The sequence below is a fragment of the Brevundimonas bacteroides DSM 4726 genome, from assembly GCF_000701445.1.
Classification (GTDB): Bacteria; Pseudomonadota; Alphaproteobacteria; order Caulobacterales; family Caulobacteraceae; genus Brevundimonas; species Brevundimonas bacteroides.
In genome coordinates this window covers 1-55,827 of the sequence record NZ_JNIX01000014.1, presented here as the reverse complement: position 1 = coordinate 55,827, position 55,827 = coordinate 1, and the positions used below count along the sequence as shown (strand labels likewise).

At 68.2% G+C, this 55,827-nt stretch carries 52 protein-coding genes and 2 pseudogenes (1 of these 54 only partly in view); 32 read left to right on the top strand and 22 right to left on the bottom strand.

Translation table 11 applies throughout. The features are described from left to right. Window positions 1-170, bottom strand: partial view of a DUF2141 domain-containing protein gene (locus tag Q333_RS17410; RefSeq protein ID WP_029417491.1) — the beginning only. 247 nt of this gene lie to the left of the window's left edge; 170 of the gene's 417 nt are visible here — the first part of the coding sequence; the start codon lies at window positions 168-170; its stop codon lies beyond the left edge, outside the window. Between the two features lie 125 nt (window positions 171-295). Between Q333_RS17410 and Q333_RS0112800 the strand changes: the two genes are divergently transcribed. Then, a complete protein-coding gene (locus Q333_RS0112800) occupies window positions 296-1,009 on the top strand; it encodes a LytTR family DNA-binding domain-containing protein (RefSeq protein WP_245591547.1) in 714 nt (237 codons plus the stop codon). Window positions 1,010-1,012: 3 nt separating this feature from the next. Here Q333_RS0112800 and Q333_RS0112795 read toward each other — a convergent pair whose 3' ends face one another. Together Q333_RS0112795 and Q333_RS0112790 are read right to left on the bottom strand one after the other, a co-directional pair. After that, window positions 1,013-2,479, bottom strand: coding sequence for a carotenoid oxygenase family protein (locus tag Q333_RS0112795; protein WP_029417489.1), 1,467 nt, complete (start codon window positions 2,477-2,479; stop codon window positions 1,013-1,015). A 23-nt stretch (window positions 2,480-2,502) separates the two neighbouring features. Then, window positions 2,503-2,919 carry a DUF2141 domain-containing protein gene (locus Q333_RS0112790; protein WP_029417488.1) on the bottom strand — a complete coding sequence of 139 codons (417 nt, stop codon included), beginning with the start codon at window positions 2,917-2,919 and terminating at the stop codon, window positions 2,503-2,505. Window positions 2,920-3,142: 223 nt separating this feature from the next. On the opposite strand from Q333_RS0112790, the gene Q333_RS0112785 reads away from it, so the two are divergent. Both Q333_RS0112785 and Q333_RS0112780 read left to right on the top strand, forming a co-directional pair. Then, a complete protein-coding gene (locus tag Q333_RS0112785; RefSeq protein WP_029417487.1) occupies window positions 3,143-3,769 on the top strand; it encodes a glutathione S-transferase family protein in 627 nt (208 codons plus the stop codon). A 44-nt stretch (window positions 3,770-3,813) separates the two neighbouring features. Then, a complete protein-coding gene (locus Q333_RS0112780) occupies window positions 3,814-4,041 on the top strand; it encodes a hypothetical protein (protein WP_029417485.1) in 228 nt (75 codons plus the stop codon). A 3-nt stretch (window positions 4,042-4,044) separates the two neighbouring features. Here the strand turns inward: Q333_RS0112780 and Q333_RS0112775 are convergent, their stop codons facing one another. After that, a complete protein-coding gene (locus Q333_RS0112775) occupies window positions 4,045-4,980 on the bottom strand; it encodes a Gfo/Idh/MocA family protein (protein WP_029417483.1) in 936 nt (311 codons plus the stop codon). Window positions 4,981-4,984: 4 nt separating this feature from the next. Further along, window positions 4,985-6,145 (bottom strand): DegT/DnrJ/EryC1/StrS family aminotransferase, encoded by a 1,161-nt coding sequence (locus tag Q333_RS0112770; protein ID WP_029417481.1) that lies wholly within the window; start codon window positions 6,143-6,145, stop codon window positions 4,985-4,987. Between the two features lie 131 nt (window positions 6,146-6,276). Between Q333_RS0112770 and Q333_RS0112765 the strand changes: the two genes are divergently transcribed. Together Q333_RS0112765 and Q333_RS0112760 are read left to right on the top strand one after the other, a co-directional pair. After that, a complete protein-coding gene (locus Q333_RS0112765) occupies window positions 6,277-6,828 on the top strand; it encodes a D-glycero-alpha-D-manno-heptose-1,7-bisphosphate 7-phosphatase (protein WP_051651317.1) in 552 nt (183 codons plus the stop codon). Window positions 6,829-6,879: 51 nt separating this feature from the next. Beyond that, a complete protein-coding gene (locus Q333_RS0112760) occupies window positions 6,880-7,776 on the top strand; it encodes an alpha/beta fold hydrolase (protein WP_029417478.1) in 897 nt (298 codons plus the stop codon). A gap of 4 nt (window positions 7,777-7,780) precedes the next feature. On the opposite strand, the gene Q333_RS0112755 is transcribed toward Q333_RS0112760, so the two are convergent. After that, window positions 7,781-8,428, bottom strand: coding sequence for a thiamine phosphate synthase (locus tag Q333_RS0112755; protein WP_035294409.1), 648 nt, complete (start codon window positions 8,426-8,428; stop codon window positions 7,781-7,783). On the opposite strand from Q333_RS0112755, the gene Q333_RS0112750 reads away from it, so the two are divergent. Then, window positions 8,427-9,149: a YggS family pyridoxal phosphate-dependent enzyme gene (locus Q333_RS0112750; RefSeq protein ID WP_029417476.1), complete on the top strand. Its 723-nt coding sequence runs from the start codon at window positions 8,427-8,429 to the stop codon at window positions 9,147-9,149. The two genes, Q333_RS0112755 and Q333_RS0112750, sit on opposite strands and share 2 nt — an antisense overlap. Window positions 9,150-9,209: 60 nt before the next feature. Further along, entirely contained in the window at window positions 9,210-9,896 is a 687-nt protein-coding gene (locus Q333_RS0112745) for a response regulator transcription factor (RefSeq protein ID WP_029417475.1), read from the top strand. A gap of 26 nt (window positions 9,897-9,922) precedes the next feature. Here the strand turns inward: Q333_RS0112745 and Q333_RS17675 are convergent, their stop codons facing one another. Next, a complete protein-coding gene (locus Q333_RS17675; protein ID WP_157072461.1) occupies window positions 9,923-10,783 on the bottom strand; it encodes a helix-turn-helix domain-containing protein in 861 nt (286 codons plus the stop codon). Window positions 10,784-10,804: 21 nt separating this feature from the next. Next, window positions 10,805-11,524 carry a TetR/AcrR family transcriptional regulator gene (locus Q333_RS0112735; RefSeq protein WP_029417472.1) on the bottom strand — a complete coding sequence of 240 codons (720 nt, stop codon included), beginning with the start codon at window positions 11,522-11,524 and terminating at the stop codon, window positions 10,805-10,807. A gap of 177 nt (window positions 11,525-11,701) precedes the next feature. Here Q333_RS0112735 and Q333_RS0112730 point away from each other — a divergent pair, with 177 nt between their 5' ends. From Q333_RS0112730 to Q333_RS0112665, 14 genes are all read left to right on the top strand, one after another. Continuing rightward, the gene (locus tag Q333_RS0112730; protein ID WP_029417471.1) at window positions 11,702-13,912 is read left to right on the top strand and encodes a TonB-dependent receptor; all 2,211 of its coding nucleotides are present in this window, start codon (window positions 11,702-11,704) and stop codon (window positions 13,910-13,912) included. Window positions 13,913-14,044: 132 nt separating this feature from the next. Beyond that, a complete protein-coding gene (locus Q333_RS0112725; protein WP_029417470.1) occupies window positions 14,045-15,574 on the top strand; it encodes a spinster family MFS transporter in 1,530 nt (509 codons plus the stop codon). 235 nt (window positions 15,575-15,809) lie between these two features. Then, window positions 15,810-17,000, top strand: a complete 1,191-nt coding sequence (sucC, locus tag Q333_RS0112720; protein ID WP_029417469.1) for an ADP-forming succinate--CoA ligase subunit beta — start codon at window positions 15,810-15,812, stop codon at window positions 16,998-17,000. A 58-nt stretch (window positions 17,001-17,058) separates the two neighbouring features. After that, window positions 17,059-17,961, top strand: a complete 903-nt coding sequence (gene sucD, locus Q333_RS0112715; RefSeq protein WP_029417467.1) for a succinate--CoA ligase subunit alpha — start codon at window positions 17,059-17,061, stop codon at window positions 17,959-17,961. A gap of 165 nt (window positions 17,962-18,126) precedes the next feature. Continuing rightward, complete coding sequence (gene sdhC, locus Q333_RS0112710) at window positions 18,127-18,606, top strand: succinate dehydrogenase, cytochrome b556 subunit (protein ID WP_084176106.1); 480 nt, start codon at window positions 18,127-18,129, stop codon at window positions 18,604-18,606. Further along, window positions 18,603-19,010, top strand: coding sequence for a succinate dehydrogenase, hydrophobic membrane anchor protein (gene sdhD / locus Q333_RS0112705; RefSeq protein WP_029417463.1), 408 nt, complete (start codon window positions 18,603-18,605; stop codon window positions 19,008-19,010). Before sdhC ends, sdhD begins: the two co-directional genes overlap by 4 nt. Further along, the gene (sdhA, locus tag Q333_RS0112700; RefSeq protein WP_029417462.1) at window positions 19,010-20,797 is read left to right on the top strand and encodes a succinate dehydrogenase flavoprotein subunit; all 1,788 of its coding nucleotides are present in this window, start codon (window positions 19,010-19,012) and stop codon (window positions 20,795-20,797) included. Before sdhD ends, sdhA begins: the two co-directional genes overlap by 1 nt. A gap of 7 nt (window positions 20,798-20,804) precedes the next feature. Beyond that, a complete protein-coding gene (locus tag Q333_RS0112695; RefSeq protein ID WP_029417460.1) occupies window positions 20,805-21,602 on the top strand; it encodes a succinate dehydrogenase iron-sulfur subunit in 798 nt (265 codons plus the stop codon). 2 nt (window positions 21,603-21,604) lie between these two features. Continuing rightward, a complete protein-coding gene (locus Q333_RS0112690) occupies window positions 21,605-21,925 on the top strand; it encodes a 2Fe-2S iron-sulfur cluster-binding protein (protein ID WP_029417458.1) in 321 nt (106 codons plus the stop codon). A gap of 96 nt (window positions 21,926-22,021) precedes the next feature. Then, window positions 22,022-22,354 carry a PilZ domain-containing protein gene (locus tag Q333_RS0112685; RefSeq protein ID WP_029417456.1) on the top strand — a complete coding sequence of 111 codons (333 nt, stop codon included), beginning with the start codon at window positions 22,022-22,024 and terminating at the stop codon, window positions 22,352-22,354. Window positions 22,355-22,450: 96 nt separating this feature from the next. Further along, window positions 22,451-24,604, top strand: a complete 2,154-nt coding sequence (locus Q333_RS0112680) for a prolyl oligopeptidase family serine peptidase (protein WP_029417455.1) — start codon at window positions 22,451-22,453, stop codon at window positions 24,602-24,604. A 12-nt stretch (window positions 24,605-24,616) separates the two neighbouring features. After that, complete coding sequence (locus Q333_RS0112675; protein WP_029417454.1) at window positions 24,617-26,815, top strand: prolyl oligopeptidase family serine peptidase; 2,199 nt, start codon at window positions 24,617-24,619, stop codon at window positions 26,813-26,815. Between the two features lie 62 nt (window positions 26,816-26,877). Then, a complete protein-coding gene (locus Q333_RS0112670) occupies window positions 26,878-27,621 on the top strand; it encodes a DUF1223 domain-containing protein (RefSeq protein ID WP_029417452.1) in 744 nt (247 codons plus the stop codon). A 118-nt stretch (window positions 27,622-27,739) separates the two neighbouring features. Next, entirely contained in the window at window positions 27,740-28,420 is a 681-nt protein-coding gene (locus tag Q333_RS0112665) for a hypothetical protein (RefSeq protein WP_157072460.1), read from the top strand. Window positions 28,421-28,450: 30 nt separating this feature from the next. Here the strand turns inward: Q333_RS0112665 and Q333_RS0112660 are convergent, their stop codons facing one another. Together Q333_RS0112660 and Q333_RS0112655 are read right to left on the bottom strand one after the other, a co-directional pair. Next, window positions 28,451-29,275: a glutaminyl-peptide cyclotransferase gene (locus Q333_RS0112660; RefSeq protein WP_029417449.1), complete on the bottom strand. Its 825-nt coding sequence runs from the start codon at window positions 29,273-29,275 to the stop codon at window positions 28,451-28,453. After that, window positions 29,275-30,084, bottom strand: coding sequence for a TerC family protein (locus Q333_RS0112655; protein WP_029417448.1), 810 nt, complete (start codon window positions 30,082-30,084; stop codon window positions 29,275-29,277). The genes Q333_RS0112660 and Q333_RS0112655 overlap by 1 nt, the downstream gene beginning before the upstream one ends. A 243-nt stretch (window positions 30,085-30,327) precedes the next feature. On the opposite strand from Q333_RS0112655, the gene Q333_RS0112650 reads away from it, so the two are divergent. From Q333_RS0112650 to Q333_RS17405, 8 genes and pseudogenes are all read left to right on the top strand, one after another. Further along, the gene (locus Q333_RS0112650) at window positions 30,328-30,882 is read left to right on the top strand and encodes a F0F1 ATP synthase subunit delta (RefSeq protein ID WP_029417446.1); all 555 of its coding nucleotides are present in this window, start codon (window positions 30,328-30,330) and stop codon (window positions 30,880-30,882) included. Between the two features lie 72 nt (window positions 30,883-30,954). Continuing rightward, the gene (gene atpA, locus Q333_RS0112645) at window positions 30,955-32,490 is read left to right on the top strand and encodes a F0F1 ATP synthase subunit alpha (RefSeq protein ID WP_029417445.1); all 1,536 of its coding nucleotides are present in this window, start codon (window positions 30,955-30,957) and stop codon (window positions 32,488-32,490) included. 29 nt (window positions 32,491-32,519) lie between these two features. Beyond that, window positions 32,520-33,398, top strand: coding sequence for a F0F1 ATP synthase subunit gamma (locus tag Q333_RS0112640; protein WP_029417444.1), 879 nt, complete (start codon window positions 32,520-32,522; stop codon window positions 33,396-33,398). A gap of 40 nt (window positions 33,399-33,438) precedes the next feature. Beyond that, window positions 33,439-35,004 (top strand): F0F1 ATP synthase subunit beta, encoded by a 1,566-nt coding sequence (atpD, locus tag Q333_RS0112635; RefSeq protein ID WP_029417443.1) that lies wholly within the window; start codon window positions 33,439-33,441, stop codon window positions 35,002-35,004. Then, complete coding sequence (locus tag Q333_RS0112630) at window positions 35,004-35,273, top strand: ATP synthase F1 subunit epsilon (protein WP_029417442.1); 270 nt, start codon at window positions 35,004-35,006, stop codon at window positions 35,271-35,273. The genes atpD and Q333_RS0112630 overlap by 1 nt, the downstream gene beginning before the upstream one ends. Before the next feature lies 1 nt (window position 35,274). Beyond that, entirely contained in the window at window positions 35,275-35,631 is a 357-nt protein-coding gene (locus tag Q333_RS0112625) for a YnfA family protein (RefSeq protein WP_051651316.1), read from the top strand. Window positions 35,632-35,759: 128 nt separating this feature from the next. Next, window positions 35,760-36,089: a DMT family transporter gene (locus tag Q333_RS0112620; protein ID WP_029417439.1), complete on the top strand. Its 330-nt coding sequence runs from the start codon at window positions 35,760-35,762 to the stop codon at window positions 36,087-36,089. A gap of 9 nt (window positions 36,090-36,098) precedes the next feature. Next, window positions 36,099-36,320, top strand: a pseudogene (locus Q333_RS17405) (DUF1272 domain-containing protein); the annotation flags it as partial. On the opposite strand, the pseudogene Q333_RS0112615 reads toward Q333_RS17405, so the two are convergent. Continuing rightward, window positions 36,314-36,827, bottom strand: a pseudogene (locus Q333_RS0112615) (RNA pyrophosphohydrolase); the annotation flags it as partial. The pseudogenes Q333_RS17405 and Q333_RS0112615 overlap by 7 nt on opposite strands. A 90-nt stretch (window positions 36,828-36,917) precedes the next feature. Continuing rightward, complete coding sequence (locus tag Q333_RS0112610; protein ID WP_029417435.1) at window positions 36,918-38,117, bottom strand: divergent polysaccharide deacetylase family protein; 1,200 nt, start codon at window positions 38,115-38,117, stop codon at window positions 36,918-36,920. Between the two features lie 206 nt (window positions 38,118-38,323). On the opposite strand from Q333_RS0112610, the gene Q333_RS0112605 reads away from it, so the two are divergent. Next, a complete protein-coding gene (locus Q333_RS0112605; protein WP_029417434.1) occupies window positions 38,324-40,720 on the top strand; it encodes an FtsK/SpoIIIE family DNA translocase in 2,397 nt (798 codons plus the stop codon). A 3-nt stretch (window positions 40,721-40,723) separates the two neighbouring features. Here Q333_RS0112605 and Q333_RS0112600 read toward each other — a convergent pair whose 3' ends face one another. The 5 genes from Q333_RS0112600 to Q333_RS0112580 form a co-directional block, all read right to left on the bottom strand. After that, window positions 40,724-41,926: an FAD-dependent oxidoreductase gene (locus Q333_RS0112600; RefSeq protein WP_029417432.1), complete on the bottom strand. Its 1,203-nt coding sequence runs from the start codon at window positions 41,924-41,926 to the stop codon at window positions 40,724-40,726. Continuing rightward, window positions 41,923-42,564 carry a DUF4893 domain-containing protein gene (locus Q333_RS0112595; protein ID WP_029417430.1) on the bottom strand — a complete coding sequence of 214 codons (642 nt, stop codon included), beginning with the start codon at window positions 42,562-42,564 and terminating at the stop codon, window positions 41,923-41,925. The genes Q333_RS0112600 and Q333_RS0112595 overlap by 4 nt, the downstream gene beginning before the upstream one ends. Window positions 42,565-42,673: 109 nt before the next feature. Beyond that, entirely contained in the window at window positions 42,674-43,606 is a 933-nt protein-coding gene (locus Q333_RS0112590) for a DUF4167 domain-containing protein (protein WP_029417429.1), read from the bottom strand. A 493-nt stretch (window positions 43,607-44,099) separates the two neighbouring features. Further along, window positions 44,100-44,735: a LolA family protein gene (locus Q333_RS0112585; RefSeq protein ID WP_029417427.1), complete on the bottom strand. Its 636-nt coding sequence runs from the start codon at window positions 44,733-44,735 to the stop codon at window positions 44,100-44,102. Between the two features lie 140 nt (window positions 44,736-44,875). Continuing rightward, window positions 44,876-46,504 carry a serine hydrolase gene (locus Q333_RS0112580; protein ID WP_029417425.1) on the bottom strand — a complete coding sequence of 543 codons (1,629 nt, stop codon included), beginning with the start codon at window positions 46,502-46,504 and terminating at the stop codon, window positions 44,876-44,878. Between the two features lie 217 nt (window positions 46,505-46,721). On the opposite strand from Q333_RS0112580, the gene Q333_RS0112575 reads away from it, so the two are divergent. Continuing rightward, the gene (locus Q333_RS0112575) at window positions 46,722-48,953 is read left to right on the top strand and encodes a TonB-dependent receptor domain-containing protein (protein ID WP_029417424.1); all 2,232 of its coding nucleotides are present in this window, start codon (window positions 46,722-46,724) and stop codon (window positions 48,951-48,953) included. Window positions 48,954-48,971: 18 nt separating this feature from the next. On the opposite strand, the gene Q333_RS0112570 is transcribed toward Q333_RS0112575, so the two are convergent. Continuing rightward, on the bottom strand, window positions 48,972-49,646 hold the full coding sequence (locus Q333_RS0112570; RefSeq protein WP_051651315.1) for a class I SAM-dependent methyltransferase: 675 nt from the start codon (window positions 49,644-49,646) through the stop codon (window positions 48,972-48,974). A gap of 2 nt (window positions 49,647-49,648) precedes the next feature. Beyond that, window positions 49,649-50,734 (bottom strand): glycosyltransferase family 4 protein, encoded by a 1,086-nt coding sequence (locus tag Q333_RS0112565; protein WP_029417420.1) that lies wholly within the window; start codon window positions 50,732-50,734, stop codon window positions 49,649-49,651. 144 nt (window positions 50,735-50,878) lie between these two features. Here Q333_RS0112565 and Q333_RS0112560 point away from each other — a divergent pair, with 144 nt between their 5' ends. Further along, complete coding sequence (locus Q333_RS0112560) at window positions 50,879-51,856, top strand: hypothetical protein (RefSeq protein WP_029417418.1); 978 nt, start codon at window positions 50,879-50,881, stop codon at window positions 51,854-51,856. 12 nt (window positions 51,857-51,868) lie between these two features. Here the strand turns inward: Q333_RS0112560 and Q333_RS0112555 are convergent, their stop codons facing one another. The 3 genes from Q333_RS0112555 to Q333_RS0112545 all read right to left on the bottom strand — a co-directional run. Then, window positions 51,869-52,783: a hydroxymethylglutaryl-CoA lyase gene (locus Q333_RS0112555; RefSeq protein ID WP_029417416.1), complete on the bottom strand. Its 915-nt coding sequence runs from the start codon at window positions 52,781-52,783 to the stop codon at window positions 51,869-51,871. Further along, window positions 52,780-54,501, bottom strand: coding sequence for an ArnT family glycosyltransferase (locus tag Q333_RS0112550; RefSeq protein WP_035294406.1), 1,722 nt, complete (start codon window positions 54,499-54,501; stop codon window positions 52,780-52,782). The genes Q333_RS0112555 and Q333_RS0112550 overlap by 4 nt, the downstream gene beginning before the upstream one ends. Window positions 54,502-54,559: 58 nt before the next feature. Next, window positions 54,560-55,827: calcium-binding protein (locus Q333_RS0112545; RefSeq protein WP_051651314.1), on the bottom strand; the 1,268-nt coding region annotated here is incomplete at its 5' end.

The following is a 55,827-nucleotide window of genomic DNA, read 5'->3' as shown; positions in this document are numbered from 1 at the left end:
CGGGTCGCGATGGGGTTCCTGCTGGCGCGGAAATCTGCAGCATTGGCGTAGACGGCGACCGCAATCGTCCCGCCAGAGCCTTGGGTGCGCAGTGTCAAGGTCAGGTCGGCGGCGGACGCGCCGTTCGCCGTCAGCAGGCCCAGGCTCGCGGCCGCGATTGCCAGTTTCATCGAAACGCTCTTTCGTGCATCGCCCCGCGAGCACCGAAACACCAGTCGAGATCCGCCGTCCAGTCATGACCGCCCTGTCACCTTCCTCTGTCCGGCGACCGGCCTCCACACGGATTGTGCGCGGCATGGCTGTGGCGATGGCCGCCGGGGTCGTTCTGGCCCTGACCGGGGCGTTCGGAATGTCGAACACCACCCTATGGATGCGCCTCGCCTACTGGGTCCCGGTGATGCTGGTCGGAGCTGCCTGGGGCGAGGCCTGCTCGCGGCTGGTCGGGCGCTGGATCGACATGGACGAGCGGCCATGGCTGGCGGTCGCGGCTCTGACCGCGTCGGTCACAGGGCCAGTGGTGATCCTGGTCTGGTTCGTGACCGGGTTGGTGTTTGAGGGCAAGGTCTATCCGCTGGCTACGCTGCCGCTGATGCTGGGGCCTGTCTTCATCGTCACCGCCAGCGTCAGCGCGATCAACGTCTTCCTCGGCAAGGCCCAGCCGGTCCAGACCCATGCGGCGGTCGCCGGCGCGGCCCCGGCCCGTTTTCCGGAACGGCTGCCGCCTCGCCTGCGCGGGGCTGCGATCCGGGCCGTCCAGGCCGAGGATCACTATCTCCGGATCCACACCGACCGGGGATCGGACCTGATCCTGATGCGGATGTCGGACGCGCTGAATGAGCTCGAAGGCCTGGAGGGGGCGCAGACCCATCGCAGTTGGTGGGTCGCCCGGGGCGCTGTGCGCGACGTGGCCCGGGGTGACGGCCGCGCCACCCTCACGCTGGACGGTGGGATTTCCGCGCCCGTCAGCCGGCGCTACGCCAGGGCCCTGCGCGACGCCGGCTGGTATTGAACATCAGCCCTTCCACGCGCCGTGGAATCCGGCCGGGAGCGCAACGTCCGCCCGCCAGGTCGCGACCGGTCCATCCTCAACCGCCGCGACATCGAAGACGTGCAACTCCGTCACGCCTTCGGCCAGGTTGATCGAGGGCGCGACCAGCCAGGCATCGCTCTCGTCCGAGCGGCCGGGCTTGGGTACGAACACCGCCTCCTCCATGATCTGGGTGTCGTCGAACAGGAAGGCCCGGTTGACGCCGGTCGCCCAGTTCTGGATCCCCAGACCGTTCGGCAGGGGCCGATCCCCGCGCTCGCCATGCACATGGACGGTCAGATCACGGCGCGAGCAGGGGCGTCGTGGATCGCCCTTGGGGAACTCGGCGGTGATCCCTGACGACGTCATCTCCGCCTGGCCGTCGGCGTGCAGGGTAACCAGCTTCAGCACACTCGGCTCGCCGGGCACGGTCCCGGTCTGGGCAACCAGAACGCGCGCGCCCTCGATGGCGAAGGAGGCGTCGCGATTGGCCGCCACGTCGAAGCGGATCGTGCCGTCCGCCTCCTCCCAGCCGTCGCCGAGGTGGAAGAAGCTGAACGTCGGCAACTCGAACAGTCGTGTCCGCGTGAGATCGGCCTTGTCGACGACCAGCACCTGAGTCCCAAGCTCGGGCCGCCACGCGAACTGCGTCGAGAACGGCATGCGGCGCTGGGCGAAGACCCAGGGCTGGAGCACGAAGATCAACGACCGCTCCGTGGCCGTGAAGTCATGCAGGTAGCTGGCGCGGGGCAATGGGACGAGGCCCGCCGAGATCAGCGATCCGTCGGCGTTCAGATGCCAGACCACGGCCTGATCCGCGTTGGTCCCGACGTTCCACACCGTGCCGTCCGGGGCGCGGCGCGGATGGGCCTGGAACGGCATGCCCTTCAGGTCGTCGCGCAGGGTCACGAACCGCTCGGTGGCCAGGGTGGCGGCGTCCATCTGCAGCGGCGAACCACCCTCCCACAGGGCCCAGACCTTGTCGCCCGTCACCATGACCGCGGTGTTGGCGGCGTTGGCGTCGTCGTTGGAGCCGATGCGGGCGCGAGCGTCCCCGACCGTGCCGAAGCCGGGCGTGACCACGGCTTCAAGCTCCGTCTCCGTGCGACGCTTGGGCGTGTCGGCGAAGCGGGCGGCGAGCGTGACCTGACCGTCCTCGATCCGGAACGACCGCATCAGGCCGTCGCCGTCGAACCAGTGGGTGGCCGATCCGCCCGGCCGACGGAACTTGCCCGGCCCGTTGCGAAACAAGGTCCCCGAAAGACCGGCGGGAGCCCGACCCCGGACCAGCCGCATGGCCCGTGGCGCGACATCGCCCTCCAGATCGGCGGTGGCCAAAGCCCATGGCGCGGCGGCGTCCTGGGCCATGGCGGCCCAGACGGTTTCGGGCGTGGCGACGACGGCCGACAGGGCGGCGGCGCTCATCAGGAAGTGGCGGCGGGAGGCTTTCATGGCGATGCCCTCTTTTCGTCGGCCTAGCGGATGCTGATCATCTGAACGGTCGCGCCTTCGACCACGAACCGGGCTCGATCCCAGCTCGCCGGACCCATGTTGCCGACCGCATTATTCGAGAAGGCGAAGGGCTCGGTCGGCATGCCGAAGGGGTTGCGGTTCATCTGGCCGTCGCCATTGACGTCGTGAAACGCCCTGATGGCGTATTCACCGGCGACCAAGCCGTCGAAGGTGGCGGTGCGCTGTCCGGCGGCGACGTCTAGGCGCGCGCCCCGGATCGGCTGGCCGCCGTCATAGGTCGCGGCGTCATAGAGGCCGAACATCACCGCGCCGGTGTCGGCGCCGGTTTCGAAGGTGACGGTCAGGGTGCCTGCGGATTGCGCCAGCGCGGGCGCGGCGGTCAGGCTGAGGGCGGCGATCAAGGCGGCAGTGCGGATCATTTCAGAGCTCCATTTGCGCGAAGGCGACCGGCGACCGGCCTCCGATGTCCCGACCCTGGTCTGGCCCCTGCGGCGTCGCTATCGGACTTGCGGAAACGGCCGCGCGGATTTCGTGAACGGCGGCGGTCGGCCATCCGCGAAACGTGAATGAACAGGCGTCGCGCGCCGCTTGCGGGCCGGACCGCCCGAGCGCATCGTCCGCCGCGAACGAGGAGGCCCGTCGATGTCCGAAGAGATTGTCTTCTACACCAACCCCATGTCGCGGGGCCGGATCGTGCGCTGGATGCTGGAGGAGCTGGGACAGCCCTATCGCACCGAGGTGATGGACTACGGCACGACGATGAAGGGCGCGGACTATCTGGCCATCAATCCGATGGGCAAGGTGCCCGCCATTCGCCATCGCGGCGTGACGGTGACGGAATGCGCGGCCATCTGCGCCTACCTGGCCGACGCTTTTCCTCAGGCCGGTCTGGCTCCGGCCTTGGACGATGCGGCGCGAGGGACCTATTTGCGGTGGATGTTCTTCGCTGCCGGTCCGGTCGATTCGGCTGTCACTGCCCGGTCGATGGGCTGGCAGGCGCCGCCCGAACGCCAGGGCATGGTCGGCTACGGCAACTACGAACAGATGGTCGATGCGCTGGAGACGGCGGTCGAGACCGGACCCTACATTCTCGGCGAGCGGTTCAGCGCGGCGGACGTGTACGTCGGGTCCCAGATCGGCTGGGGCCTGCAGTTCAAGACCCTGCCCGAGCGCGAGAGCTTCAGGGCCTATGCCGGGCGCATCATGGGACGTCCGGCGGCTCAGAGGGCGCGCGAACTCGACGACGCCCTGATTCCCGCTCGGACGTGAACCTGAGGCGCGCGCGAACGCTTGGCCTTCACTGGAGCTAACCGATGACCCGATCGATCCTTAACTCGCTGGCGCTTGCCGCCCTCACGACCCTGGCCGCCTGCGCCACACCGTCCGCCGATGCGCCGCCCAATAGCTATCGCGCCGACCTGGACCGCCTCACCGCCGACTGTCGCGAGCGCGGCGGCATCCTGACCCCGACAGGGGCGACGACGGGCCGGCCGGAAACGGAGTATGCTTGCCGGATCACAGGGGCGACGCGGCTGAACTGACGATCAGCCCTCGCCGAGGCAGCGCAGCGCGACTTCCAGATTGCGCAGCCCATCCTCGCCGGTCACGGCCGGGGCCTCGCCGGTGCGAATGGCGTGGGCAAAGGCTTCCAGCTCCTTCTTCAGGGGCTCGTTGGGCCAGGAGTGGACGCCGCGCGTCGAATAGCTGCCGTCCGGCTGCTGGCCGAAGTATTCGGTGACCTGGCGGGTCATGAGGTCAGCGACGACGAACTTGTTCTGGGTGGCGACCTGGAGGGTGCGGGTCTTGTAGGGCGTGACCCAGTTGGTGGTGATGTGGGCGATCACCCCGTTTTCCATGCGGAACTGGAGAAGCGCCGTATCCTCGCGCTCCGCGCGGGTGCGGGCCAGCTGCGGTTGGACCTCCGCCACCTCGGCATCGGTCAGATGGCGGATGATGTCGATGTCATGCACCGCCAGGTCGATGACCACGCCGACCTCGCCCATGCGCGGCGGGAAGGGGCCGACGCGGGTGATCTGGATGGAGATGACGTCCTCGCCGGCGATGGCGCGCTTGACCGCCTCGACCGCCGGATTGAAGCGCTCGACCTGACCGACCATCAGCACCCGGCCGTTGGCCTCGGCGGCGTCGATCATGCGCCGGGCGTCGGCGACGGTCGCGGCGATGGGCTTCTCGACCAGGACGTGGACGCCCTTTTCGAGCAGGGCGACGGTCAGGTCGGCATGGGTGCGGTTCGGCGTCGACACCACCGCGGCGTCGAGCCCGGCGGCGACGAAATCGGCGGCCGAGGTGTAGGCTTTCGCCTCATAGACCTCGGCCACGCCCTCGGCGGTGACGGCGTCCATGTCGAAGATGGCGGTCAGATCGAAGTCGCGGATGTCGGCCAGCACGCGGGCGTGATTGCGGCCCATGACGCCGACGCCGGCCACGCCGACCTTGAGGGGGTTCGATTGCGGGCTCATCGGATCAACCCTTGAACGAGGCGACGGCGGCGACGATCCGGTCCTGAGTCGCCTCGTCGAGGTCGGAGTGCATCGGCAGGCTGATGACAACCTCCTTCTTCGCCTCGGTCACGGGCAGGCCGCCGGGCCCGCGCGGATGATGCTGGTAGGCCGGCTGGAGGTGGCACGGGATCGGATAGTAGACGGCGCTCGGCACGCCTTCGGCCTTCAGGTGGGCGGCGAGGCCGTCGCGGTTTGCGTGTTCGATCGTGTACTGGGCCCAGTTAGAGACATTGCCCGCAGGCACGAACGGCACGGCCGTGACGTGAGGGGTGAGCATCTCATTGTAGCGGGCCGCGATGCGGTTGCGCCATTCGATCTCCTCATCGAAGACCTTGAGCTTCTCGATCAGGACAGCGGCCTGGACGGTGTCGAGGCGGCTGTTCATGCCGACGCGCATGTTCAGATACTTGGGATCGTGGTCGAAGGTGCGGTCCGCCAGATCCTTGGCCACCGCCTTGCCGTGCACACGGTAGGAGTCGATCTCCTGAGCCAGATCGTCGTCGTCCGTCAGCACCGCCCCGCCGTCGCCGTAGCAACCCAGCGGCTTGGCCGGGAAGAAGCTGGCGGTGGTGACGTCGGCCCATTTCAGGGGGTGAGATCCGTCGAGGGTGCAGCCGAAGCCCTGCGCCGAGTCCGAGATCAGCTTCAGGCCGTGCTTGTCGCAGATGGCCCGGATGGCCGGATAGTCGGCGGGCTGGCCGAACAGGTCGACGGCAATCACGACCTTGGGCTTCAGCCGTCCTTCGGCGATGGTCGCCTCGATAGCGGCCTCCAGATGGGCGGGGTCCATGTTGTAGGTGCGGTCGTCGATGTCGACGAAGACCGGCGTCGCCCCGAGCCACGGCACGACCTCGGCGGTGGCGCAGAAGGTGAAGCTGGGCACGAAGACCGCATCGCCCGGCCGGATGCCCCAGGCCATCAGCGGCAGGACCAGGGCCTCGGTGCCGTTGGCGCAGGACAGGGCGTGCTTCGCCTGACCAAACTCGGCCAGCATGGTTTCGAACTCGCGTACCTGGGGCCCCATCACGTAGGCCCCGCTCTCGACGGCGGCCATGACGGCGGCTTCGATCCTGCCGTTCAGGCGGCGTCGCTGGGCCTGCAGGTCGATGAAGGCGATGCTCATGTGCGGAATGCCTCTGTCGCGACGGCGCTGTCCGCGCCCGTCCGTGGGGTGGGTCGCCTCTAGCGCGAAGCGGCCGCCAAAGCCAAACCGCAGGGGCTCACATCGCGTTGCGCCTTGCAACGGTCGACCGTATGCAGACGACCCCGCATCCGGAGTTCCCCGTGTCGCCCGCCCAGTCCACCACGCCTGCCGTCTTTCTGGATCGCGACGGCGTCCTGATCGAGGACAGCGGCTATCCGCATCTGGAGGAGCACCTGGTCCTGATCCCCGGCGCGCCGGAGGCCGTGCGGCGGCTGAACGCGCTGGGCTACCTCGTCGTCATCGTCACCAACCAGTCGGGCGTGGCGCGCGGGATGTTCAGCGAAGACCAGATGCACCGTTTCAATGACCTGCTGGTGCGGCGGCTGGCGGCCAAGGGGGCGCGGATCGGCGCCGTCTACGCCTGCCCGTTCCACGCAGACGCCGAGGACGAGCGATACCGCCACCCGGACCACCCGGACCGGAAGCCCAACCCCGGCATGATTCTTCGCGCAGCCGCCGATCACGGAATCGACCTGTCGCGTTCCTACCTGATCGGCGACCGTCAGAGCGATCTGGAGGCGGCGCGACGCGCGGGCATTCCGGGCTTCCTGTTCGAGACGGGAAATCTCGACGCCTTCGTGCGCGACCTGATCGGCGCCTGATCGCAATTCTTCCGACGATGAAATAGTCTGTCGGCGGATGCGGGGGCGTCCATGACGGAGCGTGACGTGTCAGAGCCGCAACCCTATGCCGAACGCCGTTGGACCTCCTCGGACGGCCTCAGCCTGTATGCGCGCGACTACGGCGGCGGTGACGGGCCAGTGCGGCTGCCGGTCGTCGCCATCCACGGGCTGACGCGCAACTCCGCCGATTTCGAGCACATCGCCGGGTTGATCGCCCGCAGCGGCCGCCGTGTCCTGGCGGTCGATGTGCGCGGGCGGGGCAAGTCCGATCGGGCGACCGATCCCATGACCTATCAGCCGCCGGTCTACGCCCGGGACGTGCTGGAGCTGCTGGACGCGGCGGGGATCGCGCGAGCCGTGTTCCTGGGCACCTCCATGGGCGGGCTGATCACCATGGCGGTGACGGCGCTGAGGAGCCGCGTGGTGGCCGCTGCCATCCTGAACGACATCGGGCCGGAGGTGGACAAGGCGGGTCTGGCGCGCATCGCGGCCTATTCCGGCAAGCCGGTAGACACGCCGACCTGGGCGGCGGCGGCGGCCTATGTCCGCGAGATCAACGCCGTGGCCTTTCCCCATTACACCGACGCCGATTGGGACGCCTTCGCCCGGCGCGTGTTCCGCGAAGGGACGGAAGGGACGCCTGTCCTCGACTACGATCCGGATATCGCCGTGCCGATCAAGGCGGCGGGGGCCAAGGCGCTGGTCCCGAACCTGTGGCCCTACTTCCGGCGGTTGGCGAGGAAGCGTCCGACCCTTCTGATCCGGGGTGAGACCTCCGATCTCCTGAGCGCCGAGATCGCGGCCCGCATGCAAAAGGCGGCACCTTCGATGCGCTACGTCGAGGTTCCCGGCGTGGGCCATGCGCCGATGCTGGACGAACCGGAAGCCAAGTCCGAGATCTTCGAGTTCCTGCGCGACCTGCCTTGAGCCGCTAGCGACCGAAGGCATCGACGACGCCGCCGACCGACGCCACGCCGGCGCAGCCGGTTTCGATCAACGCCCCGACGTTTGCTGTCGTCACGCCCCCGAGGGCGATGACCGGCGTCGGACCGCCGGCAGCAGCACTCAGGGTGTCCAGGCCCAGCGCGAGCTTTCCGGCCGAGGCTCCTCCCGCCGGGAAGATCGGAGACAGCAGGACGGCGTGCAGGTCTGTCGCGGCCAGCGCCGCCTCCACCGAATGCGCCGCCCCGGTCAGAAGCCAACCTGGCCGCTTCCCGGATAGGGCATAGGCGGCGCCCAGGCTGCGTTCGGGCAAGTGCAGCCCATCGGCCTGCGCCGCATCGGCCAGATCGGCGTCCAGCCCGATCAGCAGCGTCATGCCCCGCTCATGCGTAACGGCGCGCAGACGCCGCGCCTCCTCCAAAGCCTCCGCCCGACCGAAGCCGCGATGGATGACGCCCGAGCCCGGCGGCATGCGCGCCGCGATCTCCCAGGGACGGGGCGTCCTCTCGGGATCGGTCAGGAACAGCAGCGGCGGCACGCGCGACGGTTCGCCCCCCCTGACAGCCAGCCGGGCGCGCGCTAGAGCCTGGGCTCCGGCCCACAGGCGGGCCCCTTCCGAACGCGACGCATCCTCCATGGCCGCCTCATCCCCCGCTTCCGCGCCGCCGTCCAGCCAGAGCCTGTCCGCGCGTCTGGCCGGCATTCGCATGCGCATGGACGCCGCCGCCCGTACGGTCGGGCGCGATCCGGGCTCCGTCACCCTGACCGCCGTCTCGAAGACGCAGCCGCCGGACGCCATCGATACGGCGCTGGCCGCGGGTCTGCGCGTCTTCGGTGAGAACCGGGTGCAGGAGGCTCAAGCGCGCTGGACCGACCGGCGCCTCAGCCTGCCCGATCTGGAGCTGCGTCTGATCGGGCCGCTGCAGTCCAACAAGGCCGAGGACGCCGTCGCCCTGTTCGACGTCATCGAGACCCTGGACCGCGAGAAGCTGGTCGGGGCTCTCGCCGCCGCTCAGGACAAGACAGGCCGTCGACCCCGTGTGTTGGTCCAGGTCAACACCGGCGAGGAGCCGCAGAAGGCGGGCGTGGCCCCGCGCGACGCCGACGCCTTGATCGCCGCAGCGCGGGCGGCGGGGCTTAACGTCGAGGGCCTCATGGCCATTCCGCCTGCCGACGAGGAGCCGATTCTGCATTTCGCTCTGCTGGCACGGATCGCGGCCCGCAACGGCCTGCCGGTCCTGTCGATGGGCATGAGCGGCGACTATGAGGCCGCGATTCGCTTGGGCGCGACCTATGTGCGGTTGGGGACGGCGCTGTTCGGGGAACGAAACCCTTCATTGGCATTCTCTAACGCCTGATTCCAAAACGCTTTCGACCTTCGCCTTGGCGGAGACGACAAGCCTCGCCATGTTAGGCCCATGCCCACAGCCAAGACTCTCCTGATCATCGACGACGACGACGACCTGCGCGAGGCGCTCGCGGAGCAGCTTGCGCTGCACGAGGAGTTCCGAACGGTTCAAGCCGCGACGGCTACCGAGGGCGTGCGTCTCGGCCGCGAAATCCGCGCCGACCTGATCCTGCTGGATGTCGACCTGCCCGACATGGACGGGCGCGAGGCTTGTCGTTTGCTGCGCAAGGATGGTGTGTCCACCCCGATCATCATGCTGACGGCCCAGGATTCCGACGCCGACACCGTGCTGGGACTGGACAGCGGGGCCAACGACTACGTCACCAAGCCCTTCCGCTTCGCCGTGCTGCTCGCCCGCATCCGCGCCCACCTGCGCAGCCACGAGCAGTCCGAGGACGCCGTTTTCCAGATTGGACCCTACGAATTCCGCCCCGCCGCCAAGGTGCTAATGGATGCCAAGGGCAAGAAGGTGCGGCTGACGGAGAAGGAAACGAGCATCCTCAAATATCTCTATCGCGCAGGCGCAAAACCTGTATCACGCGAGGAATTGTTGACGGAAGTCTGGGGTTACAACGCGGGCGTAACCACCCACACACTGGAAACCCACATCTACCGCCTGCGCCAGAAGGTCGAGCCCGAACCCGGGCTGGCCCGCCTGTTGTTGACGGACTCAGGTGGCTACCGGCTCCAGCCGTGAACCATGGACTGCCGGATCACGGCTGTTCAGGTCGCTGCTTCGAAACAAGTGATGACAAGCAAGATCAGCGCGCCGCACGCAAGGCTGGAGACCAGCAGATGCGACATCAGTCTGACCGCCTTCAGAGCGTGATGTTCGCGATCCCAGTGCGGCGGCGGGTCGTTGGAGTATCGATGGACGTCCGCATATTGTTGAGAACAAACAGCGCTCGAAGCGTCTTCTCCGCCGATTCGTAAGCCGAGGTCTGTTGGGCCACCTCGACCATAATGGCCTGGTCCGGGCGATCCCAAGGGGCGCACAGGTCCAGATACTGCCGCTGTATCTCGGACCAACTCACTATCAGTATGTCGTCGTCGCGCCGTCTCAACGGCGGGAACCGCCGCTCGAATTCCCGTTGTTCGAACACCAGCGTTTGAACCTGTTCCGGGGTGAGCCGAGGCAAACGCGGGGATGCTGGACTGAGCGGAGGCGAGACACGTCTCCACACCTGCGGGGCCGATGTCGATGTTGTGGCTGGGGTAGATTGAGTTGTCATTCGTCCCTCTCGGCGAGGAGACGACGATCGACGATTTCGCCGCAAAGGCGATCACCGGCGATTGGGGGACCCAACCATTGAGGGGGTCAAGGCCGCTTTCATGAAGCAGCAGCATCCGCCCGGCGTGATGCCTGTCGCGTGAGCCCAGCCGGCGCGCCGTGGTCTTCAGTCGATCATCGATCGTGTGGTGCGATCGACCAACCAGCGGCGAGATTTCCTTGGATGTCAGCCCGACTGCCGCGCACCGGAGGATGGCCTTGTCGAGCTCCGACAAGCCAGAAAGAACAGCAATAACCTCCTCTGAGCTCGCAACCATGGCCGGACGCTGTGCACCCTTGATCGTTGGCGCCACCGTCGCATGCGCCGTTAACTGTCACAAGGGTGGCGACGTTGGGCAGACGGCGCGGAAACCCGCTGCAGCGAAGCGGACCATATAGTCACACGCCGTTTCCAGGTCGCCTGAACGGCACAGTCCACCAGACAACCGATCCAGTCGCCCGGTCTCGCCGAGTGTCAGGGTCAGCGCACCCGACAGGTTGTGATAGGCCCAATAGAGGTCCACCTCCCGTGCGTCGGGAAGGACAACTTTCACCAGCTCGATTAGCCGCCGGATCGCCGGATCGAAGTAGCGGGCCATCGTCTCGCCGCCGAAGGTCGGGTTGGCGTTGGTCTGGGCGACCAGGGCCGAATAGTGTTTCCAGCCCGGCCCTCCCTTCAGCGACCACTGGAACGGCGGCTCCAGAAAGGCCCGGAGCAGGCCCTCCAGCGTCATGGCCCCCACGTTCGCCGAGGCGTAGCGATTGATCGCCTCGACCCGCTCGTTATTCCAAACCTCAGCGCGGCGTAGGAAGACCGCGTCGAACAGGCCGCGCTTGGCTCCGAAGTAGTAGTGGACGAGGGCCGTATCCACACCCGCCTCGCGGGCCACCTCGCGGATCGTCACGCCATAGAAGCCGTGCTTGGAGAATAGGTCCTCGGCAGCGTCCAGGATCAATCCGCGCGTGTCCCCGGCGGCCTCGGCTTTGATCTTTGGCGGTCGTCCGCGCCGGGTCGGGGCGGCGGGCTCGGGCGAGCGGGTGTCCAGCTTGGTCATCGAGCGAAGCTAGTCCTCCGAAACAGCTCGGTGCAACGGCGCCACAGCGCATCGCGCTCAAGGGCGTGCGCTGTCCATCCGGTTTGACACCGGGGCCAAACGCCGTCAGGTTCCGCGAAAATCACTGAACGCTGAATAAAAGCGTCTGCTGGAAACACATCACGGAAGGGGTATTGCATGAACAGGATCATGAAGAGCGTACTGCTGGCCGGGGCCGCCTGGAGCGCCGCCTCGTCCATGGCGATGGCCCAGGACGCCGCGCCGGGCGAGGAGCAGGCTACCGCGCTGGACGAGATCGTCGTCACCGCGCGCCGTCGTGACGAGCAGCTGAAGGACGTGCCGATCGCCGTCTCGGCCCTGTCGTCGGAGCGGCTGGAACAGACGGGCGCGGTCGACATCACCACGCTTCAGCAACAGACGCCGAACGCCACCGTTCAGGTCGCGAGGGGCTCCAACTCGACCCTGATCAGCTTCATCCGCGGCATAGGCCAGCAGGATCCGCTGTGGGGGTTTGAGCCGGGCGTCGGCCTCTACATCGACGACGTTTACGTCGCCCGTCCGCAGGGCGCGGTGCTGGACATTTTTGACGTTGAGCGGATCGAGGTCCTTCGTGGGCCGCAGGGCACGCTCTATGGTCGCAACACCATCGGCGGAGCGATCAAGTATGTGACCCGTCGCCTGGGCAGTGAACCCAACTTCATGGCGCGCGGCACCTTGGGAAGCTTCAATCAACGCGACATCGTCGTCGCGGCTGACCTGCCCTTCACCGATCAATTCTCGATCGGCGGTGCCTTCGCCAAGTACGATCGCGACGGCTACGGCACCAACCTGTTCACGGGCGAGGACCAGTACGACAAGAACGTCACCGCCTATCGCGCCAGCGCGGAATGGACGCCGACCGACAACCTGTTCGTCCGCTTGGCCTTCGACCGCGTCGAGGACGACTCCAACCCGCGTCACGGCCACCGCGAGGTCAACTCCACGACCGGCGGTTTCACCCCTCCGGCCAATGTCTACGACACCAACGCCGGCATCCAGGGCAATCAGGAAGTCGTCACCCAGGGCACCTCGATCACGGCCGAGTATGTCGTCAACGACATGCTGACCCTGAAGTCGATCTCGGCCTGGCGGAGCGGCGACACGGCCACGGTCATCGACTTCGACCAGACGCCGCAGCCCTTCCTTGACGTCCCTGCCATCTATGCGGACGACCAGTTCACCCAGGAGCTCCAGGCGATCTTCGAGGGCGAGCGTTGGTCGGGCGTCGCGGGCCTCTACTACCTCGACGGTGAGAGCTCGGGTGTGTTTGACACCATCGCCGGCAACCTCGGGCTGGCCATCGCTGCCGCGGGTTACGTCAACACCGAGTCCTTCTCGGCCTATGCCGACGTCAGCTTCGACCTGTCGGACCGGCTGCACGCCTCGTTGGGCGGCCGCTATACCCGCGATGACAAGGACGCCGGTGTGCAACGCCTGTTCTATCTGGGCGCTGCCCGCTCCCCCCTGACAGGCGGCGCTGCTCGCCCGGTCTTCGCCACCCGCACCAGCTACACGGCTTCGGACAGCTTCGAGCAGTTCACGCCGCGTGCCAGTATCTCGTATGACTTCACCGAGGAACTGACCGGCTATGCCTCGGTCAGCCAGGGCTTCAAGTCCGGCGGCTGGGATATGCGTGGTGACGCGGCCCTCGTGCCCCAGACGGTCAGTGGCTACGACCCCGAGACGGTTACGGCCTATGAGCTGGGCCTGAAGGGCACGGCGTTTGATCGCCGTCTGTCGTTCGCTTCGGCCGTCTTCTATTCGGACTATGAGGACCTGCAGATCACGACCCAGCAGGTGGCCACGCCGCCCGCTACCGGCATCGCCTCGGTCGTCGACAACGTCGGTCAGGCCACGATCTACGGCTTCGAGTTCGAGGGCACGGCCTTCCTGACCGACAACCTCACGTCCAACTTCGCCGTCGGCTATCTGAAGAATGAGTTCGACGAGTTCATCACCCTGGTGACGGGCACGCCGGTCGACATCTCCAACACGCGCACGCCGCAGAACTCCCCGGAATGGACGGCTTACTGGGGCGTGACCTGGACCGGCGACCTGGCGGGCGGCGAGCTGGCGATCACGCCGTCGCTGGCGTATCGCGGCGACTTCAGCCTGTTCGACGCGCCGGATCCGATCCTGGATCAGGACGCCTACACCCTGGTCGATCTGTCGGCGGTTTGGACCTCGCCGAGCGGCCATTATCAGATCGGCGTGTTCGGCAAGAACCTGACCGACGAGGAGTATCGCATCGGCGGCTACAACTTCGCGGGCGCGACCTTCAACAACTCGATCTCGGCCTTCTACGGCCCGCCGCGCACGGTCTCGGCGTCGCTGACCGTCCGGTACTGATCACGCTGGAGCGACAAGGGGGCGGCGGTTCGAGAGAGCCGCCGCCCTTTTTCTTGGCAGGACCTCGGCGCACCCGCTACCGTCCTGTCGAACCGGCCCGTCAGAGGCCAAGGACGACGATCGAGGAAACCCATGACGGAAACGGCATCTTCGCAGACAGCTGAGGCCCCGGTTCGTCCCGGCTATCGCTTCTACGTCCTGGCGATCCTGATCCTCGTCTACATGCTGAATTTCCTGGACCGGCAGATCATCGGCATCCTGGCTGGGCCGCTGAAGGAAGAGTTCAATCTGTCCGACAGCCAGTTCGGCCTGCTGGGCGGCATCGCCTTCGCCTCGGTTTATTCTACGCTCGCCATTCCGCTGGCGGCGCTGGCGGACCGGGCCAGCCGCGTATGGATCATGACCGGCGCGCTCGCGGTCTGGTCGGGGTTCACCGCCCTGTGTGGCATGGCCCAGAACTTCACCCAACTGTTCCTGTTCCGCATGGGCGTCGGCGTCGGCGAGGCCGGCGGCGTCGCCCCCGCCTATTCGTTGGTCGCAGACTACTTCCCGCCGGAACAGCGGGCCCGAGCGCTGGCAGGCTTCGCCTTTGGGATCCCGCTGGGCACGGCGGCCGGGACGCTGGTCGGCGGCCTTCTGGCGGCCAGCTATGGCTGGCGCACCGCCTTCATCGTGGTGGGTTTGCTGGGCCTTCTGGTCGCTCCCATCCTGCGCCTGACGGTCAGGGACCCGAAGCGCGGCGGCACGGATGTGCCCAAGGTTGCCGAGCCCGCCGCTGTCACCGCCGCGGTGGTGGCCGCTGCTCCCAAAGGCCCGGACGGCGTGGGCCGGCTCGCGTCAGGGATCATGCTCGGCCTCGGTGTTGGCTCGCTGACGCTCGCTGCCCTGAACCACTTTGGCGGCGTGGCCATCGGCAACGCGCTGGTGCTCGCTTTTGGCGGGCTGCTGGCGCTCGTGATCGGGGTCTCCTTCTGGATCGCGCGAGCCACGGCTTCGGTGGTCTTGCCCAAGCCGAGCTTCTGGCTGCTGGCCCTGGGCGCCGCGTCGTCGTCGGTGTGCGGCTACGGCGTCGCCGGCTGGTTGCCGCTGTTCTTCATGCGCAGCTTCGACCTGACCCTGGCCCAGACCAGCTGGTACTATTCCGGTATCGCCCTGATCGGCGGCATCCTCGGCATCTGGGGCGGTGGCCTGATCGCCGACAAGCTGGCCAAGCGTGGCAAGGGCGCCTATCCACTGACCCCGGCGATCGCCTTCCTGATTTCGGCGCCGCTGTTCATCGCCGCGATGAACTCGCCCTGGATCATCGGCCTCGTCCTGCCTGGCGGCGGGTCGCAGGCGGCGCAGCTGACGCTGGCGTTCCTGATCTTCATCATCCCGACCGGCCTGAACCTGGCCTGGCTGGGGCCGATCACGGCCGCCATCCAGCACATCGCGCCGGCCCCCATGCGCTCCACGGCCTCGGCCATCTTCCTGCTGTTCAACAACCTGCTCGGGATTGCGGTCGGCTTCTATTACTTCGGCTGGATGAGCGACCTGCTGGCTCCGCGGTTCGGGGATGAGAGCCTGCGCTGGGCCATCTACACCGGCATGGGCTTCTATGTGCTCGCCGCCCTGCTGCTGATCGGGGCGTCGCGGACGCTGAAACGCGACTGGGTGGAATAGTCAGAAGCGATTTCGGCTATTCGAGCGCCGCTGCGAACGGTGAGTTCGGTTAGCCTGACTATGCAGATCGGGGCGCGAATGATGCAGAAGCCGCCTGTCCTGGCCGCCCGCCCATAGCGGGTCATCGGACGCATCTGCCACGAGGGCCGGGAATCCCGTCCGCCCGGTTGCGCGTGCGAAGGCGCGCCGCCTATAAGCGCGGCAACTTCTCCTCCCAAGCTCCCGGCGGTCCTCCATGAACATCCACGAATACCAGGGCAAGCAGGTCCTGAAGGGCTTTGGCGCGCCGGTCGCCGAGGGCGTCGCGATCACTTCGGTGGACCAGGCCGAGGCCGCCGCGCGGCAACTGCCCGGACCGCTCTATGTGGTGAAGTCCCAGATCCACGCGGGCGGCCGGGGCAAGGGCAAGTTCAAGGAACTGGGCCCCGACGCCAAGGGCGGCGTGCGCCTGGCCCGGACGATCGAGGAGGTCGTCGCCCATGCGAAGGAGATGCTGGGCAACACCCTGGTGACCGCGCAAACCGGCGACGCGGGCAAGCAAGTCAACCGCCTTTACATCGAGGACGGCGCCGACATCGCGCGCGAACTCTACTGCTCGCTGCTGGTGGACCGTTCGGTCGGTCGCGTGGCCTTCGTGGTCTCGACCGAGGGCGGCATGGACATCGAGGCCGTCGCCCACGACACGCCCGAGAAGATCCACACCATCGCCATCGACCCGGAAGCCGGCGTGACCCCGGCCGACATCGAGCTTCTGAACGCCGCCTATGAGCTGTCGGGCGAGGCGGCCGAGGACGGCAAGACCCTATTCCCGATCCTCTACAAGGCCTTCGTCGAGACCGACATGAGCCTGTTGGAGGTCAATCCGTTGATCGTCATGACCAACGGCCGCCTGCGGGTGCTTGACGCCAAGGTCAGCTTCGACGGCAATGCCCTGTTCCGCCACGAGGACATCAAGGCGCTGCGGGACGAAACGGAAGAGGACGCCAAGGAGATCGAGGCCTCGGAATGGGACCTCGCCTACGTCGCCCTCGACGGCAACATCGGCTGCATGGTGAACGGCGCGGGCCTGGCCATGGCAACGATGGACATCATCAAGCTGTACGGCAAGGAACCGGCCAACTTCTGCGACGTCGGCGGCGGCGCCTCCAAGGAAAAGGTCGCGGCGGCTTTCAAGATCATCACCGCCGACCCGGCCGTCCAGGGCATCCTGGTCAACATCTTCGGCGGCATCATGAAGTGCGACGTGATCGCCGAGGGCGTGGTCGCGGCTGTGAAGGAAGTGGGCCTGAAGGTGCCGCTGGTCGTTCGCCTGGAGGGCACCAATGTCGAGCTGGGCAAGAAGATCCTGAACGAGAGCGGCCTGGCCATCACGGCCGCCGACGACCTCGACGACGCCGCCCAGAAGATCGTCGCGGCGGTCGGCTGAGCCTCTTTTGGGGCCCGCCACCGACCGTCCTGCTGACCGACTTATTCAGAGCTGAACCATGTCCATCCTCGTCAATCGCGACACCAAGATCATCGTCCAGGGCCTGACCGGAAAGACCGGCGGGTTCCATACCGAACAGGCGCTGGCCTACTACGGCACCCAGATGGTCGCGGGCGTTCACCCGACCAAGGGCGGCACGAACTGGACCGGAAGCCACGGAGAGACCCTGCCGATCTACGCCTCGGTCGCCGAGGCGCGGGACGCGACCGGCGCCGACGCCTCGGTCATCTATGTGCCGCCAGCGGGGGCCGCCGACGCCATCATCGAGGCCATCGAGGCCGAAATCCCCTTCATCACCTGCATCACCGAGGGCATTCCGGTGATGGACATGGTGCGGGTCAGGGCGCGGCTGGACCGCTCGAACAGCCGCCTGCTGGGCCCCAACTGCCCCGGCGTCCTGACCCCGGAAGAGTGCAAGATCGGCATCATGCCGGGCTCCATCTTCAAGAAGGGCAATGTCGGCATCGTCTCGCGCTCGGGCACCCTGACCTATGAGGCGGTGTTCCAGACCACCAACGAGGGCCTGGGCCAGACGACCGCTGTCGGCATCGGCGGTGACCCGGTCAAGGGCACGGAGTTCATCGACGTGCTGGAGCTGTTCCTCGCCGATCCGGCCACGGAATCCATCATCATGATCGGCGAGATCGGCGGCGGGGCCGAGGAGGACGCCGCCCAGTTCCTGATCGACGAGGCGAAGAAGGGCCGCAAGAAGCCCATGGCGGGCTTCATTGCCGGTCGTACGGCGCCCAAGGGCCGCACCATGGGCCACGCCGGCGCGGTCGTTTCGGGCGGCAAGGGCGACGCGGAATCCAAGATCGCAGCCATGGAAGCCGCCGGCATCAAGGTCTCGCCGTCCCCGGCGCGTCTGGGCAAGACGCTGGTGGAGGTTCTGAAGGGCTAACCCTCGCTGTCCGGTCGTCCGGCGACGGACGACCGGATCACCCGCAAGGCTTTACCGGGACCGCGACGCAGCGCCGCGCTTCGTTGACACCCCCCCGCGACGGTCCCTAAAGCCTGTCCGCATCAGCTTGTTCGCTGATCCTCCAAGGTTTTGAGAACCATTCGCATGTCGAACGCCTCTCCCGGCGCGCCGCTCGATACGTCGAACGACCCGACCGGTGACCAGACTGGCCGCTTCGTGATCCAGCCGAACGGCCGCCCGCGTCCCCTGTCTCCCCATCTGCAGGTCTGGCGGTTCCACGCCACCATGACCGGCTCGATCCTGAACCGCATGGCCGCCGGGGCGCTGTCGGTGGGGTCCGTCTTCTTCGTGGCCTGGCTGGCGGCGGCGGCGTTCGGGCCCGAGGCCTACGCGACGTTCAGCGGGCTGATGGGGTCGCCGGTCGGGCTGCTGATCTGGTTCGGCATCACTCTGGCTGCGGCCTATCACCTGACGGCAGGGGTTCGGCACCTGATCTGGGACGCCGGCTCCAGCCTGTCGCCCAAGGCGGCGACCAGCCTGACCTGGCTTAGCCTGTGGGGCGCGCTGGTGATCGCCGTCGGCTTCTGGGCCATCCTGTTCGCGACCGGAAAGGTGACGCTGTGAGCCGCCAGACCAAGGCTTTCGTGAAGGGCGTCAAGGTGTCGGAGCGGCACGGCGCAGGCGAATGGACGGCCGAGCGGCTGTCCTCGCTGATCCTGATCCCGCTGGCGCTGTGGGCGCTGTGGAGCGGCTTCTCCATCGCAGGAGCAGGCTACGAGGGCGTGCTCGACTGGGTCTCCAACCGCGTCAATGCGGCGCTGTTGGCGGCCACGATCCTGATTTCCATCTGGCACATGAATATGGGCGCCAAGGTCATCGTCGACGACTACATTCACACGCCGGGTTCGAACCGGGCGCTGTCGGCCCTGATCGGCCTTGGCTGTCTCCTGCTGGCGGCGGCCAGTGTCTTCTTCATCACGCGGCTGGCGCTGGGCTCGGCGCCGCTGCCGGCCGGGCTCGCGTTCTGATGGCTTCCTCGTATCAATTCGTCGATCACGCGTATGACGTCGTCGTGGTGGGGGCCGGCGGCTCGGGCCTGCGCGCCGCGCTCGGCTGCGCCCAGGCGGGGCTGAAGACCGCCTGCGTGACCAAGGTCTTCCCGACGCGCTCGCACACCGTGGCGGCGCAAGGCGGCATCTCGGCGTCGCTGGGCAACATGGGCGAGGACGATTGGCGCTGGCACATGTACGACACCGTCAAGGGGTCGGACTGGCTGGGAGACCAGGACGCCATCGAATACCTGGTCCGCGAGGCCCCCAAGGCCGTCTATGAGCTGGAACACTGGGGCGTGCCCTTTTCGCGGACCGAAGACGGCCGCATCTACCAGCGCGCCTTCGGCGGCATGACCAAGAACTATGGCGAGGGCCCGGTCCAGCGCACCTGCGCGGCGGCGGACCGCACCGGCCACGCCATCCTGCACACCCTGTATGGCCAGTCGGTGCGGCGGGAGGTCGAGTTCTTCATCGAATACTTCGCGCTCGATCTGATCATGCAGGACGGGGCCTGCACGGGCGTCACGGCGTGGAAGCTGGACGACGGGACGCTGCACCGCTTCCGGGCCAAGATGGTCATCCTGGCGACGGGCGGATACGGCCGGGCCTACTTCTCGGCCACTTCGGCCCACACCTGCACGGGCGACGGCAACGCCATGGTTCTGCGCGCCGGCCTGCCGCTGCAGGACATGGAGTTCGTCCAGTTCCACCCCACCGGCATCTATGGCGCGGGCTGCCTGATCACCGAGGGCGCGCGCGGCGAGGGCGGCTACCTGACCAACTCCGAGGGCGAGCGGTTCATGGAACGCTATGCCCCGTCGGCCAAGGACCTGGCGTCGCGCGACGTGGTCAGTCGGTCGATGACCATGGAGATCCGCGAAGGCCGCGGCGTCGGTCCGAACAAGGACCATATCAACCTGCACCTGGATCACCTCGATCCCAAGGTGTTGCACGAGCGCCTGCCCGGCATTTCCGAGAGCGCCAAGATCTTCGCCGGCGTGGACGTGACCAAGGAGCCTATCCCGGTCATCCCGACCGTCCACTACAACATGGGCGGCATCCCGACGAACTATCACGGCGAGGTTCTGACCCTGCGCGACGGCAACCCCGACAGCGTGGTGCCGGGCCTGATGGCCGTGGGCGAGGCGGCCTGCGTCAGTGTGCATGGCGCCAACCGCCTGGGCTCCAACTCCCTGACCGATCTGGTCGTGTTCGGCCGCGCCGCGGGCCTGCGCGCCGGCGAGACGGTGGACAAGGCATCCAGCGTGCCGGACGCGCCGGCCTCGGCGACGGATGCGCATCTGGCCCGGCTGGACCGGTTCCGCAATGCGTCGGGCGGCACGCCGACGGCCGAGCTGCGTCGCGAAATGCAACGCGCCATGCAGTCCGACGCGGCAGTCTTCCGCACCGGGGCCTCGCTGGATGAGGGCGTCGCCAAGCTGCGCGCCATTCACGACCGTGGCGCCGACATCCGCACGACGGACCGCGGCATGATCTGGAACACCGATCTGGTCGAGACGCTGGAATACGACAACCTGATCGATCAGGCGCTGGTCACCATCGAGAGCGCGGCCAACCGCAAGGAAAGCCGTGGGGCGCATGCGCGGGAAGATTTCCCCGACCGCAATGACGAAGAGTGGATGAAGCACACCCTGGCCTGGAAGCGGCCGGGCGAGGGCGTCCAGATCGACTACCGCCCGGTGCACGAATACACGATGTCGAAGGACATCGAGTACATCAAACCCAAGGCTCGGGTTTACTGAGGAACCGATGGTCCAGCTTTCCCTCCCCCGTGGCTCCAAGCCGACCAAGGGCAAGGTCCACAAGGCTCCGAAGGGGGCCAAGAACGTCAAGACGTACCGCGTCTATCGCTACGACCCGGAGGTCGACGCCGACCCGCGCTGGGACGAGTATCAGGTCTCGGCCGACGACCACGGGCCGATGCTGCTGGACGCCCTGATCCACATCAAGTCGACGATCGACCCGACCCTGACGTTCCGCCGCTCGTGCCGCGAGGGCATCTGCGGCTCCTGCTCGATGAACATCGACGGACGGAACACGCTCGCCTGCACCAAGGGCTGGGAGGAGTGCCAGTCCTCGACCATCGCCATCGCCCCCCTGCCGCACCAGCCGGTGGTCAAGGACCTGGTGACGGACCTGAGCCTGTTCTACGCCCAGTACGACTCGATCAAGCCCTACCTCCAGTCCGACGAGCCCGACCCGGAGAAGGAGCGTCGCCAGAGCCCCGCCGATCGCGAGAAGCTGGACGGGCTGTACGAATGCATTCTCTGCGCCTGCTGCTCGACGTCGTGCCCCAGCTACTGGTGGAACCAGACGGAGTATCTGGGGCCGGCGGCGCTGCTGCAGTCGTATCGCTGGATCGCCGACAGCCGCGACGACAAGACCCAGGAGCGGCTCGACGACCTCGAGGACCCGTTCAAGCTCTATCGCTGCCACACCATCATGAACTGCGCCCAGGTGTGTCCGAAGGGCCTGAACCCCGCCAAGGCGATCGCCGAGACCAAGAAGCTGATGGTCGCCCCGGGCCGCCGCAAGCAGGCGGCCTGAGCGTGGCTAAGGTAACTTATATCGAGCACGACGGCCGCGAGCATGTCGTTGAGGTCAAGCCCGGCCTGTCGGTCATGGAGGGCGCGATCCGCAACAATGTGCCGGGCATCGACGCGGACTGCGGCGGGGCCTGTGCCTGCGCAACCTGCCATGTCTATGTCGACGAGGCCTGGCGCGAGACGACGGGCAAGGCTTCGGCCATGGAAGAGTCGATGCTGGACTTCGCCGAAGAGGTCGAGCCGAACTCGCGGCTGTCCTGCCAGATCCGCGTGACGGACGCGCTGGACGGCCTGATCGTGCGGTTGCCGCAGAGCCAGCACTGACGTGCCCTCTTCGGCATCGCTGGACGCGCGGCCCGGACTGGGCCACACCCGGTCATGGTTGAGGGACCATCCCTCTCCCGCCGCGTTTGAGTTCTCGTGTTCAAATCCCAGCCCGCCGATCGACGACACACCCCCCGCGCCGCCGCGAACGCGCGCGGGATCGTCGTCGCGCCCGGCATCGAGATCGCCTGCGTCATCGCCGACACCTCGGGCGGCGGGCTGAAGGTGCGGCTGGACCGGGCGCTGGCCCTGCCTGCCCGGGTGGTCGTGGTGGACGTCGCGGCGGGTCTTGCCATCGAGGCGGAGACCGCCTGGCGGCAGGGCGCCGAGACCGGGCTAAAGCGATTGAACCAGGCGAGTCTGAAGGGGCTGGTGCCGTCCCGTTGGCTTGCCGCGCGCGAGGCCTGGACCCGCGCGGGCGGCCGCTGACGGCGAGACGCCGCGGACGGCGAGACGCCGCGGACGGCTTCACAGCCGCGTCACAGTCCTTAAGGTGCTCCCGTCCGAGACATGAGGGTATCGTCGATGATCCGTTCCGCCGCGCTCGCCGCGCTTCTCGCCACCACCAGCCTCACGAGCGCCGCCCTGGCCCAGACCGCTCCTGCATCTGCTGCCGAAACCGTCGCCTTCGCCACGACCGATGCGTCCGATCCCTACATCTGGCTGGAAGAGGTCGAGGGCGAGCGGGCCCTGGCCTGGGTCGAAGAACAGAACCGGCGGTCCCTGGGCACCCTTCAGGGCGACCCGCGCTATCAGCAACTGCATGATCAGGCCCTGGCCATCCTGGAGTCGCGCGACCGTATACCCGCGCCAGCCTTCCTGAACTCCGGTCTGATCTCGAACTTCTGGCAGGACGCAACCAACATTCGCGGCGTGTGGCGGCGCACGACGCTGGACAGCTACCGCACCGAGGCACCCGAATGGGAGACGGTGCTGGACATCGACGCCCTGTCACGCGCCGAGGGCAAGAACTGGGTCTATCGCGGGGCCAGCTGCCTGCCGCCGGAGGAGCGGTTGTGTCTGATCTCCCTGTCCGACGGCGGCAAGGACGCGGTCACGATCCGCGAGTTCGACAGCGTCACCAAGACCTTCGTCGAGGGCGGCTTCGAACTGCCGGAATCCAAGGGCGGCGCGACCTGGGTCGACCAGGACACGCTTCTGATCTCGCGCGACTTCGGTGAAGGGACGCTGACAACCTCGGGCTATCCGACGACCGTGAAGCGCCTGCGGCGGGGACAGACGATCGACCAGGCCGAGACGGTCTTCACCGGCGAGACCAGCGACACCCTGGTCGGCGCCTCGACGCTGCGGGACGCCGACGGCGTGGTGCAGGCCGTCCTCATCAATCGGGCCTTCAGCCTGTTCGAGTCCGAGACGCACCTGTTGAACGCCGACGGGACCACGACCCGTCTCCAGCTTCCGGCGAAGGCGGACATCAACGCCCTGGTCCAGGGCCAGCTTGTGGTGTCTCTGAAACAGGACTGGACCGCGCCGTCGGGGCAGGCGTTCCGCACCGGCGACGTCATCGCCTGGACCCTGTCGGACTGGCTGGCGGATCAGAGCGCGCGGGCGCAGCTCGTCATCCGGCCCGGCGAGCGCGAGGCCGTCGAGGGGATCAACGCGACGCGCAACAGCCTGGTGGTGGCCCTGTTCGAGAACGTGCGCGGAAGCATCTATGTCTATCGCCCCAATCCATCGGGGGAATGGGCGCGCAGCCGGCTGGACCTTCCCGAGAACATCACGGTCGGCGTGGGGTCGGCCTCGGACCGCGACGATCAGGTGTTCGTCTCGGCGGCGGGGTATCTGACGCCCTCGACGCTGTATCTCGCCGACGCCGCGACGGGCGACCTGGCCCCGGTCAAGGCCCTGCCGGCCAAGTTCGACGCCGAAGGCCTGACGGTCCAGCAGTTCGAGGCCCGGTCGGCCGACGGCACGATGGTCCCCTACTTCGTCGTCCACCGCGAGACCCTGGCCCTGGACGGGTCCAATCCGACGCTGCTTTACGGCTACGGCGGCTTCGAGGTGTCGCAGCTGCCCGGCTATTCGGCCACGACCGGCAAGCTGTGGCTGGAGCGCGGCGGCGTCTATGTCGTGGCGAACACCCGGGGCGGGGGCGAATTCGGCCCGCGCTGGCACGAGGCGGCGCTGCAGGAGAACCGCCAGCGGGCGCATGAGGATTTCCAGGCCGTGGCGCTGGACCTCATCGCGCGCGGCATCACCAGCCAGCCGCGTCTGGGCATCATGGGCGGCTCGCAGGGCGGGCTGTTCATGGGGGCGATGCTGACCCAGCGGCCGGACCTGATCAACGCGGCGGTCATCCAGGTGCCGCTGTTCGACATGCTGCGCTACCACCGGCTGCTGGCCGGGGCGAGCTGGATCTCCGAGTACGGCAATCCGGACATCCCCGAGGAACGCGCCTGGATCCAGGCCTATTCGCCCTATCAGAACCTGCGCGCCGGCCAGCCCTATCCGGAGGTCTTCATCCACACCTCGACCAAGGACGATCGGGTCCATCCGGGCCATGCTCGCAAGGCGGCCGCGCGTCTGGAAGAGCTCGGCTACCCCGTTCTGTTCTACGAGAACACCGACGGCGGTCACGGCGCGGCGGCCAACCTGCGCGAAAGCGCCCGGCGGCTGGCGCTGGAGTACACCTACCTCAGCCGACGTCTGATGGACTGACGGAGTAACCGCATGCGTATCCTGATGCTCTCCGCCTCGATGCTGGCGCTCGGGGCCTGTGCTTCTGCACCGATGGAAGTGGCCATGCTCGACCCCGAGACGGTCGCTCGTCCCCTGGCCACCATGCCCCAATTCCCGTCCGACCTGTCGCCGGCGGGCGTGCGCGCGGCAGACGACCACCTCGTGCTGGAAGAGGTCGAAGGCGCCGAGGCGATGGCCTTCGTGCGGGCGTCCAACGAGCGGTCGCTGGCCGCCCTGACCGGCGATCCGCGCTACGAGACCTTCCGGGCGGAGGCGTTCGAGGTGCTGTCCTCGACGGCGCGGATCCCCACGCCTAGCTTCCTCGGCGACGGCATCGGCAATTTCTGGCAGGACGCGCAGAACCCCAAGGGCCAGTGGCGGCGCACGACGCTGGACAGCTACCGCACCGACGCGCCGCAGTGGGAGACACTGATCGACGTCGGCGCGCTCGCCCGGGCCGAGGGCGTCGACTGGGTCTGGAAGGGCGCGAGCTGCCTGCCGCCCGACGAGACGCGCTGCCTGATCAGCCTGTCGGACGGCGGCAAGGACGCGGTCGTGGTGCGCGAGTTCGACACGACGACCAGGACTTTCGTCGAGGGCGGCTTCTCCCTGCCGGAGGGCAAGCACCGCATCAGCTGGCTGGATCGCGATACCCTGCTGGTCGCCACGGATTTCGGGCCGGGCACCCTGACCGAGAGCGGTTATCCGTTCATCGTCAAGGCCCTGACTCGCGGCCAGACCCTGGCCCAGGGGACCGAGGTCTATCGCGGCGATCAGTCCGACGGCGGCTACGGCGTCAGCGCCTCTGTGTTCCGCGACGGGCGGGGCGCGGTTCAGGCCGTGATCGTCAATCGGCCTCTCGACACTTTCCGGGCCGAGCGGTGGTGGATCACAGACGCGGGCGCGCAAAAGCTGAACCTGCCCGCTCGCGCCGGCTTGCATGGCGTCATGGGCGGTCGGCTGGTGTTCACCGTCGAGGAGGACTGGACCTGGTACACCCAGCCCCGCGCGGCTGGGACACTGATGGTCGTCAGCCTTGAGGAACTGGGCGACAATCCGCGCCAGGTCATCTCGAACGCCGCCACGACCATCTTCGCCCCGGGACCGCGCCAGTCCGTCGAGGACGTCGCCGTCTTCGATGATCGAGTGGTGGTCTCGGTGCTCGACAATGTGCGTGGACGCATCAGCGTGTTCCGCAATCGTGGCGAGTTCGGCTGGCCGGAAACCACCGTCGATGTGCCAGAGAACCTGGCGATCGGTCTTGGCGATACCAGCCGCTCCAGCGGTCGGCTGTTCCTAAGCCGGCAGGGCTTTCTGACGCCGCCCAGCCTGGGTCTGATCGACGTCAACGCGGCCTCCATCACGCCCCTGAAGGCCGCGCCGGACCTGTTCGACCCCGCGACCCACGTTGTGGAGCAGTTCGAGGCGCGGTCCAGCGACGGGACCATGATTCCCTATTTCGTCGTTCGCCCGCGCGACCTGGCGATGGACGGGACGGCCCCGACCATCCTGTTCGGCTATGGCGGGTTCCAGGTCAGCTTCCCGCCCGCCTACAAGCCCGAGATGGGCAAGCTGTGGCTGGAGAACGGCGGCGTCTTCGTCCAGGCCAACATCCGGGGTGGCGGCGAGTTCGGACCGGCCTGGCACCAGTCGGTGCTGCGCGAGAACCGCCAGCTGGCGTTCGACGACTTCGCGGCCGTGGCGCGCGACCTTCAGGCGCGAGGCATCACCTCGCCGCGGCATCTGGGCATCTATGGGCGGTCGAACGGCGGGGTCCTGACGTCGGTGTCCATCACCCAGCATCCGGAGCTGTTCAACGCGGCGGTGATCGAAAGCCCCCTGATCGACATGCTGCGCTATCAGGAGCTGCCGGCCGGGGCGTCCTGGATCGGCGAATACGGCGACCCGCGCATCCCCGAGGACGCCGCCTTCATCAGCCGCTACTCGGCCTATCAGCGGCTGAGCCCGGAGATAGAGTACCCGCGCGTCTACATCACCACCAACACACGCGACGACCGCGTGCATCCCGGCCATGCTCGCAAGTTCGCCGCGCGTCTGGCCGATCAGGGCCACGACCACCTGTATTACGAGGAAACGGCGGGCGGGCATTCCAACGACGCAGATCCGGTGGCCAACGCCCGCCGCTGGGCCCGGCACTACACCTATCTGGCCCAGCAGCTGATGGACTGAGGCGGGATTCTCACGGACTTATGAGCGGCGCTCCTCGCCTTGGGGGTTTACCAATCGCCGCCATGAAGACGAGGGGCTGGATCATCGGGGCTGCTGGCGTGCTCGCGCTTGTTGGCGGGGTCGCCAGCGTGGCCCAGCCCGTGGGCGCGCGCTCCAGCGTCCGCGATGCGCCCGTCGAGCCGGTTGTGGTCGAGCTGTTCACCGCCCAGGGCTGCTCCGGGTGTCCCGAGGCAAACCGCCGGATCGAGGCGATGGCGGACGAGCCTGGCGTCATCGCCCTCACCTATGCTGTCGATTACTGGGATTATCTGGGCTGGGAGGACACCTTCGCCCGACCCGAGTTCGAGGCCCGTCAGCGGGCCTATCAGGCGGCCCTGCGGTTACGGAACGTCTATACGCCCCAGGTAGTGATCGACGGCCGTCGCCAGATGTCGGGTGCCGAGGGCGAGGCGATCGAGGCGGCTGTGGAAGCGGAGGCTCAGGCGCGCGTCTTCCCGCCGGAGGTCGAGTTCCGCGAGAGCGGCGACGCCGTCGGCATCGGTTCGGGGCGGGCGCCTGCAGGTGGTGCCGAGGTCTGGGCCGTGACCTTCACGCCCGGGCCCCAGACGGTGACGGTCCAGAACGGTGACAACCGGGGCCAGCAGGTTCGACACGTCAACGTGGTGCGTCGTCTGACCCGCCTGGGTGAATGGCGAGGCCATCCGATTCTGCTCGAACTGCCCGCAGTATCGCACGCGGGCGAACGCACGGCCGTCCTGGTCCAGGCGTCGGAGGATCATCGGATCCTCGCCGCGGCGGTGAACTGAGTTCCTTCTTCATCGTCGCCAAACGCTTGAAGCGCCAGTCATCTTCGGTCAGTGTCCGCGCCCTGACGAGCGCCGCTAGGGGTGCGTGGCCGCGGCGGCCGTCGGGGGGGCAAGCTGAATGTCTATGAGTCGGGATCAGGCGGTGTCGGGCCGGCCGATGATCCCGAGCGCGGCCCTGCTGCTGGCGATCCTGAGTCTCGCCGCCGCACCCGCAGGACCTCAGGCCCAATTGCCCCCACCGGATCCGGACACGGAAGCCGCCGCCATCGCCCAGATGGTGACGGCTGCCGAGGTCGCGGCGTGGGCGCGAGCGAATGAGGACGGGCAGGCGCTTCTCGTGGCCGCGCGAATGCTGGATGACGTCCGCACCCGACCCCAGAGCGGCGACGAACCCTTCCTGACCGCCGACGTCCTGCTCGACGAAGCGGAACGGATGGCGGGCGACGATCCTGCGGTTCGGGCGCAGATCCTGCGCCTGCGGACCCGGGAGAAGGGGGTCCGCGCTTCCGCCTTCGGGCCCGGTCCAATCGTCATCGTGCGGCGGGTGCGCGCGCGGGAGACGTTCGGCTTTGAGGTGGACGCGCGACCCAACGAAGTGCTGCGTGTCGCCGCCATCGGCGATGGCGACACCAATATCGACCTGGTGCTCAGAGAGCGCGAGGGGGCGGTGCTCTGTTCCGACAGCTCGCTCGATCACTACCCCGTCTGCACCCTGGTGCGACCGCGGGGCGGGCCAGTCAGGATCGAGGTGGTCAACAGGGGCTCGGTCTGGTCGCGGGTACAGATACTGACCAACTAGGTGGCGCTATCGCTCGCTGCTTGAGCGCGGTCAGCCCGCTGGCGTCACCCGAATTTCGAACAGCTTGGGCCAGTTCTTGCCGGTGACGAAGAGGCGCCGTGTCGTCGGGTCCCAGGCGATGCCGTTCAGGACCTCGTCGTTGGGGTCGACAATGTCGCCGGGCGCCAGCAGGCCTGACAGGTCGATGACGGACAGGATGTTTCCGGTCGCCGAGTCAATGCGCAGGATGGCGTCGGTCTGCCAGACGTTGGCCCAGACCTCGCCGTCGATGAACTCCAGTTCGTTCAGTCGCCCGATCGGCCGCCCCTGCCAGTTGACGGTGACCGATCCCGTCTCGACGAAGGTCTGTGGATCAAGAAAGCGCAGCCGGGCAGTGCCGTCGGACAGGATCAGCCGCGCCCCGTCGTGGGTCAGCCCCCAACCCTCTCCGGCGTAGGCGAACTCGCCGAGCGGCTCGAGCGTATCCGGGTTCCAGATGAAGCCCTTGCCGTTCTGCCAGGTCAGGGAAAAGGCGCGATCGCCGAGGACCGTCAGACCCTCGCCGAAAAAGTCGGTGTCGAGCTCGCGCCGGACCAGAACCTCGCCGTCCTGGAGCCGCACGCGACGCACCGTCGACGGATAGCGGCCGGTGCTTTCGAGGAACTCGCCGTTCCGGAACACCAGCCCCTGGGTGAAGGCCGTCGGATCGTGCGGGTGGACGGCGACCACCTCATACCCCTGGCGCGGGGGCCGGGCGACGGGCGGGGCGACGGTCTGGGCCGCCGCCGGGGCCGGCGTCTGGGCGAGGGTCGCGCCCGGCCCCGCCGCGAGGGCGAGGGCGAGGACGAGCGCGAGGCCGAGGCCCGGCAGGCGCATCAGTGGGCGGTGGGCGGTGTCTGGGCCGCCTTCTTCGCCGCGCTTTTCCGACTGAGCATGTTCAGGCCTTCCACGAGAGCCGAGAACGCCATGGCTGCGTAGATGTATCCCTTGGGCACATGGACGCCAAAGCCGTCGGCGATCAACACCATGCCGATCATCAGCAGGAAGCCCAGCGCCAGCATGACCACCGTCGGGTTCTTCTCGATGAAGTTGGCCAGCGGATCGGCGGCCAGCAGCATGACGGTCACGGCGGTCAGAACGGCGATGACCATGATCGGCACATGATCGGTCAGGCCGACGGCCGTCAGGATGGAGTCGATCGAGAACACCAGGTCCAGCAGGATGATCTGGACGATGGCCGCGCCGGCGTTGTTGATGGCCACCGACTTCTTGTCGAGCACGTCGTGGTCGGACGGCGTGGGATCGACGGTGTGGTGGATCTCCTTGGTCGCCTTCCACAGCAGGAACATGCCGCCCGCGATCAGGATCAGGTCCTTCCAGCTGAACGAGGTCTCGAAAGCGGGTTCCCCGTGCTCGTTCATCGGGCCGACGATGCCCAGGTCGAACACCGGCGCGGTCAGGCCGACGATCCAGCCGATGGTCATGAGCAGCGCCAGCCGCATGATGAGCGCCAGGCCGATACCGATCCGCCGCGTGCGCTGCCGCTGATGCTCGGGCAGTTTGTTCGACAGGATCGAGATGAAGATCAGATTGTCGATCCCCAGGACGACCTCCAGAACCACCAGGGTGGCGAGCGCCGCCCAGGCGGCGGGGTCGGTGAAGATCTGGGCGAGGCCTTCGAACATGGGATCGTCCTGTGATGGGAGGCGTCCTTAAGGCCATGTCCGGCTGTCCCGATCAAGGCCCCGCCTGTGCGGTCCTGCCTCGGTTGCTCCGTGGGACAAAGGGTGCTATCCGGCGCCCGGCTTAGCGAGGGGCGTTTCCAGCGAGACGGCCCCCTCCGTGCTTTCCTTAAGCATTACAAGCCTTTGACCGGCGCAAGCATGCGGCCGGTCGTTTGACGAAACCGCATATCGGACGGACAGGTCTTGGCTGACGATTTCAGAACGACGGAAGTCGGTGGACGCTACGCCCAGGCGCTGTTCGACCTGGCGCTGGAGACCGGTCGTCTGGAGCCCGTGCGCGCGGACCTGAAGTCGCTGAAGGCCGCCTGGATCGAGAGCGCCGACCTGCGCCGTCTGGCGACTTCGCCGGTCATCGCCTCGGAGGATCAGACCAAGGGCCTGGTGGCCATCGCCGACAAGGCCCGGTTCGACGCCACGACCCGGAACTTCCTCGGCCTGCTGGCCCAGAACGGTCGGGCGAAGGACCTGCCCGCCGTGATCGCCGGCTTCGAGCGCCTGTATTCGGCCCACACCGGCGTCGTCGCCGCCGAGGTGGTCTCGGCTGTGCCGCTGACGACCGCCCAGGCCGCCCACATCCGCTCGGCCCTGATGCAGGCGCTGGGCAAGGCCCCCGAGATGACCGCCCGCGTCGATCCCTCGATCCTGGGCGGCCTCAAGGTCAAGGTCGGCTCGAAGTTGTTCGACGCCTCGCTGAAGACCAAGCTCGACCAGATGAAGTTCGCCCTGAAGCGGGCTTGACCCGCTTCAGCACCAAAATGCAGCGCGCTTCGGCGCACTCGACACGAAGACGATAGAGAAGAAGAGCCCGCCATGGACATCCGCGCCGCTGAAATCTCGGCCATCCTCAAGTCGCAGATCGCCAACTTCGGCGTGGAAGCCGACGTCTCGGACGTCGGCCAGGTGCTGTCGGTCGGCGACGGCATCGCCCGCATCCACGGTCTGGACAACGTCCAGGCCGGCGAGATGATCTCCTTCCCCAAGGCCGGGGTGAAGGGCATGGCCCTGAACCTGGAGCGCGACAACGTCGGCGCGGTGATCTTCGGCGCCGACGCCGCCATCGCCGAGGGTGACGAGGTCCGTCGTCTGGGCGAGATCGTGGACGTGCCGGTCGGCAAGGGCCTGCTGGGTCGCGTGGTCAATCCGCTGGGCGAGCCGATCGACGGCAAGGGCCCCATCCAGTTCACCGAGCGCCGCCGCGTGGACGTCAAGGCCCCGGGCATCATCCCCCGCAAGTCGGTGCACGAGCCGATGCAGACCGGCCTGAAGGCCATCGACACCCTGATCCCCGTCGGGCGCGGCCAGCGCGAGCTGATCATCGGTGACCGTCAGGTCGGCAAGACCGCCGTCGCCGTCGACACCATCCTGAACCAGAAGTCGATCAACGTCGAAGGCGCGCCCGAGAGCGACAAGCTCTACTGCATCTACGTCGCCATCGGTCAGAAGCGTTCGACCGTGGCCCAGATCGTCAAGACGCTCGAGGAGCGCGGCGCCCTGGAATACACCATCGTCGTGGCCGCCACGGCGTCGGAACCGGCCCCGCTGCAGTTCCTGGCCCCGTTCGCCGGCACGGCCATGGGCGAGTACTTCCGCGACAACGGCATGCACGCGCTCATCGTTTACGATGATTTGTCCAAGCAGGCCGTGGCCTATCGCCAGATGTCGCTGCTGCTGCGCCGTCCGCCGGGCCGCGAGGCCTATCCTGGCGACGTCTTCTATCTGCACAGCCGCCTGCTGGAGCGTTCGGCCAAGCTGAACGAGGACAACGGCTCGGGCTCGATGACGGCGCTCCCGCTGATCGAGACCCAGGCCAACGACGTCTCGGCCTATATCCCCACGAACGTGATCTCGATCACCGACGGCCAGATCTTCCTGGAATCGGACCTGTTCTATCAGGGCATTCGCCCGGCCGTGAACGTCGGCATCTCGGTGTCGCGCGTGGGTTCTTCGGCCCAGATCAAGGCGATGAAGCAGGTCGCCGGTTCGATCAAGGGCGAGCTGGCCCAGTACCGGGAAATGGCCGCCTTCGCCAAGTTCGGCTCGGACCTAGACGTCTCGACCCAGAAGCTGCTGGCCCGCGGCGCGCGCCTGACGGAACTGCTGAAGCAGCCCCAGTACTCGCCGCTGACGGTCGAAGAGCAGGTGGTGTCGATCTATGCCGGCACGCGCGGCTATCTGGACGGCATCGCGGTCTCCGACATCGGCCGCTTCGAGAGCGAGCTGCTGGCCCGGATGCACTCGGCGCACCAGCCGATCCTGGACGCGATCAAGTCGACCAAGGCCCTGTCCAAGGAGCTGGAAGCCGAGCTGAAGGCCGCCATCGAAGCCTTCGCCAAGACCTTCGCCTGACCCCCGGACAGCTGAAAGAGTAGCGCCCGATGGCCAGCCTCAAGGAAATGCGCAATCGGATCGGAAGCGTGAAGTCCACGCAGAAGATCACGAAGGCCCTGAACATGGTCGCCGCGGCCAAGCTGAAGCGCGCCCAGGACCAGGCCGAGAGCGCGCGCCCCTATGCCAAGAAGATGGCCGCCGTCATCGCCAACCTGGCGGCGGGGGTCTCGGGCGACAACGCGCCCCGGCTGCTGGCCGGGACGGGCTCGGACAAGAAGCACCTCGTGGTCGTCGCCACCGGCGACAAGGGCCTGGCCGGCGGCTTCAACTCCAACGTCATCCGGGCCGCGCGCGAGCGGATCAACACCCTGATCGCCAACGGCAAGGACGTCCGGATCATCGCCGTGGGCCGCAAGGTCCGCGACGGCCTGACCCGGCTGTACGGCGACAAGCTGATCCGCACCTTCGAGCTGTCCGACCACAAGGTCATCGGCATGGCGACCGCCGAACCGATCGCCGACCTGATCGCCCAGGAGTTCGAGGCCGGCAACGCCGACGTCGTGACCCTGTTCTACAGCCGCTTCCAGTCGGTCATCTCCCAGGTGCCGACGCCCAAGCAGCTGGTGCCCGCCGTGGTCGACGGGGACGCCCCGCCGGTCGACCTGAACGGCGCGGTCTATGAGTACGAGCCCTCGGAAGAGGAAATCCTCGAGACCCTGCTGCCGCGCAACATCAAGACCCAGATCCTGGCCGTCCTGCTCGAGAACCAGGCCAGCTTCTTCGGGGCCCAGATGGGCGCCATGGACAACGCCACGCGCAACGCGGGCGACCTCATCTCCGCCCTGACGCTGCAATACAACCGCAAGCGCCAGGCCCAGATCACCACCGAACTGATCGAGATCATCGCCGGCGCGGAAGCGCTCTGATCCTCCGATCCTGACAGACCTTACGAAACGGACCCCGCCGATGACCGACACCGTCGCCCCCAAGAAGCCCGCCGCCAGGAAGCCCGCCGCGGCCAAGGCGCCCAAGAACGTTTCTGGGGCCGCCGCCGCGCCGAAGTCGGCCGCGCCGGTCTCGGCCGTCGCCACCGGCAAGATCGCCCAGGTCATCGGCGCCGTCGTGGACGTCGAGTTCACCGGACACCTGCCGGCCATCCTCAACGCGCTGGAAACCCAGAACGTTGACCAGAAGACGGGCGAACCCTTCCGCCTGGTGCTGGAAGTCGCCCAGCACTTGGGTGAGAACATGGTCCGCACCATCGCCATGGACACGACCGAGGGCCTGACCCGCGGCCAGCCCGTGACCGACACGGGCACCTCCATCCTGACCCCGGTCGGCCCCGGTGTCCTGGGCCGCATCATGAACGTGGTCGGCGACCCGATCGACGAAGCCGGTCCGATCCAGACCACCATGTACCGTCCGATCCACCGCGAGGCCCCCAGCTTCGAGGAGCAATCGACCTCGTCGGAAATCCTGGTCACCGGCATCAAGGTCATCGACCTGATGTGCCCCTACACCAAGGGCGGCAAGATCGGCCTGTTCGGCGGCGCCGGCGTCGGCAAGACCGTGACGATGCAGGAACTCATCAACAACATCGCCAAGGCCTATGGCGGCTACTCCGTCCTGGCCGGCGTGGGCGAGCGCACCCGCGAAGGCAACGACCTCTATCACGAGATGATCGAGTCCAACGTCAACGTGGACCCGTCCAAGAACGGCGGCTCGACCGAGGGCTCCAAGTGCGCCCTGGTCTATGGCCAGATGAACGAGCCGCCGGGCGCCCGCGCCCGCGTCGCCCTGACGGGCCTGGCCCAGGCCGAGTACTTCCGCGACGAGGAAGGCAAGGACGTGCTGCTGTTCGTCGACAACATCTTCCGCTTCACCCAGGCGGGTTCGGAAGTGTCGGCGCTGCTGGGCCGCATCCCGTCGGCGGTGGGCTATCAGCCGACCCTGGCGACCGAGATGGGCAATCTGCAGGAGCGGATCACCTCGACCAACAAGGGCTCGATCACCTCGGTCCAGGCCATCTACGTGCCCGCCGACGACCTGACCGACCCGGCCCCGGCCGCCTCCTTCGCCCACCTGGACGCCACGACCGTGCTGAGCCGCGACATCGCCGCCCAGGCCATCTTCCCGGCCGTGGACCCGCTGGACTCGACCAGCCGGATCATGGACCCGCTGGTCATCGGCGAGGAGCACTACCGCGTGGCCCGTTCGGTCCAGGAAGTGCTGCAGCAGTACAAGGCCCTGAAGGACATCATCGCCATCCTGGGCATGGATGAGCTGTCCGAAGAGGACAAGCTGATTGTCTCGCGCGCCCGCAAGATCCAGCGCTTCCTGTCCCAGCCCTTCTTCGTGGCCGAGCAGTTCACCAACTCGCCGGGCAAGTTCGTCGAACTGGCCGACACGATCCGCAGTTTCAAGGGCATCGTGGCCGGCGAATACGACCATCTGCCGGAAGCCGCCTTTTACATGGTCGGCACCATCGAAGAGGCCGTCGAGAAGGCCGAGAAGATGGCGGCGGACGCCTGATGGCCGGAAAGCTGAACTTCTCGCTCGTCGCGCCTGAACGCGAGGTCTTCTCGGGCCTCGTGGACCAGGTCGATGCGCCAGGCGTCGAAGGTGACTTCGGCGTCCTGGCCGACCACGCGCCCTTCATGACGGCGCTGCGCGAGGGACAGGTGACCGTCATCAACGGATCGTCGCGCCGGACCTTCACCGTCAAGGGCGGCTTCGCCGACGTCACGCCCGCAGGCCTTACCATCCTCGCTGAGGAAGCGACCGAGGTCGCGACGGCCTGATATGGGCCCGGGGGCGGGCATCGGCGGATACGCCGCGACTGCCCTGATCTACGTCCTGGCCGCAGCTGCCGAGATCGCCGGCTGCTTCGCCCTCTGGGTCTGGCTGAGGCTCGACCGATCGGCGTGGTGGGCCCTGCCCGGCGTCGCCTGTCTGATGCTGTTCGCCTGGCTGTTGACACGGGTTGAGGCCGAGGCGGCCGGGCGCGCCTATGCGGCCTATGGCGGCGTCTACATCGCCGCGTCGCTGATGTGGCTGTGGCTGGTCGAGCAGCGTGCGCCGGATCGTTGGGACTTGATCGGCTCGGCCCTATGCCTGGTCGGGGCCGCCGTGATCCTGTTCGGGCCGCGAGGCGCTTGAACCCAGGGGCGCCCGGCCCTAGATGACCGCCTGCAAGACGAGGCCACGTCCTCGCCCCCGGTGCCTCTGAATGAGGGCGGTCGGGGCCAAGTCCGGGACGGCCCGGCCCTTTGCAAGGAGGGCCGACCGTGGCCTGGTTTTACTTGATCCTCGCCGGGCTGCTGGAAGTGGTCTGGGCGTTTTCCATGAAGCAGTCGGCCGGGTTCACCAAGCTGGTCCCCAGCCTGGTCACGCTCGGCACCATGGGCGTCAGTTTCGCCCTGCTGTCGCTCGCCATGAAGAGCCTGCCGCTCGGCACGGCCTACACCGTCTGGACCGGGATCGGGGCGGTGGGCGCTTTCATCGTCGGCGTGATCTGGCTGAACGAGGGTGTGCACCCGATGCGGGTCGGGGCTGCGGCGCTGATCGTGGCCGGTCTGGTGCTGATGCGGCTGGCTCCGGCATCAGCGGCCCATTAGTCTGCCAGCGTGCTCGAGCTCCGTCCGAACTGCGAATGCTGCGATCTGGTCCTCCCACCAGAGAGCCCTGACGCCCGCATCTGCACCTTCGAGTGCACCTTCTGCGTCGCGTGCGTGGAAGGGCCGCTGCAGGGGTGTTGCCCCAACTGCGGCGGCGGCTTCACCGTCAGGCCGGTACGGCCGGCCGGGCTGCTGGCCCGTTTTCCCGCTTCGACCGTGCGCGTCTTCAAGCCCTCAGGTTGCCGCACCGGCTGACGGACCGGCGAACCGCGCGAAGGCCGCGACCACCTGCTCGTAGGCGTCGCGCTTGAACGGCACGATCAGGTCCGGTGCTTCGGCCAGATCGCCCCAGCGCCAGGCGTCGAACTCGATCTCGGCGTGGCGATCGAGCGCGATCTCGCTGTCGTCGCCGGTGAAGCAGAAGGCGAACCAGACCTGCTTCTGGCCGTCCCAGGGCTTGCGCCCGTCGCGGCGGTGCTGGGCCTTCAGGGCCTCGGGGAAGTCGTAGACGATCCAGCCGTCGGTGCGACCGAGCAGCGCGGCGGAGACGACGCCGGTCTCCTCCTCCAGCTCGCGGCGGGCGGCGGCCTCAAGGTCCTCGCCGGGATCGACGCCGCCTTGCGGAAACTGCCAGGCGTGGCCGTCCGTCATGCCTGCGCGCCGACCATACCAGACCAGGCCTGCGGCATTGAACAGGACGACGCCGACGTTGGGGCGATGGTTGGGATGGTCGGACATTGAAGCCAGGGATTAGGGATTAGGGATTGGAGGGGCAACAGCGACCCGGGCGGCTTCCGGAAGAACGCTCTAATCCCTCTTCTCTACTCCCTATCTGCCTGGCCGCGCCGCCATGGCCGACGCTGGGGCCAGCTGCACGCCGCGCGCCTCCAGACCGGCGGTCCAGCGGGCGGCGGCCTCGACCGTAACGGGATAAGCGAAGCCCGTTCCCAGCGCCGCGCCGCGCGTCTTGGCGGCGGCCTCAAGGGCGTTCAGTTGGCCGATGATGGCGGCGGGCGTCTGGGTCTGATCGACAATGGTGTCGGCCGACGCCCGCGACCAGGCCCCAGGGCGGCGACGCGCGACGCCGTCGTCGAAGAAGGCCAGACCCCGCTGGCGCAGGATGCCGAGGAAGGCGCTCATGCCCGCGTCCGAGGTGACGAAGCGGTCGCCCAGATAGTTGGTCACGCCGAAATAGCCGGTGGCGCGACCCAGAAGCCAGGCCATCCGGGCATTGATGTCGTCGGGCGTGGCGTTGGCCAGCAGGGTCTGGGGACCGGGATCGTTGTTGGGATAGCCGGTCGGCTCCATCGGGATCTCGATCAGGACCTCATGGCCCTGACGGCGGGCAAGGTCGATCCAGCCCTGGAGGTCTTCGGCGTAGGGTACGAAGGACAGGGTCACTTCAGGCGGCAGGCGTTCGATGGCGGCGCGGGTCGTGACGGCGTTCAGGCCGAGGCCGCCGACGATCAGGGCCACGCGCGGGCGGCCGTTCGGCGTGAAGGGCCGGGCATAGGCCTGGGCGGGCACGCGCCCGTCGGTGGCGATGACCGGCAGCGGTCCGTTGGGGCCGGGTTGGCTGAGACCCGCGATCGGGGCTGGCGTCAGGGGCTGGGCCGGGATGATCGGCGCGGCGACGGCAGAGCCGCCCGCGACGGTCGCGCCGTCCGGCAGGGTGATCAGCGCCTCGCCTCCGGCCGCGCCGCTGCCGCCGAGCAGCGCAGGATCGGACAGGCCCTGCCAGGCGGCGAACCCGCCCATGGAGAAGGCTTCGAGGCCCGTCGGAGCAGCGGGCGCCGGCGCGGCTTCGCGCTTCAGGGCCACGCGGGCGGACGGCGTGCCGGCGCGCGGATCGCCGAGCACGGTCAGGAACAGGGCGGCGGCGGACAGGAGCAGCAGTCCGGCGGCGCCGACGGCCACCGGTGGGCGCTTGAGGAAGGCCAGCACGGCCTTGGGATCGAGCTTGGGCATCCGCGAGGGCGGAGGGCTGCCGGCGGCGGCGGCGAGGGCGGACTGGCGCTTGGCGAACATGGACGACGTCGAACGCTCTGGCCGCCGGAAGGATTCCGGACGGCGCTTTCGACATCAGAATGAGGCGCGGCGGTTAAGAAACCCTAACGGCCCGTTAGCCATGAACGGCGCGTTTCCGGGTCCCGTTCGTCGCGTCGATCGGCGGGGTAAACAGCCCCTTAACCCTGTCCAGCCGAGACTGCGGTCCCTTTCGTCCGGAGCCGTGAATGTCCGCCGCCCTCGCCATCGGTCAGCGCGCCTGGGAAAGCGCTCTCATCCTGTGGGACGCGCCCTTCGTGGTGCGGTTCCGGGGCGTGCTGCAGGCCTTGCTTGCGACGCTCCTCGTCATCGCGCTCGTCTCGTGGAACCCGGCGGACCCCAGCCTGAACGCCGCCTCCTCGGCCGCCCCGACCAACTGGCTGGGCGCGAACGGGGCCCTGTTCGCCGACCTGTTCATGCAGTCGATCGGCCTGGCTGCCTGGCCCGCCGCTGCCCTGATCGTCGCCTTCGGTCTCGCCGCCGCCATCGGCGACGCGATTCAGCAGCGGCTGAAGCCGACGCCACTGAAGGCGCTCGCCGCAACCGCCGGTGTCCTGTCGCTGGCCGGCGCCCTGTCGGCGCTGGCGGCACCTGCAGTCTGGCCTCTGGCCTCGGGCCTCGGCGGTCTCTGGGGCGACGCGGTCATCGGCCTGTTCCGCAGCCTCGACATTCCCGGCGGAAAGATCGTCGGCGGCCTGATTTTTCTCGTCTTCGGCCTGTGGACTTCAGGCTACGCCGTCGGACTGCGGGCCTCCGACTTCGGCGACGCCGCAGCTTGGCTGGGCGGACTGCGCCGCGCGCCCGCTCCCGCCGCGCCGACCCCGACCCGCCGCCGCCCGGTACTCGAGCCTGAGATCGCGACCCAGCAGAAAGCCGCCGCGCCGCGCCGCCCCGCCCGCCTCGAACTGCCCGACGATGAGGGCGACAACGCCCCTCTGCCTTGGGACGAACCGACGTCCCCGCCCGCCCCGCCGTCGGCCCGCGCCGCGCCCGAACCACGCGTCGCCGCGCCCAAGCCGTCGAAGGCCTCGAAAAGGGCCGTCGACGACGCCCAGGCCGCCTTCGACTTCGCCCGACCCGAGGGCGACTTCGACCTGCCGCCCCTGGCCATGCTGTCCAAGCCTCAGGCCCGCACATCAACGGTTGACGAAACCGCGCTGAAACAGAACGCCAAGATGCTGGAGGGCGTGCTGGCCGAGTTCGGAGTCAAGGGTGTGATCGACCAGATCCGCCCCGGCCCGGTCGTCACCCTGTACGAACTGGTCCCCGCGCCCGGCGTGAAGCACGGCCGCGTCGTGGCCCTGTCGGACGACATCGCCCGCTCCATGTCGGCCCGCGCCTGCCGCATCTCGGTCGTGCCGAACCGCAACGCCATCGGCATCGAGCTGCCGAACCTCAAGCGCGAGACCGTCTATCTGCGCGACCTGCTGGCCAGCTCGGAATACGGCAAGCCCGCCCACCTGCTCCCGCTCGCGCTCGGCGAGACCATCGGCGGCGAGCCCTATGTCGCCGACCTGGCCCGCATGCCGCACCTTCTGATCGCGGGCACCACCGGCTCGGGCAAGTCGGTCGGCGTCAACGCCATGATCCTGTCGATCCTGTACAGGCTCTCGCCCGCCGAGTGCCGCTTCATCATGATCGACCCCAAGATGCTGGAGTTGTCGGTCTATGACGGCATCCCGCACCTTCTGGCCCCCGTGGTCACCGATCCCAAGAAGGCCGTCGTCGCCCTGAAATGGACCGTGCGCGAGATGGAGGACCGCTACCGACGCATGTCCAAGCTGGGGGTGCGCAACGTCGCCAGCTACAACGAGCGCGCCCGCGAGGCGCAAGGACGGGGCGAGCATTTCGAACGCACGGTCCAGACCGGCTTCGACGAGCAAGGCCGCCCGGTCTTCGAAAGCGAGAAGATCCGCCCGGAGCCCATGCCCTATCTGGTCGTGGTCATGGACGAGATGGCCGACCTGATGCTGGTCGCCGGCAAGGACGTGGAGGGCGCTGTCCAGCGCCTGGCCCAGATGGCGCGCGCCGCCGGCATCCACCTGATTATGGCCACCCAGCGACCGTCGGTCGACGTCATCACTGGCACCATCAAGGCCAACTTCCCGACCCGGATCAGCTTCCAGGTCACCTCCAAGATCGACAGCCGCACCATCCTGGGCGAGCAGGGCGGTGAGCAGCTGCTGGGCCAGGGCGACATGCTGTACATGGCCGGCGGCGGCCGCATCACCCGCCTGCACGGCCCGTTCGTGACCGACGGCGAGGTCGAGGAGGTCTGCAAACATCTGAGGTCTCAGGCCGAGCCCGACTATCTCGACCTGATCACCGACGATCCGGACGGAGACGGCGACACCGCCTTCGACGAGGATGGCGGCGGCGGCTCGGGCGACGACCTGTACGACCGCGCCGTGGCCGTGGTCACCCGCGACCGCAAGGCCTCCACCAGCTACGTCCAGCGCCGCCTTCAGATCGGCTACAACCGCGCCGCCTCCCTGATCGAGCGCATGGAACAGGAAGGCGTCGTCTCGCCCGCCAACCACGCCGGCAAGCGCGACGTGCTCGCCGGCCCGCCGCCGATGGTGTGAGGCCTAGCGCCTCGGATCGAGGAGCACCCCCGACACCGTCGCCGCCAGCATCCGCGCCGCGAACGGCAACCGCGCGACCTTGCCCAGCACATGGTCCCTCACCCACGGCAGAATCTTCCCGTCCGCCTGATAGAAGGGCGTGAAGCCCCAGCTCAGCGCCTGATACAGCCGGATATGCCAGCGCCGGATGCGGGCATAGGCCATCAGGGCCTCGTCCAGCTCGGCATGGGTCTCCAGCGCATCGGCCAGCGTCAGGGCGTCCAGCAGGCCCATGTTTACGCCCTGGCCCAGTTGCGGGCTGGTCGAATGGGCCGCGTCCCCCACCACCGCCAGCCGGTCCGCCGCCGGCAGGGGCAGGGTGTGATGACCATAGCGCGCCAGCGTCAGGGCCTCGGCGTCTGGAATGGCGTCCAGAACCGGCCCGACCTGCGGCCACAGGCTCAGCACCTCGGCCTTCCACCGCTCCATCCCCGCCTCGACCCAGGCCGAATGGTCGTCGGGCTTCAGGCTCCAGAAAAAGGTCGCGATCCGATCCGGCGACCCCGGCCGCGCGCCGCAGGGCAGGACCCCGATCATCTTCGACGCCCCACGATAAACCTGCTCCAGCGCCCCCTGATCGAACGGATCGCCGGGCCAAGGCACCGTCCCCCAGACCGCCCCCCAGGCCAGCTCGGTCCGCTTGCCGCCCTGCCGCTTCAGCAGGTCGCGCGCGATCGGCGATCGCGCGCCCGACGCATCCACGACCAGATCGAACGCCGCGCTCGCCGTTCCCTTCGCATCCACGATCCGCCCGTCCGACGCCGCGCTGATCTCGCGATCCGTGACGAACTCGACCCCCTGTGCGAGGCAGGCGTCATGCAACACATGGAAGATCGCCGCCCGATGCACGCCCAGCGCGTTCAGCCCGTCCGGACGCGGCGACTTCAGGTCCGAATACTTGACGTCCAGCACCACCCGCCCGCGCCGCGCCTCACGTCCGAAGATGTGGTTCAACGGTTGACCCAGGGCCGCGATCTCGGCCGTCAGCCCCAGCCGGTCCAGCACATGCAGCCCCGTCGGCTGGAGCATGAATCCCGCCCCGATCGGCCTCGCTTCGGCGAAGCGTTCATGCACGACGACGTGGCGACCCTGCCGCTTCAGCAAAAGGGCCAGCGCCAGCCCCGTCGGCCCCGCGCCGACGACGGCGATGTCTTGGATCGGGCTCAAGCGGGGACCAGTTCGATCAGGTCGAGGTTGGATTCATACTGCGGCCACGGCAGCACCAGCCGCCATCGCTCCGGCCCGATCCGCTCCAACACCGCGATCAGGTCGCGGTCCGGCCGCTGGCCATAGGAGTTCGCCGGCGGCTCGGTCGACAGGGCCATCGACCCCAGCATCACCATCTGCCGGTCGGTCTCGGGAAACAGCAGGCCGCTCGGCCGCTGTGACCCCGTCAGTTTCGAGAACTTCAGCCCCCGGGGCGTCTGCTCAATGCGGCAGGCGAACCAGCCATAGACGACATAACCGAGCCCGGCCTCCCCGCCCTGCGAGCCCAGCTTGACCGTCCGACAGCGGTAATCCCCGACCGGCGGCGTCACTCCGCCCCGCACCGCACCCGGATCGATCAGGTCGCCGACGCTGTCCAGGTCGCCCGACCCCGTCTGCCGCCGCGCCTGCTCCAGCGCGAGGCGCCAAGCCGCGTCGCGCCGGGCATATCGATCCCGGTCCGTCGCCGTGACGATGCCGCGCCAGTCCCTCAGCACGGCCTGTGCTCCCGTGCCGGGCGGCGGGGGCGGAGGGGGTGGCGGCGTGCTGGCGCAAGCCGCGACGGTCAGGGCGGCGAGCGCCGAAATCAGGATACGCATGGCTTGAAGGGAGCCCCACGCCGCGTCACGGGTCAAGCCGCGCGAGGACGTGTCAACGCACCAAGGCGGCATCGAGACGAACGGCGGACGTCCCTCGCGCGCCTGAAAACTATTCTTCGGCGGGCTCGACCTTGCGGGCCCGGGACGCGCGCTTCTTCGGAGCTGGGATTTCGCCATCCGTCGTGGCCGGCCCCGGGGCCGCCGAACGGGTCAGGAAGCCGGGCAGGGTTCCCGCGTCGTCGCTGGTGGGCTCCTCCCTGCGCGCTGCGCGGGTTCGGCGCACCGGACGCTCCTCGGTCGACTGCGCCTCGATCTCGACCGTCTCGGCTGGCGCCTGGGCCGTCGCCGACGCATCGTCGAACGCCTCGTCCGCATGCTCCGTCCTGCTGTGATCCTCCGGCGCCTCGCCGACGCCGCCCTCGGCCTGGAAGCGGCGGTTGCGCTCCTCGCGGCGGCGCTCCCAGCGTTCGCGGCGGGTTTCGCGACGACCGCCTTCGGGACGGCCTTCGCCGTCGGCGCGCGGTTCTCCCTCACGGGGCTCGCGCGGCTGCCATTCGCGGTTCTGATCCCGGTTCTGGTCGCGGTCGCGCCACTCGCGGGGTTCGCGCGGCTCGCGGTTCTCGCGCTGCTCGGCCTCGGCCTGCTGGCGCGCCTCGCGCTCCGCCTGCTGCTGGGCGGCGGCCAGGAAGGCGGCGGCCTGGGCTCCGGTCTCGTCTTCGAAGTCGATGTCGAAGCCCTGGTTGGACAGCTCGCGCGCCGCGATCTCCGACACCGGACGCTGCGGCTGCAGCGCCCTCAGCACCCGGAAATAGTGCTCGGCGTGCTGCAGATAGTTCTCGGCCAGAACCCGGTCGCCCGACGAGGCCGCGTCCCGCGCCAGCTGCTGATAGCGTTCGTAGACGGTCTGGGCGTTGCCCCGAACCTTGATGTTCTCGGGCCCCTGGGAGTCCCACGAACGGTTCGGATTGGCCGCGTTCGCATTGCCGCCGCCCGGTTTCCGGTTGCGGCCGCGCTGGCGCTTCATGCCCTTGAAATCTCTCATCGAACGTCCGTGTTGGTCGGCGTCCCCAAGGCGTCTGGCGTGGGGAGAAGGCCGCTGTTCCTGGTCCGGTCGCCGCTCGTGGTCGCTGGGGTCGGATCCCCACTGGCGATGTGATCGGAAGACCGTCGTCGCCCGGCGTGGTCCGCCCGAAACCTCGGACCCTCACGCACGCCCCGGCCCGCGCGTCGCCGATCCTTGAGCGGATCGAGAAGGTGCGGTTGGGTGGGAGACGATGCAGACTTAGCGCGCCCCGACCGGCTTTCCAAGGGCTTTCGCAGCCGGGACCGTTCCGGAACGAAAAAAGCCCCCGACGCGGACGCCAGGGGCTGGAGGGTGTCTCTCTCGCCGCCATCGGGAGGGGATGAGGTCCGAAGGCGCCAGGGCGGGATCGCCGCCCTGTGTTCAAAGTGTCACGGCTCCAGAAAAGAGTCAAATCCGACGCGTGTGCACTTGCCTGTGCTCATCTGAACACGGTCAACGGATCATGAATCTGTCAATTCCGTCCAGGCCGCCGCGTAGGGTCGGTCAGTCGGAACAGGCTGGCCGCGAGGCCCGAGGTCGGCTGCAATGTCGTCAGCTGGGTCCGCGTCCGCGCGCCTTGCGCGTCCGTGATGGTCCACTCCTGCAGCCGCAGGGGGTTGCCCGCGAAGGCCAGGATCACCTGGCCGTCGCGCGGGCGTCGGGCGTCGCGCGCCGTGATGGCGAAGGCGCCGGACTGCATCCGCGTCACCCGTTCGATGGTCACGCCCTGATCCAGCCGGACGTTCCGCGCCAGGAAAGTCGACAGCGGCGTCTGGCTGAGCGGCACCTGGCGGAAGACCTCCAGACGCGGATCCCAGCGCTTCACGTTCGATCCGTCCGCGACCACCAGCAGCCCGGCGGGCGTGGTGTATTCGAACCGCATGCGCCCGGGCCGCTGCAGATAGAAGCGTCCCTCGCGCCGCTGCCCGCCCGCGCCGGTCTCGACGAAGGCGCCTTGAGCGGCCGTCAGGTTCTGCAGATAGGCCTGAGCCTGGTTCAACACCGCGCGGTCCGCCTCCGACAGGCCGGACTGGGCCGAAGCGGGCATGGCGGCGACCGCCGCGATGGCGGCGATGCCGAAGCCGAGATCTCTGCGGGACAGCGTCATGTCATTCCTTTTCCCGTATGGGAATCGTTCGTGATCGTGCCGAACATGGCGGGGCGTCGCGGCACGGTCATGACCCGACCCTGACCATATTCCGGCGGCCCGATGAAGCGTCGTTCAGGCTTCAGGGTTCCCGAAGGCCCTCAGACCCGCGTCAGCCGCAGATCCTGATAGTCATAGCTGAAGTCGATGTCGGGGCTGACGCCCTTCATGGTCGCCCGCACGGGGCGGCCGTTCTCCAGTTCGAAAGTGATGAAGGCGTCCTCCTCGCGCGTGTCGGGGAAGCGCGTCCGCATCGTCTCGCCGTCATAGGGCTCCAGCGGTCCCTGCAAAGCCGGGGTGCGGCTGAACTTCAGCCACAGCTGAACGGCGCGCGGCTCGATCACGATGTCGCCGTACCAGGGGTCGCGCCACGTCCCGGCATAGGCCGACAGCGGAAGCGACGGCGGAGCCCCCGCCGCCTGCTTGGCGTCGATCTCGGCGGCGGCGGCGATGGAGCGGGCGTTGCCCTCCGTCTCGATGCGCCTGGAATCCGCGATCCAGTCGAAGCCGGTCTTGCTCATGACGATGTCGGCGATGCCGCTGCGCAACGCGCGCAGCAGCAGGCTCTCCTCGGCGTTGGAGAAGACCGCGAAGCCGGCGTTGCGCCCCGGCAGCAGCACCGTCGCCGAGATGCCGCCCGGCGACCCGCCGCCGTGGCTGATCAGCCGCTCGCCGCGATAGTCCTGGACTGACCACCCCATGGCATAGGTCGTGGCGATGGCCCGGCCGGGCAGCTCCGCCGTCGGCCCCGGCGACGATCCGACGATGACGTTGGGCCGCCACATCTCATTGGCGCGCGCCTCCGAGAACAACCGCGTCCCGTCCGGCAGCGCCCCCATCGCCAGCCGCACCTGGATCCATTTGGCCCAGTCCGCCGGCGTCGAACAGAAGCCGCCCGCTGCGCCGGCCGCGTCCCAATTCCAGATGCCGGCAATGCTGTCGCTGAGCAGGGTCATCGCCCCCTGATAGCGCAGCGGCGGCCCGATCCGCCCATGCGGCAGGGCCGACTTCGCCGGGTCGGCCATGCTGGTGAAGGGCACGGTCTCGGTCATGCCGACCCTGTCCAGGATGCGCGTCTGGACGAAGGTCTCCCACGGCATGCCGCTGACCGCCGCGATCACCTCGCCCGCCACCACGAACATCAGGTTGCAGTAGTGGTAGTTGGCCCGGAACCCGTCCTCGATCGGCACATGCGGCACCGCCGCCATGATCTCGGCGCGCGTCCGGTCCGAGTTTGGCCAGAACAGAAGGTCGCCCGCGCCCAGGCCGAACCCCGCCCGGTGGCTCAGCGTATCGCGCACCGTGATCCGCTCGCCGATGACGGGATCGGACAGGTTGAAGCCGGGCAGATAGGTCCGCACGGGCTCGTCCCACTTGACCTTGCCCTCGTCGACCAGCATGGCCAGCGCCGCCGCAGTGACGTTCTTGGTGTTGGACGCGATGGCGAACAGGGTGTGTTCGTCGGCCGGGTCCGTCGCGCCCTGCCGCTTCACGCCATAGCCGCGGGTCAGGATCGGCTGCCCGTCCTTGACCACCGCGATGCCCAGCGCCGGCTGGTCCGGCCAGGCCGCCATGCACTGGCGCACATAGGCGTCGACGGCCTCGGCGATACCTGCGTTGTCGTTCGCCGCGCCCGCCGTCTGGCTCCACGCGGCCGACGGCAGGGCGGCGGCCCCCGCCGAGGCGAACAGGGCCGAGCGGCGGGTCAGGGCAGGCAGGCGGTGGGTCATCGGCGGGCTCCGGTCGATCAGGCATGGACGCTACCGGCGCTCCGGTTCCAACGCCAGCCACCGTCTCGCGGCGCCGTCTTTTCGACACCTTCATTGCACGAACGTAACGTCATGAAATCGCATCGAAAATCATGACAACGAAGTAACTAGGGCAGGTCAAGGAAGCTTGATATGCGCCCGCGATAACGGCGCGGAGGTGCGCCACGGGGGCTGATCCATGATCCGACTGAAGACCATTCTGCTGGCGGGCGCCGCCACGGCCGCTATCGGCGCTCCGGCGATGGCCCAGACGGCCCCGACCCAGACGCCCGCCCCGGCCCAGCAGACGCCGCCCGCGCAGGAGGAGGAGCCAACCGACGCCGTGACCGACGTCGTCGTCACCGGCAGCCGCCAGGAGACCCGCACCTCCATCGATTCCATCAGCTACAGCCTGGCCAATGACCTTCAGGCCACGACGGGCAGCCTCGCCGATGCGCTCAGGAACGTGCCGTCTGTCGACGTCGACCCCGAGGGTAACGTCTCCCTGCGCGGCGACTCCAACGTCACAATTCTGGTGGACGGCCGCCCGTCGGGCATCCTGTCGGGCCAGAACCGGGGCCAAGCCCTGCTGCAGCTGCCGGCCGACCAGTACGCCCGCATCGAGGTCATGACCAATCCGTCCGCCGCCTACAGCCCCGAGGGCTCCGGCGGTGTCATCAACCTGATCACCAAGCCGACCGCGCCGCGCCCCGGCCGCCAGACCACCGGTTCGATCCGCGTCAACGTTGGTGACGACGGCCGCTGGAACGCGGGCGCCTCGGGCTCGCTGCAGGAAGACCGTCTCACCCTGTCCGGCGACATCAGCTATCGCGCCGATCCGGTCAGCGTCGATTTCGAACGCATCCGCGAACAGTTCAACCCGACCACCGGCGCCCTGATCTCGACCACGACGACGGACCAGACTGTCGAAAACGACCAGTCGGGCGCCTTCGCCCGCGCCACCGCCGAATACCGCCTGACCGACCGCACCAGCCTGACGGGCGAACTGCGCGGCGCTGCCTTCGAGGGCGAAGGCGACGTGGTCGGCCTGTTCCAGACCCGCAATGCTGCCGGAGCCCTGACGAACAGCTATCGCCGCGACGGCGACGTCGATTTCGAGTTCAAGAACTGGGGCGCGACTGCCCGCCTGCTGCACCGCTTCGACGACGCGGGCCACGAGTGGTCCAACGAGCTGCGTTACGACGAGAACGGGAACGAGACCGGGGGCCTGACGGTTTCGCGCTTCAGCCTGCCCGTTTCGCCCGATCTCTATGAGCTGACCGAGCAGGATACGGATCAGACCACCATCGGCCTGACCAGCGCCTATGTCCGCCCCTTTGCCGAGGGTGGCCAGCTGCGGTTGGGCTATGAGCTCAACATCCAGCGGCCCGAACAGGACTTCGTCCTCTCGCGCGGACCTTCGCAAGGCGGTCTCGTTGTTGTTCCCGGTTTCTCCAACCGTTTTGAGGCCGAGCAGACCGTGCATGCCTGGTACGCCACCTGGGAACGGCCTCTGACCGAGCAGTTCTCGGCCCAGCTGGGTCTGCGTCTGGAACAGGCCGACATCGAGATCACCGACCTGACCGGTGGTCTTCGCGCGTCTCAGGACTACTTCAAGGCCTATCCGACCGCTCATCTGCAGTACAAGCTGTCGGACACCCAGACGCTGCGCGCCAGCTATTCACGCCGCATCGCCCGGCCCCAGCCGGCCCAGCTGAACCCCTTCGTCGCCTTTCAGGACCCGCTCAACCTGCGTTCCGGCAATCCGGACCTGGAGCCCCAGGAGACCGACGCCTTCGAGGTCATGTGGCAGATGCGCGCGGGCCCGACCTTCTACATGGCCACGGCATACCTGCGCGACACCGACGGCGCCTTCACCGAGGTGGCGCGGGACATCGGCGGCGGCGTGCTCCTGACCCGGCCCGAGAACCTCGGCTCGCGCCGCGACACGGGCGTGGAGTTCACCGCCAGCGGACCCCTGACCTCGACCCTGCGCTACAGCGGCGCGGTCAACGTCTTCCGCCAAGAGATCGATTCGACCGGCGTCCCCGGTGGCGGAAATCGTGAAGGCACCTTCGCCAGTGGCAGACTGAACTTGAGCTGGCAGGCGACGCCGAACGACTTCGTCCAGATCTCGGGCTTCTGGCAGGGCGAGCAGCTGCTGGCCCAGGGCACCCGCGAGGCCGGCGGCATGCTGAACATCGGCTATCGCCGGAAGCTGACGGACAATCTGTCGTTCAACTTCACCGGCCGCGACGTGCTGGGCACCTTCAACAACGACAGCGTCTTCGAGACCCCGGCCTTCCGCGAGGAGTTCAACCAGGACATCAACCTGACGGCCTTCTACATCGGCCTGACCTGGACGCTCGGCAACGGCCAGCGCCGCCCGCCGGAACAGTTCGACTTCTCGACCGGACCGACCGGCGGCTGACGCAAGGCCAGGCAGGCTTCAGCGACGCGCGCGATCGAGCGCCCGGCCCACGTCTTCCAGTCGCCACAGCGACAGATAGTGGTCGCCATAGACCGGCGGCGGCAGGTCGTAGGGCGGGGCCGTGAGGTCGAGCTCACGTGACGCGCCGGGCGCCAGCATCTCGAGCTCTAGGTTCTCGTAGCCGGCGTTGGAGGTGATGAGCAGCCAGGTCGAGCCCGAGGCGACCATGTTGCGCAGCGCCGCCCGCACGTCCTTCTCATAGAGGTGGTTGACCAGGTCCTTGCACAGGATGAGGTCGGCGGGCGGGGGGACCTCGGTGACGATGTCCAGAACCACGAACGAACGTCCCGGATGCATCCGCCAGTTCCGCGCGATCAGGGGCTCGACGATGTCGTAGCCCACATAGTCCAGGTCGGGATGCTGCAACAGGACCTCGCCCATCCAGTGGAAGTCGCCGCAGGGGATGTCGGCCAGGGAGCGAATGCCGAGCTCGGGAATGAACCGGTGAAGCAGTCGGCTCGCATGGTCGACCGAGCCGGAACCGTGGTCCGAGCCGGGGCCGGAGACGGACTCGCCTGTCGCCCAGCGTCGTGTCTCGAATACGCGGGTGAAGCGCTCCCGGTTGGTCGGGTTGCTCTCGCCGTAGGGTCGGCGCTCCAGCCGCCTCAGCCAGTTCAGCACCCGCGTGGGCATGCCTAGGCCGCCGCCCGCCGCCGCAGCCGGGTGATCCGGCGCAGACGCCGCCAGAACCGCCCGCGCTGGGGCTCCGGATAGGGTTCGAGGTTCGCCACGAACTGCTCGGCCGAGGCGCGCCAGCTGAAGGTCTCTGCGTAGGCGCGGGTGGCGGCCCGGTCGCATTCCAGCGCCTTCATGCAGGCGGTCTTCAGGTCGTCGTCGATGGCGCCGGCGTTCGATCCCGGGATCAGGTCGATGGGGCCATGCGCCGGATAGGCGGCGACCGGCGTCCCTGTGGCCATGGCCTCCAGGATCACCAGGCCGAAGGTGTCGGTCCAGCTGGGGAAGACGAAGACGTCGGCATCCTTGAAGCAGCGCGCCAGTTCGTCGCCAAACTTCGCGCCCAGGAACTTGGCCTTGGGATAACGCGCTTCCAGGTCAGCGCGCGCCGGACCGTCGCCCACCACGATCTTGGTGCCGGGCAGGTCCAGCTCAAGGAAGGCCTCGATGTTCTTTTCGACCGCCACCCGGCCGACGTTCAGCCAGAAGGGGCGCGGCCAGTCGCCTCCGCCGATCTCGGCGTAGATCGGCTCCAGGTCCGGCCGGAACAGTTCGGTGTCGACGCCGCGCGACCACGGCGAGATGTTCTTGAAGCCGTGTTCTTCCAGCTCGCGCTTGAGTGTCGGCGTGGCGACCATCAGCCGGCCCGACGGTTTGTGGAACCACTTCATGTAGGCGTAGCCGACCTGCACCGGCACGGGGAAGCGGGCGGAGATATATTCAGGGAATTTCGTGTGATAGCTGGTCGTGAAGGGCAGCTTCCACTCCACGCAGATGCGCCGGGTGGCGATGCCGATGGGCCCTTCGGTGGCGATGTGGACCGCCTCGGGCTCCAGCGCGCGCAGACGCTCGCGGATCTCTTCCTCGGCCCCCAGCGCCAGCTTGATCTCGGGATAGGTCGGGGCCGGGATGGTCTTGAACTGGCTGGGTTCGATGACCTCGACCTCATGGCCCATGGCGCGGCATTCCGCGACCGTGCGGGTCAGGGTGCGGACGACGCCGTTGACCTGGGGCTCCCAGGCGTCGGTGGCCAGAACGATGCGCATCGGGTGTCAGGACCGCCAGAGCTTAACGCGAGCGGCGACTTCTAGCGGGATCGCCGGGACAAGGCGAGACGTCTGTGTTTCCGGCCTGGAAACAGACGTGAAACAAGCGGATGCTTCGGTCCGACAGCCTCCAGGAGATGCCCGATGTCGCGAAACCGAAGCCGCCTGCTTGTCCTGTTCGCGGCGGCGACGCTGGCCTCGCCCGCGCTCGCCCGCCAGGAGCCGTCGTGCAGCGCGCCACTCGGCGAGCGGCCGCAGGCGGCCGGCATATCGATCGTGCCGGAGGCCCCCGGCGCGGACGATCTGCCGTCGCTCAGGGTCACCGTCGAGGCGACCGGGCATTTCATGAGGGTGTTCTTCGACGAGGGGTCCGAGCGTGCGGCCTGGAGCCGCGCCGCCTGTCTGGGGCGACAGCTGGACCTGCTGACGGCGGCTCTGGGCGACCCGCGCAGGGACGCGGAGTGGTTCTCGGTCGTCTTCACCCAGGACGCCGACTACATTCCGCCGCGCGGACCCGATGACAAGGAGCGGTGGCCCATCCTGATCGGGGCGGACGGCGGCTTTCCCGACATGTCCAGGCGGATGGTCGTCGTCACCATGCCGCATGAGCAGGTTCACGACTTCCAGAAGCGATCGGGGGCGATCCCGCCCCGGTGGGTCAGCGAGGGCCACGCGACGTGGGTCGGCCTCGCCATCACGGAGCAGCTGGACCCGGCGGCCGCGCGGACGGATCGAGACCGTCTGTCCGGAGACCTGGCCCGATCGACGGTGCCCGCGAACCTCGCGCAGTGGGGATCCGTCCGGCCGCGTCCGGAGGCCATCATGCGGCAGGTCTCGGCGGAAGACCGCGCCCGCATGCAAGCGGACCCCTCGTACATGCCGAGCGGCCCATTCAGTTTCACGAGCGCCGACCTGATCGGCGACGAGTCCAACATGCTCGCCCGCTACGCCGCCTCACTGGAGGTCTTCGAGGAACTGGAAGCGCGACACGGCGCTCGGGCCGTCCACGACTGGGCGCGGGAGGTCACCGCGGGTTCGGGTCGGATCACGCCTGACATACTGGCCGAGAGCGTCTCCACCCATTTCGGAGAGCGGCTCGATGATCTTCTAGGCGACCGCTGACGGCCGTTCAGGTCAACGCGGCCAGCCGCCGGCACGGCTGAGCGCGCTGGGCGTCGGCCGGCCGATGCGCTCGCCGATCCAGCGGGCGGTCTCGATCAGGGCGTCGAGGTCGTAGCCGGTGGGGTATCCCGCGCGCTCCAGCATGTAGACCAGGTCCTCGGTCGCGACATTGCCCGTGGCCCCCGGCGCGAACGGGCAGCCGCCGATGCCGCCGACCGAGGCGTCCAGCACATCGACCCCGGCCTGAACCGCCGTATAGACGTTGGCGACGCCGGTGTTCCTCGTATCGTGGAAGTGCAGGCGCAGCACCGCATCGGGCGCGGCGGCGCGGGCGGCCTCGATCTTTTGCGTCACGCTCCAGGGGTCGCCGACGCCGATGGTGTCGGCGAGGCCGACTTCCTTCACGCCGAGCCGGGAAAGCTCCCGCACGACCGCCGTGACCTGATCGACCGACACTTCCCCGTCGAAGGGGCAGCCCCAGACGCAGGACAGAGTGGCCGACAGCGTCGGCACGGGCGCATCGCTGCCCGCCGAGTTGGCGCGTCCGGCGACGATGGCCTCCAGCATGGCGATCTGGTCCTTGGTCGCCAGGCCCTGGTTCTTAAGGCCGAAGCCGTCGGTGACCGACAGGGAGACGTTGACCTCGTCCACGCCGGTGCCCAGCGCCCGGTCGTAGCCCTTGCCGTTCAGGACCAGGCCGATCCGACTGCGGCCTTCGGCAGGCGGCAGGGCGGCCATGACCTCCTCCGCCCCGGCCATCTGGGGCACGAGTTTCGGATGGACGAAGCTGACGGCCTCGATCCGGCGCGCGCCCGCCGCTTCCAGACGCAGCACCAGCTCGGCCCGGACGGCGGGGTCGAGGAGGACCTTTTCGTTCTGCAGACCGTCGCGGGGACCCACCTCGACGATCTGGATGGAGCGGCTCATCGACCGTCCTCGATGTCCGGATTCGCGGCGGCCTCCCGCGCGGCGCGCGTCTCGGGCGGGGCGTAGAGGGTCAGCCGCACATCGTCGCCGGAGGAGTAGTTGTGGCCGGTCACCACGGCCACCGCCGTGCCCGGCACGCCCGTCTCGACCGCCGCGGCGCGGAAGGCCTCGGCGTCGCGGTCCTCGACGATGACGGGGCGGCCTTCGGCGAGGGCTCGGGCGGCGCCTGCGGCGTCGGTCAGCTGGGTGTCGCGGCCGGTCAAGAAGACGAAGCTGGGTTCATGGAAGGTGGTGATGGCGACGGGACCTGGCGTCAGGCCCTGGCGCGGGTGGAGGCCGTTTTGCTCCAAAGCCTTCTCCAGCCGGGGCGCGATGGCCAGCGGCCGCAGCTGGCGGATGGTGCCCGCCAGTCCCGCGTGGGCGATCACGCCGAAAACGAGCGCGATAAGGACCCCGGTGACCGCTGCGCGATTGACCAGCAGGAACCCGCCGATCAGCGCCGCCATGGCCGCGCAGACGACCGTGATCGTTGCCCAGGTCTGGGCCGTGGAGGTGCCGAACGCCGTCAGGCCATAGACGGTGATGCCGCTGATCACCACGGCGGCGAGGACCGCGAGGGCGGCGCCAGACCACCGCGAAACCCGCCCGATGGGCTGGGTCAGGGCCGCGGCCATCAGCAGGGTGATCGCCGCGAACGTCGGCAGGGTGTAGTGCCACAGCTTGGTCGGCGCGATCTCGAACACCAGCCAGGCCGGAACCAGCCAGCACACCAGAAAGCGGATCGCCGGCTCGGCGCGTCGGCTCCAGCCCGTCGACAGGGCGGCCGGCAGCATCAGGGTGGCGGGAAACAGCAGGAGCGGGCTGAGCAGCAGATACATGCCCGGCAGGCCGCCGTGGCTTTCCTGGGCTCCCGCGATCTTGGGGGCCAGGTCGCCGCCGATGGCCTCGCGCCAGAAGCCGCCGTCGGTGGCGATGGTGATGGCGATGGCCCAGGGCCCCACGATCAAGGCCAGCAGCGGCAGGCCCCAGCCCCAGCCCAGCCGCTTCAGCCAGGCGAACCGCCGGTCCCACAGGCTGAGCATCAGCACGGCCGGCACGACCACCAGCAGGCCGATCGGCCCCTTGACCAGGATGGACAGGCCCAGCCCCAGCCAGATCATCAGCTTCCACGGCCGATGCGCCGGATCGCCCTTGATCAGGGCGCCCGCCCGCGACGCCATGTAGAGCCGACCCAGCCCCGCCATCGCCAGCGTCACGGCTCCGCACAGCATGGCGTCGGTCTTGGCGATGCCGGCCTCCGACGACAGCAGGAAGGTCGCCCCCAGCAATGCTCCGCCCAGGAACCCCGCCCGCGCGCCGAACAGGGCCGAGCCCAGCCACGCCGCCGCCCAGGCCGCCAGCATGGCCCCCAGCAGGGACGGAATGCGGTAGGGCGCGATCTCGCGATCCGCGACGTCGGACGTCAGGCCGACCGCGACCGCCTGCATCCAGTAGATGCCGACGGGCTTCTTCCAGCGCGGATCGTCCTGGAAGCGGATGTCGACATAGTCGCCGCTCTCCAGCATTTGGCTGGTCGCCTGGGCGTAGCGGCTCTCGTCCCGGTCCAGCGGCGGCAACAGCAGCATGGACGGCAGTCCCGCCAGCAGGGCGACCAGCGCGGCCAGCAGGGGTCCGCGCCAGCCGGCGATGTAGCGGTCGAGGTCGGGACGGGCGGTCATCCGGCCTTGCTAGCACGACCCGCCGCGCGCCGTCAGCGGGGCCGGAGCCCCGCTCCGCTCAGACGAAGTTCGCGACGTCCAGGCCGGCGAGCGTCGCGCCTTGGACGAAGAAGGCTCCGGTCGCGGCCACACCGGCTACATCGGTCGCAGTGAATACCCAGACTCCAGAGCCGTCGGACATCGCTACCACGAAGACCGTGAGGGTGTTGCCCGCGTCCGCGAAGGCGCCGTTGGCCGCCGTCAGCGCCGAGGCGAAGTCGGCCTGCGTCGTCTCAGCGTAGTTGACCGCCGCGAGCGTGCCAGTCGTCACCGAGGCGATGTCGAACAGGTCGCCTGCGCTGAAGTCGAGGTAGCGGTCGGCTCCTGCAAGCGTACCGTCCGTGTCGCCGAGGCCGATCACGAACAGGTCGTTGCCTGATCCGCCCGAGATGGTGTCGGCACCGGTGCCGCCAACGATGGTGTCCGCACCGTCGCCGCCGGAGATGTTGTCGGCGCCTGCGCCGCCGAGGAGACTGTCGGCGCCCACGCCGCCCGAGATGTTGTCGGCGTCGTCGCCGCCATTGACGACGTCGTTGCCGTCACCGGCTGAGATGGAGTCGGCGCCCACATTGCCGAGGATGGTGTCGTCGCCGCCGCCTGATGAGACGGCGTCATCGCCGAAGCTGGCATTGATTGAGTCGTTGCCTGAGCCGGCAGTGACGGTGTCGGCGCCGAAACCCGCGTCGATGGTGTTGTTGCCCTCACCGCCCTGGATCAGTTCGTCGCCGCCACCGCCAGCGATCGAGTCGTTGCCATCGCCGCCCGACACGACGTTGTTCCCGTTGCCCGCCAGGACGGTGTCGTTGCCCGCGTCGGCGTTGATGGTGTCCGCGTCCGCGCCGCCTATGATGCTGTCATCACCGTTGCCGCCCGAGACGGTGTTGGCGCCGTCGTTGGCCGAGATGGTGTCGTTGCCGTCACCGCCGGAGATGGTGTCGGCACCGATACCGGCGAGGATGCTGTCGTTTCCGGCCCCGCCCGCGAGGTTGTTGGCCCCCGCGCCGGCGTTGATGGTGTCTTCGCCGTCACCACCCGAGACCACGTCGTTGCCCGAGCTGGACGTGATGGTGTCGTTGCCGGCTCCACCCGTCAGGGTGTTGTTGCCGCTCGCGCCGTCGATCGTGTCGTTGCCGTCACCGCCGTCGATCACATCGTTGCCGGTGCCCGCAATGAGCGTGTCCTGACCGTCGCCGCCATTGACGACGTTGTTGCCGTCGTTGGCGTCGATGTCGTCATTACCGGCGTCACCGCCGATGGTGTCGTTGCCATCGCCGCCGCCGATGGTGT

What these genes read in the sequence shown, in the direction of transcription:
- Q333_RS0112565 (WP_029417420.1), bottom strand. Translation starts at nt 50,734, where the DNA reads ATGCGCATCGTTCTGGCCACCGACGCCTGGGAGCCCCAGGTCAACGGC.
- Q333_RS0112585 (WP_029417427.1), bottom strand. Translation starts at nt 44,735, where the DNA reads ATGACGCTGTCCCGCAGAGATCTCGGCTTCGGCATCGCCGCCATCGCG.
- Q333_RS0112640 (WP_029417444.1), top strand. Translation starts at nt 32,520, where the DNA reads ATGGCCAGCCTCAAGGAAATGCGCAATCGGATCGGAAGCGTGAAGTCC.
- Q333_RS0112680 (WP_029417455.1), top strand. Translation starts at nt 22,451, where the DNA reads ATGATCCGTTCCGCCGCGCTCGCCGCGCTTCTCGCCACCACCAGCCTC.
- Q333_RS0112730 (WP_029417471.1), top strand. Translation starts at nt 11,702, where the DNA reads ATGAACAGGATCATGAAGAGCGTACTGCTGGCCGGGGCCGCCTGGAGC.
- atpA (WP_029417445.1), top strand. Translation starts at nt 30,955, where the DNA reads ATGGACATCCGCGCCGCTGAAATCTCGGCCATCCTCAAGTCGCAGATC.
- Q333_RS0112795 (WP_029417489.1), bottom strand. Translation starts at nt 2,479, where the DNA reads ATGAAAGCCTCCCGCCGCCACTTCCTGATGAGCGCCGCCGCCCTGTCG.
- Q333_RS0112570 (WP_051651315.1), bottom strand. Translation starts at nt 49,646, where the DNA reads ATGCCCACGCGGGTGCTGAACTGGCTGAGGCGGCTGGAGCGCCGACCC.
- Q333_RS0112625 (WP_051651316.1), top strand. Translation starts at nt 35,275, where the DNA reads ATGGGCCCGGGGGCGGGCATCGGCGGATACGCCGCGACTGCCCTGATC.
- Q333_RS0112580 (WP_029417425.1), bottom strand. Translation starts at nt 46,504, where the DNA reads ATGACCCACCGCCTGCCTGCCCTGACCCGCCGCTCGGCCCTGTTCGCC.
- Q333_RS0112725 (WP_029417470.1), top strand. Translation starts at nt 14,045, where the DNA reads ATGACGGAAACGGCATCTTCGCAGACAGCTGAGGCCCCGGTTCGTCCC.
- Q333_RS0112630 (WP_029417442.1), top strand. Translation starts at nt 35,004, where the DNA reads ATGGCCGGAAAGCTGAACTTCTCGCTCGTCGCGCCTGAACGCGAGGTC.
- Q333_RS0112755 (WP_035294409.1), bottom strand. Translation starts at nt 8,428, where the DNA reads ATGGAGGATGCGTCGCGTTCGGAAGGGGCCCGCCTGTGGGCCGGAGCC.
- Q333_RS0112770 (WP_029417481.1), bottom strand. Translation starts at nt 6,145, where the DNA reads ATGAGCATCGCCTTCATCGACCTGCAGGCCCAGCGACGCCGCCTGAAC.
- Q333_RS0112605 (WP_029417434.1), top strand. Translation starts at nt 38,324, where the DNA reads ATGTCCGCCGCCCTCGCCATCGGTCAGCGCGCCTGGGAAAGCGCTCTC.
- Q333_RS0112785 (WP_029417487.1), top strand. Translation starts at nt 3,143, where the DNA reads ATGTCCGAAGAGATTGTCTTCTACACCAACCCCATGTCGCGGGGCCGG.
- Q333_RS0112780 (WP_029417485.1), top strand. Translation starts at nt 3,814, where the DNA reads ATGACCCGATCGATCCTTAACTCGCTGGCGCTTGCCGCCCTCACGACC.
- Q333_RS0112550 (WP_035294406.1), bottom strand. Translation starts at nt 54,501, where the DNA reads ATGACCGCCCGTCCCGACCTCGACCGCTACATCGCCGGCTGGCGCGGA.
- Q333_RS0112590 (WP_029417429.1), bottom strand. Translation starts at nt 43,606, where the DNA reads ATGAGAGATTTCAAGGGCATGAAGCGCCAGCGCGGCCGCAACCGGAAA.
- sdhA (WP_029417462.1), top strand. Translation starts at nt 19,010, where the DNA reads ATGGCTTCCTCGTATCAATTCGTCGATCACGCGTATGACGTCGTCGTG.
- Q333_RS0112750 (WP_029417476.1), top strand. Translation starts at nt 8,427, where the DNA reads ATGGCCGCCTCATCCCCCGCTTCCGCGCCGCCGTCCAGCCAGAGCCTG.
- Q333_RS0112660 (WP_029417449.1), bottom strand. Translation starts at nt 29,275, where the DNA reads ATGCGCCTGCCGGGCCTCGGCCTCGCGCTCGTCCTCGCCCTCGCCCTC.
- sucC (WP_029417469.1), top strand. Translation starts at nt 15,810, where the DNA reads ATGAACATCCACGAATACCAGGGCAAGCAGGTCCTGAAGGGCTTTGGC.
- sdhC (WP_084176106.1), top strand. Translation starts at nt 18,127, where the DNA reads ATGTCGAACGCCTCTCCCGGCGCGCCGCTCGATACGTCGAACGACCCG.
- Q333_RS0112675 (WP_029417454.1), top strand. Translation starts at nt 24,617, where the DNA reads ATGCGTATCCTGATGCTCTCCGCCTCGATGCTGGCGCTCGGGGCCTGT.
- Q333_RS0112695 (WP_029417460.1), top strand. Translation starts at nt 20,805, where the DNA reads ATGGTCCAGCTTTCCCTCCCCCGTGGCTCCAAGCCGACCAAGGGCAAG.
- Q333_RS0112560 (WP_029417418.1), top strand. Translation starts at nt 50,879, where the DNA reads ATGTCGCGAAACCGAAGCCGCCTGCTTGTCCTGTTCGCGGCGGCGACG.
- Q333_RS0112595 (WP_029417430.1), bottom strand. Translation starts at nt 42,564, where the DNA reads ATGCGTATCCTGATTTCGGCGCTCGCCGCCCTGACCGTCGCGGCTTGC.
- Q333_RS0112745 (WP_029417475.1), top strand. Translation starts at nt 9,210, where the DNA reads ATGCCCACAGCCAAGACTCTCCTGATCATCGACGACGACGACGACCTG.
- Q333_RS0112790 (WP_029417488.1), bottom strand. Translation starts at nt 2,919, where the DNA reads ATGATCCGCACTGCCGCCTTGATCGCCGCCCTCAGCCTGACCGCCGCG.
- Q333_RS0112555 (WP_029417416.1), bottom strand. Translation starts at nt 52,783, where the DNA reads ATGAGCCGCTCCATCCAGATCGTCGAGGTGGGTCCCCGCGACGGTCTG.
- Q333_RS0112800 (WP_245591547.1), top strand. Translation starts at nt 296, where the DNA reads ATGGCTGTGGCGATGGCCGCCGGGGTCGTTCTGGCCCTGACCGGGGCG.
- Q333_RS0112610 (WP_029417435.1), bottom strand. Translation starts at nt 38,117, where the DNA reads ATGTTCGCCAAGCGCCAGTCCGCCCTCGCCGCCGCCGCCGGCAGCCCT.
- Q333_RS0112575 (WP_029417424.1), top strand. Translation starts at nt 46,722, where the DNA reads ATGATCCGACTGAAGACCATTCTGCTGGCGGGCGCCGCCACGGCCGCT.
- Q333_RS0112765 (WP_051651317.1), top strand. Translation starts at nt 6,277, where the DNA reads ATGCAGACGACCCCGCATCCGGAGTTCCCCGTGTCGCCCGCCCAGTCC.
- Q333_RS0112760 (WP_029417478.1), top strand. Translation starts at nt 6,880, where the DNA reads ATGACGGAGCGTGACGTGTCAGAGCCGCAACCCTATGCCGAACGCCGT.
- Q333_RS0112735 (WP_029417472.1), bottom strand. Translation starts at nt 11,524, where the DNA reads ATGACCAAGCTGGACACCCGCTCGCCCGAGCCCGCCGCCCCGACCCGG.
- Q333_RS0112775 (WP_029417483.1), bottom strand. Translation starts at nt 4,980, where the DNA reads ATGAGCCCGCAATCGAACCCCCTCAAGGTCGGCGTGGCCGGCGTCGGC.
- atpD (WP_029417443.1), top strand. Translation starts at nt 33,439, where the DNA reads ATGACCGACACCGTCGCCCCCAAGAAGCCCGCCGCCAGGAAGCCCGCC.
- Q333_RS0112655 (WP_029417448.1), bottom strand. Translation starts at nt 30,084, where the DNA reads ATGTTCGAAGGCCTCGCCCAGATCTTCACCGACCCCGCCGCCTGGGCG.
- Q333_RS0112665 (WP_157072460.1), top strand. Translation starts at nt 27,740, where the DNA reads ATGTCTATGAGTCGGGATCAGGCGGTGTCGGGCCGGCCGATGATCCCG.
- sucD (WP_029417467.1), top strand. Translation starts at nt 17,059, where the DNA reads ATGTCCATCCTCGTCAATCGCGACACCAAGATCATCGTCCAGGGCCTG.
- Q333_RS0112670 (WP_029417452.1), top strand. Translation starts at nt 26,878, where the DNA reads ATGAAGACGAGGGGCTGGATCATCGGGGCTGCTGGCGTGCTCGCGCTT.